Source organism: Hungatella hathewayi WAL-18680 (assembly GCF_000235505.1).
Lineage (GTDB): Bacteria > Bacillota > Clostridia > Lachnospirales > Lachnospiraceae > Hungatella_A > Hungatella_A hathewayi_A.
The window spans coordinates 275585-333255 of the sequence record NZ_JH379028.1 but is presented as its reverse complement, the minus strand read 5'-3'; the positions used below and the strand labels follow the sequence as shown (position 1 = coordinate 333255).

At 49.1% G+C, this 57671-nt stretch carries 50 protein-coding genes and 1 pseudogene (1 of these 51 cut by a window edge); 9 read left to right on the top strand and 42 right to left on the bottom strand.

Going from position 1 to position 57671, the window contains the following annotated elements:
* From lepB to HMPREF9473_RS17290, 20 genes are all read right to left on the bottom strand, one after another.
* On the bottom strand, positions 1 to 171 hold the 5' portion of the coding sequence (lepB, locus tag HMPREF9473_RS17380) for a signal peptidase I (protein WP_006781497.1). The gene continues 567 nt to the left of window position 1, outside the view; 171 of the gene's 738 nt are visible here — the first part of the coding sequence; its start codon is at positions 169 to 171; its stop codon lies beyond the left edge, outside the window.
* A gap of 425 nt (positions 172 to 596) precedes the next feature.
* A complete protein-coding gene (locus tag HMPREF9473_RS17375) occupies positions 597 to 1502 on the bottom strand; it encodes a tyrosine-type recombinase/integrase (RefSeq protein WP_006781496.1) in 906 nt (301 codons plus the stop codon).
* Positions 1503 to 2027: 525 nt separating this feature from the next.
* The gene (locus HMPREF9473_RS17370; RefSeq protein WP_006781495.1) at positions 2028 to 2639 is read right to left on the bottom strand and encodes a carbohydrate-binding family 9-like protein; all 612 of its coding nucleotides are present in this window, start codon (positions 2637 to 2639) and stop codon (positions 2028 to 2030) included.
* Positions 2640 to 2687: 48 nt separating this feature from the next.
* The gene (locus HMPREF9473_RS17365; RefSeq protein ID WP_006781494.1) at positions 2688 to 3875 is read right to left on the bottom strand and encodes an ABC transporter substrate-binding protein; all 1188 of its coding nucleotides are present in this window, start codon (positions 3873 to 3875) and stop codon (positions 2688 to 2690) included.
* Positions 3876 to 3892: 17 nt separating this feature from the next.
* A complete protein-coding gene (locus HMPREF9473_RS17360) occupies positions 3893 to 4744 on the bottom strand; it encodes an ABC transporter ATP-binding protein (RefSeq protein WP_006781493.1) in 852 nt (283 codons plus the stop codon).
* Positions 4745 to 4762: 18 nt separating this feature from the next.
* Positions 4763 to 5143, bottom strand: a complete 381-nt coding sequence (locus HMPREF9473_RS26960; RefSeq protein WP_080568880.1) for an ABC transporter permease — start codon at positions 5141 to 5143, stop codon at positions 4763 to 4765.
* A complete protein-coding gene (locus HMPREF9473_RS26955; RefSeq protein WP_006781491.1) occupies positions 5082 to 5618 on the bottom strand; it encodes an ABC transporter permease in 537 nt (178 codons plus the stop codon). The genes HMPREF9473_RS26960 and HMPREF9473_RS26955 overlap by 62 nt, the downstream gene beginning before the upstream one ends.
* Positions 5619 to 5645: 27 nt before the next feature.
* Positions 5646 to 6380, bottom strand: coding sequence for a sugar isomerase domain-containing protein (locus tag HMPREF9473_RS17350; RefSeq protein WP_006781490.1), 735 nt, complete (start codon positions 6378 to 6380; stop codon positions 5646 to 5648).
* Positions 6377 to 7465, bottom strand: coding sequence for a Gfo/Idh/MocA family protein (locus tag HMPREF9473_RS17345; RefSeq protein WP_050810080.1), 1089 nt, complete (start codon positions 7463 to 7465; stop codon positions 6377 to 6379). Before HMPREF9473_RS17345 ends, HMPREF9473_RS17350 begins: the two co-directional genes overlap by 4 nt.
* 279 nt (positions 7466 to 7744) lie before the next feature.
* Positions 7745 to 8689: a C40 family peptidase gene (locus tag HMPREF9473_RS28240; protein ID WP_006781488.1), complete on the bottom strand. Its 945-nt coding sequence runs from the start codon at positions 8687 to 8689 to the stop codon at positions 7745 to 7747.
* A gap of 45 nt (positions 8690 to 8734) precedes the next feature.
* The gene (locus HMPREF9473_RS17335) at positions 8735 to 9136 is read right to left on the bottom strand and encodes a bactofilin family protein (RefSeq protein WP_006781487.1); all 402 of its coding nucleotides are present in this window, start codon (positions 9134 to 9136) and stop codon (positions 8735 to 8737) included.
* Positions 9137 to 9433: 297 nt separating this feature from the next.
* Positions 9434 to 11530, bottom strand: coding sequence for a DUF2264 domain-containing protein (locus tag HMPREF9473_RS17330; RefSeq protein ID WP_006781486.1), 2097 nt, complete (start codon positions 11528 to 11530; stop codon positions 9434 to 9436).
* Positions 11531 to 11698: 168 nt separating this feature from the next.
* Positions 11699 to 13099, bottom strand: a complete 1401-nt coding sequence (locus HMPREF9473_RS17325; protein WP_006781485.1) for a sulfatase family protein — start codon at positions 13097 to 13099, stop codon at positions 11699 to 11701.
* Positions 13100 to 13139: 40 nt separating this feature from the next.
* The gene (locus HMPREF9473_RS17320; protein ID WP_006781484.1) at positions 13140 to 14108 is read right to left on the bottom strand and encodes a PHP domain-containing protein; all 969 of its coding nucleotides are present in this window, start codon (positions 14106 to 14108) and stop codon (positions 13140 to 13142) included.
* A gap of 33 nt (positions 14109 to 14141) precedes the next feature.
* Positions 14142 to 15464: an MFS transporter gene (locus HMPREF9473_RS17315; protein ID WP_242830857.1), complete on the bottom strand. Its 1323-nt coding sequence runs from the start codon at positions 15462 to 15464 to the stop codon at positions 14142 to 14144.
* A gap of 82 nt (positions 15465 to 15546) precedes the next feature.
* Complete coding sequence (locus HMPREF9473_RS17310) at positions 15547 to 16725, bottom strand: glycoside hydrolase family 88 protein (protein ID WP_006781482.1); 1179 nt, start codon at positions 16723 to 16725, stop codon at positions 15547 to 15549.
* Between the two features lie 14 nt (positions 16726 to 16739).
* Positions 16740 to 17573, bottom strand: coding sequence for a carbohydrate ABC transporter permease (locus HMPREF9473_RS17305; RefSeq protein WP_006781481.1), 834 nt, complete (start codon positions 17571 to 17573; stop codon positions 16740 to 16742).
* Between the two features lie 14 nt (positions 17574 to 17587).
* Entirely contained in the window at positions 17588 to 18511 is a 924-nt protein-coding gene (locus HMPREF9473_RS17300; protein ID WP_006781480.1) for a carbohydrate ABC transporter permease, read from the bottom strand.
* Between the two features lie 36 nt (positions 18512 to 18547).
* Positions 18548 to 19594: a glycoside hydrolase family protein gene (locus HMPREF9473_RS17295; protein ID WP_242830856.1), complete on the bottom strand. Its 1047-nt coding sequence runs from the start codon at positions 19592 to 19594 to the stop codon at positions 18548 to 18550.
* A 150-nt stretch (positions 19595 to 19744) separates the two neighbouring features.
* Positions 19745 to 21100: an ABC transporter substrate-binding protein gene (locus HMPREF9473_RS17290; protein WP_006781478.1), complete on the bottom strand. Its 1356-nt coding sequence runs from the start codon at positions 21098 to 21100 to the stop codon at positions 19745 to 19747.
* Positions 21101 to 21533: 433 nt separating this feature from the next.
* On the opposite strand from HMPREF9473_RS17290, the gene HMPREF9473_RS17285 reads away from it, so the two are divergent.
* From HMPREF9473_RS17285 to HMPREF9473_RS17265, 5 genes are all read left to right on the top strand, one after another.
* Positions 21534 to 23192 (top strand): sensor histidine kinase, encoded by a 1659-nt coding sequence (locus HMPREF9473_RS17285; RefSeq protein ID WP_006781476.1) that lies wholly within the window; start codon positions 21534 to 21536, stop codon positions 23190 to 23192.
* 38 nt (positions 23193 to 23230) lie between these two features.
* Positions 23231 to 24829, top strand: a complete 1599-nt coding sequence (locus tag HMPREF9473_RS17280; protein ID WP_006781475.1) for a response regulator — start codon at positions 23231 to 23233, stop codon at positions 24827 to 24829.
* 99 nt (positions 24830 to 24928) lie between these two features.
* Positions 24929 to 25696: an ABC transporter ATP-binding protein gene (locus HMPREF9473_RS17275; protein ID WP_006781474.1), complete on the top strand. Its 768-nt coding sequence runs from the start codon at positions 24929 to 24931 to the stop codon at positions 25694 to 25696.
* Positions 25689 to 26483, top strand: a complete 795-nt coding sequence (locus HMPREF9473_RS17270; protein WP_006781473.1) for an ABC transporter permease — start codon at positions 25689 to 25691, stop codon at positions 26481 to 26483. Before HMPREF9473_RS17275 ends, HMPREF9473_RS17270 begins: the two co-directional genes overlap by 8 nt.
* A 179-nt stretch (positions 26484 to 26662) precedes the next feature.
* Positions 26663 to 27346 carry a PilZ domain-containing protein gene (locus HMPREF9473_RS17265; protein ID WP_006781472.1) on the top strand — a complete coding sequence of 228 codons (684 nt, stop codon included), beginning with the start codon at positions 26663 to 26665 and terminating at the stop codon, positions 27344 to 27346.
* A gap of 3 nt (positions 27347 to 27349) precedes the next feature.
* Here HMPREF9473_RS17265 and HMPREF9473_RS17260 read toward each other — a convergent pair whose 3' ends face one another.
* The 9 genes from HMPREF9473_RS17260 to HMPREF9473_RS17220 form a co-directional block, all read right to left on the bottom strand.
* Positions 27350 to 28888 (bottom strand): carboxylesterase/lipase family protein, encoded by a 1539-nt coding sequence (locus HMPREF9473_RS17260; RefSeq protein WP_006781471.1) that lies wholly within the window; start codon positions 28886 to 28888, stop codon positions 27350 to 27352.
* Between the two features lie 10 nt (positions 28889 to 28898).
* Positions 28899 to 29537 (bottom strand): YczE/YyaS/YitT family protein, encoded by a 639-nt coding sequence (locus HMPREF9473_RS17255; RefSeq protein WP_138669538.1) that lies wholly within the window; start codon positions 29535 to 29537, stop codon positions 28899 to 28901.
* A gap of 90 nt (positions 29538 to 29627) precedes the next feature.
* Positions 29628 to 30452: an MBL fold metallo-hydrolase gene (locus HMPREF9473_RS17250; RefSeq protein ID WP_006781469.1), complete on the bottom strand. Its 825-nt coding sequence runs from the start codon at positions 30450 to 30452 to the stop codon at positions 29628 to 29630.
* Positions 30453 to 30465: 13 nt separating this feature from the next.
* The gene (locus tag HMPREF9473_RS17245; RefSeq protein WP_006781468.1) at positions 30466 to 31473 is read right to left on the bottom strand and encodes an ABC transporter permease; all 1008 of its coding nucleotides are present in this window, start codon (positions 31471 to 31473) and stop codon (positions 30466 to 30468) included.
* 11 nt (positions 31474 to 31484) lie between these two features.
* The gene (locus tag HMPREF9473_RS17240; protein WP_006781467.1) at positions 31485 to 32963 is read right to left on the bottom strand and encodes a sugar ABC transporter ATP-binding protein; all 1479 of its coding nucleotides are present in this window, start codon (positions 32961 to 32963) and stop codon (positions 31485 to 31487) included.
* 46 nt (positions 32964 to 33009) lie between these two features.
* A complete protein-coding gene (locus HMPREF9473_RS17235; protein WP_006781466.1) occupies positions 33010 to 34098 on the bottom strand; it encodes a sugar ABC transporter substrate-binding protein in 1089 nt (362 codons plus the stop codon).
* Positions 34099 to 34203: 105 nt separating this feature from the next.
* Positions 34204 to 35568: an ATP-binding cassette domain-containing protein gene (locus HMPREF9473_RS17230; RefSeq protein ID WP_080568876.1), complete on the bottom strand. Its 1365-nt coding sequence runs from the start codon at positions 35566 to 35568 to the stop codon at positions 34204 to 34206.
* Positions 35569 to 35571: 3 nt separating this feature from the next.
* Entirely contained in the window at positions 35572 to 36498 is a 927-nt protein-coding gene (locus HMPREF9473_RS17225) for a sensor histidine kinase (protein ID WP_006781464.1), read from the bottom strand.
* Complete coding sequence (locus HMPREF9473_RS17220; RefSeq protein ID WP_006781463.1) at positions 36495 to 38126, bottom strand: response regulator transcription factor; 1632 nt, start codon at positions 38124 to 38126, stop codon at positions 36495 to 36497. Before HMPREF9473_RS17220 ends, HMPREF9473_RS17225 begins: the two co-directional genes overlap by 4 nt.
* 286 nt (positions 38127 to 38412) lie before the next feature.
* Here HMPREF9473_RS17220 and HMPREF9473_RS17215 point away from each other — a divergent pair, with 286 nt between their 5' ends.
* A complete protein-coding gene (locus HMPREF9473_RS17215; RefSeq protein ID WP_006781462.1) occupies positions 38413 to 39129 on the top strand; it encodes a LytR/AlgR family response regulator transcription factor in 717 nt (238 codons plus the stop codon).
* Positions 39126 to 40436 carry an ATP-binding protein gene (locus HMPREF9473_RS17210; protein WP_006781461.1) on the top strand — a complete coding sequence of 437 codons (1311 nt, stop codon included), beginning with the start codon at positions 39126 to 39128 and terminating at the stop codon, positions 40434 to 40436. The genes HMPREF9473_RS17215 and HMPREF9473_RS17210 overlap by 4 nt, the downstream gene beginning before the upstream one ends.
* Here HMPREF9473_RS17210 and HMPREF9473_RS17205 read toward each other — a convergent pair.
* The 6 genes from HMPREF9473_RS17205 to HMPREF9473_RS17180 form a co-directional block, all read right to left on the bottom strand.
* Positions 40405 to 42897: a beta-glucosidase family protein gene (locus tag HMPREF9473_RS17205; protein WP_006781460.1), complete on the bottom strand. Its 2493-nt coding sequence runs from the start codon at positions 42895 to 42897 to the stop codon at positions 40405 to 40407. The genes HMPREF9473_RS17210 and HMPREF9473_RS17205 overlap by 32 nt on opposite strands.
* Positions 42897 to 43499: a hypothetical protein gene (locus HMPREF9473_RS17200; protein WP_006781459.1), complete on the bottom strand. Its 603-nt coding sequence runs from the start codon at positions 43497 to 43499 to the stop codon at positions 42897 to 42899. Before HMPREF9473_RS17200 ends, HMPREF9473_RS17205 begins: the two co-directional genes overlap by 1 nt.
* A 23-nt stretch (positions 43500 to 43522) precedes the next feature.
* A complete protein-coding gene (locus HMPREF9473_RS17195; RefSeq protein WP_006781458.1) occupies positions 43523 to 46420 on the bottom strand; it encodes a glycoside hydrolase family 3 protein in 2898 nt (965 codons plus the stop codon).
* A gap of 147 nt (positions 46421 to 46567) precedes the next feature.
* A complete protein-coding gene (locus HMPREF9473_RS17190; protein WP_006781457.1) occupies positions 46568 to 47461 on the bottom strand; it encodes a hypothetical protein in 894 nt (297 codons plus the stop codon).
* Between the two features lie 154 nt (positions 47462 to 47615).
* A complete protein-coding gene (locus HMPREF9473_RS17185; RefSeq protein WP_006781456.1) occupies positions 47616 to 47903 on the bottom strand; it encodes a helix-turn-helix domain-containing protein in 288 nt (95 codons plus the stop codon).
* Positions 47904 to 48033: 130 nt separating this feature from the next.
* A complete protein-coding gene (locus HMPREF9473_RS17180) occupies positions 48034 to 48300 on the bottom strand; it encodes a helix-turn-helix domain-containing protein (protein ID WP_006781455.1) in 267 nt (88 codons plus the stop codon).
* 139 nt (positions 48301 to 48439) lie between these two features.
* On the opposite strand from HMPREF9473_RS17180, the gene HMPREF9473_RS17175 reads away from it, so the two are divergent.
* Positions 48440 to 49078 (top strand): hypothetical protein, encoded by a 639-nt coding sequence (locus HMPREF9473_RS17175; protein WP_034859585.1) that lies wholly within the window; start codon positions 48440 to 48442, stop codon positions 49076 to 49078.
* Between the two features lie 117 nt (positions 49079 to 49195).
* Here the strand turns inward: HMPREF9473_RS17175 and HMPREF9473_RS17170 are convergent.
* Positions 49196 to 49826: pseudogene (locus HMPREF9473_RS17170) on the bottom strand (CatA-like O-acetyltransferase).
* Positions 49827 to 50007: 181 nt separating this feature from the next.
* Here HMPREF9473_RS17170 and HMPREF9473_RS17165 point away from each other — a divergent pair.
* Positions 50008 to 50604 carry a uracil-DNA glycosylase family protein gene (locus tag HMPREF9473_RS17165; protein WP_006781451.1) on the top strand — a complete coding sequence of 199 codons (597 nt, stop codon included), beginning with the start codon at positions 50008 to 50010 and terminating at the stop codon, positions 50602 to 50604.
* 45 nt (positions 50605 to 50649) lie between these two features.
* Here HMPREF9473_RS17165 and HMPREF9473_RS17160 read toward each other — a convergent pair whose 3' ends face one another.
* The 6 genes from HMPREF9473_RS17160 to HMPREF9473_RS17135 form a co-directional block, all read right to left on the bottom strand.
* Positions 50650 to 51660 carry a LacI family DNA-binding transcriptional regulator gene (locus tag HMPREF9473_RS17160; protein WP_006781450.1) on the bottom strand — a complete coding sequence of 337 codons (1011 nt, stop codon included), beginning with the start codon at positions 51658 to 51660 and terminating at the stop codon, positions 50650 to 50652.
* Positions 51661 to 51743: 83 nt separating this feature from the next.
* A complete protein-coding gene (locus tag HMPREF9473_RS26420; protein ID WP_006781449.1) occupies positions 51744 to 52661 on the bottom strand; it encodes a cupin domain-containing protein in 918 nt (305 codons plus the stop codon).
* Positions 52651 to 53685 carry an ABC transporter permease gene (locus HMPREF9473_RS17150; protein WP_006781448.1) on the bottom strand — a complete coding sequence of 345 codons (1035 nt, stop codon included), beginning with the start codon at positions 53683 to 53685 and terminating at the stop codon, positions 52651 to 52653. Before HMPREF9473_RS17150 ends, HMPREF9473_RS26420 begins: the two co-directional genes overlap by 11 nt.
* Entirely contained in the window at positions 53682 to 54686 is a 1005-nt protein-coding gene (locus HMPREF9473_RS17145; protein WP_006781447.1) for an ABC transporter permease, read from the bottom strand. The genes HMPREF9473_RS17150 and HMPREF9473_RS17145 overlap by 4 nt, the downstream gene beginning before the upstream one ends.
* A gap of 16 nt (positions 54687 to 54702) precedes the next feature.
* A complete protein-coding gene (locus HMPREF9473_RS17140; RefSeq protein ID WP_006781446.1) occupies positions 54703 to 56190 on the bottom strand; it encodes a sugar ABC transporter ATP-binding protein in 1488 nt (495 codons plus the stop codon).
* Positions 56191 to 56298: 108 nt separating this feature from the next.
* Positions 56299 to 57396: an autoinducer 2 ABC transporter substrate-binding protein gene (locus HMPREF9473_RS17135; RefSeq protein ID WP_006781445.1), complete on the bottom strand. Its 1098-nt coding sequence runs from the start codon at positions 57394 to 57396 to the stop codon at positions 56299 to 56301.
* Positions 57397 to 57671 lie beyond the last annotated feature (275 nt).

The window sequence follows — 57671 nt, the reverse complement described above, 5'->3', positions numbered from 1 at the left end:
TGTGAGTTCTTCATTACCCAAATGCTCTCCCGCGTCCATGGCCTTGGCCATGTCCCACAGATAGCAGATAACCTCTGTCTCATCGAATCCCCCGAAACGGGTTACACGGAAATGAGCTGCCCTCCTCCGCTGATGCCTGCGGGATTTTCCTCGTATTGCAGCCGTGTCCACGGATTGACACCTCTCTTTCACTCTCTACTCTGTAATATGAATTATGGAGTATAGGAAAGAAACTGTATCACGGGCTGTCTTGGATTTATTGATACTTTTAGGGGAAATATTTATTTGATTTCTAAGTTTTAGATGATTTGAACTGTTTTTTCTGATTCCCGAAATCCAGCTTCTATAAATTGGGGCACGCCAAATAAGCGATTTTGCTTCTCAAAGCACAATCACCGGATTCCATACCCTTTGTCCCACATTTCTGCGAGCTTTCTATCATCTTTTGCAATTTTTTCCATTTCAAACCTTGCAATTTTTACGAAAGTGGGTATAATAGACTATATTACGAAGGAAATATCCTTCAGAATTGATATTAGATACCGCATAATTCATATTATGGGGTATTTTTTTATTTGCACGCTTTAACGGCACTGTCAGCCTAGTACCATCCGCATCCGCGACATCTGCCGTCTGGGCTGCTCCTCTGTGGTCATCGTGTAGATTCGTGTCGTGTCAATGCTGGAATGTCCCAGCAGATCCATCAGCCGTACCACATCCTTTTCAATACTGTAAAAAATTCTGGCAAACAGATGTCTGAAATTATGAGGAAATACTTTCGCCGTGTCGACTCCGGCTTCTCTTCCCAGCTGTTTCATCTTCTTGCTCACATTGCTCCTGTCTATCGGATTTCCATGCTTTGTGACAAAAATGCTGCCTGATACAATTCCTGCCTTTCGGCAATATTTTCTCAACACCTTCGTCAGTTCCACCGGCAGCAGCACTACCCGGCATTTTCCCTTGTTATAAATCTCGGCCCGCCCATCCCGCAGTGATTCCACTGTGATAAATTTAAGTTCACTAATCCGCACTCCCGTACTGCCAATCGTCTGTATCAGCATACTCATCTTCATATCTCCTTTCTCCCTGGCCGCCAGAATCAACCGCTCATAGTCCTTCTCTGTCATCTCTCTTTCCGGCTTGCTGTACTGGACCCGCTGCATCTTAAACAGCTTCACCTTTAACTCCGCTTTCCCCCAAAAGACCAAAAAGCTATTGAGAGCTGCCAGCATAGAGTTTGCGCTGGTTATCTTATATCTGTTTTTCAGATACTGTTTATATTCACGAATGACCTTCTTATCCAATGTCTCATTACTGCCAGCTATGCACCTGCTGTCAACCTCCTCTTTTCCCCTCCCTCTTTCATTCAGATACTCCATAAACACCTTCACGTCCCGAAGATATTTCTCTACCGTAGCCACACTCCGTTCCTCATCCTGTAGATATTCCCGGTATGTAAGCAGTATCTCCTTTGGAAATTTCACATTTTTGCGTTCTTTCATTTTAAAAAAAATCCTCCTCTGTAAAATTTTATGATACTAATAACAATAAACGCTGCGAAAAAGAATTGCAACCTATTTTACCAAAAAAGAATCTGTTGCTAAAATATTTTTTATAACATATACTATGTCATAAGCAGATAAAAAACCAATAATAGCCTGCGTTATTTCATGTCTCACTGTTGCTCTTCTCAATCAAATATGTTATAATTTAGTTGCCAAAGGGAATAGTCCCTTTCCGATTTTCGGACATCTGCATAAGGAGCGTGCAGCGGTGTTTTCTGGCATCGTCAATAACTTTACACTGTCATCAGTAAATGAAGGAAGCCTGGCTGTCCTAAATGCCGAATGAGTGGAAGGCTCATAATGTTGGTAAAGCAACAGAATAAACCAGAAATGTTGAATATGAAATCTTAAAAGGTATTTCTCAACAATATGAAACACTTTTTCGATAGTAACATGCAAAAAACAGCCGGAAGTCCCAAAAAACTTCCGGCTGTTTCTCTACACATAACCAACATCTCCCCGTCACTCCACCAATCTCAGTTCCCCAAAAAACTCCGACCGGTGAAAGTCTGGAGCCGGGCTGTCTATTTTGCTCCACATGCCGTAATGTGGGAACTCCGTCATTTCGCCGCACTTATAGAAATTGGCGTAGAACTTACGGAACCGTGCTTCCTCCGGCGGGCCTCCAAACACCTCGCCCAAGAGCTTGAAGGAAATGAGATATCGGGCCAGCCACAGGCCCTCCGCTTCCCGAATCTCGGTGGAAAGTCCCAGATACGGCTTATACTTCTCCTCCAGCCTGACACGGCCCACCTTGCTGCTGCCAAAGCCCATAACTATGGTTCCCTTCGGATTCACCTCCAGATTGATGTACCGGCGCTCCGGCTCGGCCGGCCCAAAGAAGAACTCCATGCAGCTGTCATGCCACACATCCCGGCCGTCCGTGTCCGCCTCCATCCTCAGACGGGTTTCGTGGGACACCGCCTCCACGGCCAGCCCGCTGTGATTCCAGCACAGGCGAAATACCGTCTCAGGCATGTAATCATTCTTCCGCCAGCCAAATTCCTCAATCCTTGCCTCGGCGCACACCCCGAAATCCAGGTTCTCGCAGTAAGGCACAACCAATTGTTTCATAAACACCATCCTTCTCTATCCCAATCCCATGTTTCCGGCGTTGCGTCGTCAGTCCGCCGTCGCATTCCGTATAAAGTCTTTGTAGAACACCTCATCAACCTTCAGGGCCGTGGCGTCATCCAGTCCATTGTTTCCCATGTGGGAGGCACGGATTTGCTGGAGGTAGGTAAACCCTTGTCCGTTATCATCACTAAAGTATTCCTTTAAGTCCGCCTTGCTCAGCCAATATGCCGCCTCCGGGTCATAGTCCTCCGGGGACAGCTGGTCAAACGGCACTGCCAGCTTAATGCATTCATCCCAGTTGTCTTTGTTGGAACGGTAATCCATCGCTTCCACCAATGCGTTGACAAAAGCCTGCACAAGCTCCGGATTCTTCTCACAAAATTCCTTGTTTACCGCCCAGGTACTGGGGGTAACCGTATCCGACAGATGGGTAAAGGTGGTGGCCGCAATCACATAGTTGTCCGTATCCCGCTGAATCGCCATCTTGGTATTACCGTAAGTGATACAGCAGTCAATGCTTTTATCCTGCATCACCGCCGTAATATTGGCGTTGGTCGTATTGAGAATCGGAATCTCCTTGTCCGCCGCGCCTTTTAACGGGTAGGCGCCCTCGATGTCCTCATACCAGACTTTATCCCCGTCCGCCTTATCCTTGTTGATTGCATTGACAAGACTCTTTAAAAATGTTCCCGGCGTCGTAGTCAAATCGCAGGCCAGCGTCATTCCCGGCAGCTTCTCCCCCAGAGTCTCTAACGGCTCATACTCCTCTATGCCAAGCCCTTTCCTCACAATCAGCCTGTCATCATTGGTCAGGTTGTCGATGGTGAGAATTGCAATTTTGGGGTCCTTCTCAAAATAATGCCACGCCATCCCATTTCCCAGAAAGCCAATATCCATCTCCCCCGCGGACAGAGCGGAAAAGACGTTGGGCCCTGTGGTGACCGTCATTTTAATATCAAAATTGTACTTTTCATTCAGTTTCAGCTCGCTGAGCAGAAATCCGGCGGAAAATGCGGAGCCGCCCTGATGTATCCCATAGTGTACGGTTCCCAGAGACTGGGCAGGCGCGGCAGTATCTGTGCCGGAATCCACAGAAGTAGAACCCGCTTCGGCAGCCACGGTACCGGTTTCCGGTGAAGCGGCGCCAGACTCCGGAGCTTTTTTTGCACAGCCGGATATGATAAATGGAATCGAAATCAGTGATGCCAGAATAACCATTTGTGTTTTCTTCATCTTGTATCTCTCCTTCTCTATTTTTTAACTTCCAGATACTCCCTGTACACCTGTTCCCAGACCTTATTCTTATAGCGGATAAACTCATCCTCCATTTTGGTGGCCTGGGTCCGCGGATATGGCAGATCGATATCGATAACCGTTTTGATCCGGCCGGGCCGGGCACTCATAATCACCACCTTGGTCGCCAGCAAAACTGCCTCCTCCACATCGTGGGTGATAAACAGACAGGTCTTCCGCTCCTGCGCCCAGGTGCGCAGCAAATCCTCCTGAAGCTGGGCCCTGGTCTGGGCATCCAGCGCGCCAAAGGGCTCATCCATCAACAGCACGTCCGCATTGGTCACATAGCTGCGTGCAAGCGCCACACGCTGTTTCATGCCTCCGGAAAGTCTTGAGGGAAATGCGTCCTCAAATCCCTCCAAATCCACCATCTTGATATAGTGCTCCACGAGTTTTTGCTTTTCCTCGCGGGTATATTTAACCGATTTTGTCACCTTTTTCACGGCGCCTGTCTGAGCGTCCTTCTTCTCCACTTCCACATCATGCACCAGAAATTTCATCGCAAATTCAATGTTTTTCCTCACTGTCATCCATGGAAACAGCGCATACTGCTGGAAGACAACCGCCCGGTCCGGCCCTGGCCCGATCACCGGCTGCCCGTGAATGGTCACACTGCCGGAATCATAAAACTCCAGCCCAGCCACAATATTCAGCAGCGTGGTTTTTCCACATCCGGAAGGCCCCACCACGCACACGAATTCATTTTCGTAAACGGTCAGGTTCACATCGTTTAACGCATGGACGTCATTTCCCTTTTCCACCTTGTAGATTTTCTGGAGATTCTTTACTTCAAATACCGGTTTTGCCATCTTATCCTCCCTTCCGGCCTATTTCCACTTTGTGAGCTGCTTTTCCACAAACAACAGCAGCTGGTCGAAAATGAAGCCCAGAATTCCAATCGTAATAATCCCCATCATGACAATATCAATCCTGGCCGCCCCGCTGGCTATCTGAATCCTGGCGCCTAAGCCTATGGTTGCCCCCGTCATCTCCGCGGCAATCAATGTGGTGAAGGAACCAGCCAGCGCCGCTCTCGCCGCCACAAGGATATAGGGAAATGCCGCCGGCAGCGTTACATACAAAAACAGTTCTCCGTCGTTGGCTCCAAAAGTATAGGCCGCCTTGATCAAGGTCCTGTCAATCTCCTTAATGCCCTGGTAAATCGTAATCGAGCTGGAGAGGAAGGTGGCGAATAAAAATAATGGCAATTTTGGAGTTTTCCCCGACGCCGAAGGCCACTACCATGATTGGTATGGTGGCAATGGGCGGTATGGTCCGGAAAAATTGAAGCCAGGGTTCCGTCACGCTCCGAAATCCCCGATACCAGCCCATCAAAAATCCCATCGGAATCGCACACGCCATGCCAAGCGCGTACCCAATCAAAACCCTCTTTAGGGACGCCCAGATATCTGCAAAGAAATAGCCATCACGAATACGCTGTAATGTCACTGCCCATACTGCGTGCGGCGTAGAAAGGAACAGCGAAGGTTTATCAAACAACGTTATGACATACCAGATGACCGGTCCCAGAATAATCCCCACCCAGAGGAGAACACGGTACTTCTGTGCCTTGGAATCACTGAAATCCTTCAGTTTGCGCATCTTAATCTTCGGTCGATTTTCCTCTATGCCAGGAACCTCTTTTTCTATGTCAGGAACCGTATCGTGATTGTTTTTTTCCATAGAATAACACCTTTCCCGCGTGTTCTTTTATGCGAACGGCACGATTTTTCTGTATTTTTCAATGATGGGGCGGTTATGCTCATCGCCGCCCGGCACGTTGGCGCTAATCAATACCTCCGGCTTTTCCCCGTCCGCCAGCATCAGCTCCACGGCACGGCACTGTACCGCCTGCACGATAGCGGCGCCAATCACGGTGGAAATCGGTCCAAATGTGAAATCGCCAAAGTCAATGGCCGCGTCCCCCACAGCCCCATGGGTATCCAGCGAGATATCGCAGGCTTCATGTACCAGCAGTCCTGACGGATGGCTGCTTCCCACCATCACCGCCTGGTCCACGCAGGATATGCCCATGGAGGTAACCCCCAGTTCCTTGCAGAGCAGACAGGCATCAATGGAAGTGGCATTTTTGCCGCCATAACAGAAGATAAACATGGAGTCTCCCTTTTTCAGCGGATACTTCTTGAAAATCTCTGCCGTCACGCCCACTTCCCGCTCCAGAAAACGGTCCTCCGGTTTCTTCACGGTGTGGCACATCAGACGCTCATCCAGAATCGGGTAGCAGGCCCCAAAGCCTCCCGCTCTCATAAACGGCTCCATACACAGCATGGTGGAGTGACCGGTGCCATACGTATAGAGCATTCCCCCGCTGCTCATGGTATTCTTCACAGCCACCGCTGCCTTCTCAATATTCTCCGCCTCCTCGCTCATAACCTTCTGAAGCAGTGTACTCGCATAGTTCATATATTCTTCCGCTTTATTCATCTGAAATCCTCCTTCTCAATCCGGTTCACAGTTCCATTTTCTGCCGAGCATCTCGCCGCTTCCAGCACGCGTTCCACATAACAGCCATCCTGAAAACTGGCTCCCCTTGCCGGCTTTCCCTCTATTCCGTCCAGGAAATCACTGGTTTCCCAACGGAACCAGTCTTCAAACGGCGTTTCCTGCGCCAGCGGGATATTCTGCCAGCCCCCGCCGTACGGTCCGCCGCTCTGCTTTTCCCAGAAACAGAGAGTCGTTTCCTCCCCAAAGGTTACTCTCGCCATCCCTCCTTCTCCCGCCACGTGCATCCGCAGCGCATCCAGTCCCACGCGGCTGACAAAAAAGCTGCCAAGCCCGCCTCCACCACGGCAGGTGAGCGCCGCGCTGTCATCCGTCTCCACCGGCTCCGGGCCATTCTCACCTTCACGGTTTTTAATAAAAATGTCGCTCTGGCAAAACACCGTGGAATAAGTCCCGCCTGTCACAAAGTGCGCAAGGTCGATTAAATGACTGCCAAAATCCTCCAGCGCCCCGGCGCCGGACAATGCCTGGTACATCCGCCAGTCCATGCCAATCCCCGCATCCGCCAGTCTCGTGCCTCCCAGACTGGCCTGTACGGTATAGACATTTCCAATGTGGTTCCGAACAAGACTGCGAAGCTGATCAGCCGCCTGGGTAAAACGGTAGGTGTATCCCACACAGCAGTGTACGCCCATCTGCCCTGCCACGGCTTCCAGCTGCTCCGCCTGTTCCAGGCTAAGCGTCATAGGCTTCTCCAGAAGTACGTGTTTCCCCGCCGCCAGCGCCGCCATGGCATACTGATAATGGGTGCTGTTCGGCGTGCATATCACCACCGCGTCACAGGCCTCCAACAGCATCTCCGGCGTGGTGCATGATACCGCATCCAGAGAAAACCTGTCTTTCCATCTCTGAGTGGTGCTCTCCCTCCGGTTGTACACCGCGCTGATGCGCGCCCTTCTGTCATGGATGATCCCCCTGGTGTGCCAGTCCGCTACGGAAACGTTGGCTCCCGTGCCGATAATACCGATGCGAATCCTTCCGTCATCCTGTAATTTAATGTATCTCACCCTCCTTTCTCTTTGGGTATCCTTTTTCACGTTCCAAACCTGCATCCAATGCATGAGACCATTATTTTTTGTTGAAAATGACTATTTTTTAACTGTTAATCCTCTTGCATCTGTGCTATATCACCATTATATAGTCCAAATTCGGGCAATGCAAGTTTAATCTACCCAATCGTTTGCGTAAGACGGCCGGATGGCCAGACCAATATTTTGAAACAACAAAAAATCCCCATACAAGACATGTTTCTTTCTGTCCTGTATGGGGATGACTTATTCGATTCTCTAATCACCAAGCACATTCACAATCTTCACCGGCGTGCGGTATTTCCAGCCGGATACTTTGATGCCGGTGCGCTCGTTGGAGGCGTGCACGACTTTTCCGTTGCCTATGTAGATGGCCACGTGGTTGACATAGCTTCCACTGCCGTAGAATACCAAATCACCGGGCTTTACGTCGCTCTCCGAGATTCCGGGGCCGGTCTTGGACTGCTGGGCCGCGGTGCGGCTTAAGGAAACGCCGGCGGCGTGGCTCATGACATAGCGGGTGAACCCGGAACAGTCAGCGCCAGTGTTGGGATTGGTGCCGCCGTATACGTAGGGATTGCCCACAAACTGGAGGGCGTAGTCCACCACGTCCTGGCGGAACTGCTCTTTCTGGTAGTCTGCAATTCTTCCTGTCAACGCGTCATAGTTCTGATACTGCTCCGACATGCCGGCGCGCAGCATGTCCAGATTCTTCTGTACAATGTTGACGTCACCGTCATTCGAGGCTACCTGAAGGGAGGCATCCTCCTCCAGGCCGTCAAGATCATCCAAATCCACGGTGTCCAGACCAATTTGACTGCGGATTTCGTTCTCTCTGCTGGTAAGTTTTTTCAGTTCTGTTATGGTATCAACGGTTTTCTGCTCCAGCTGTTCCAGTTCCTGCTCCTGCTGCTCTCTGGCCAGCTTCAAATCCTCGTTCTCATCTTCAATCTGCTGTTTCTGCTCGGATATCTTCTGCCATTCCAGCTCAATCTGCTGTTTCTCGAACTCTACCTGGCGAAGCTGATGTGTGGAACCTGCAAAGAACAGAACTCCGCCCACCAGGGTCATAATCATCAGGAAGAACATCCCAAATACCCAAACCGGAATCTTGAAGTGAATCGGCTTCTTCTGGGAATGAGGAAGCAGCATCACCGTATAATTCATCAATACATTCTTTTCTTTAAATTTTTTCCATCTCATCGCTTAAAGACTCTCCATCAAACAATGCTCTCAACGGTTACGTTATTAACTGGCCTTCTTGTCCTCTTTGGCTGCGTCGGACTCTTTCTTCTCCTCCACGGCCGGAACCTCCGGATTCTCAATCACCACTTCCGACACCTGCATGTAGCAGCTGCCCTTGAACGCGGCGCCCTCGTCAATCACCAGGGTCTTGGTGGTAATGTCGCCTTCCACACTGCCGTCTGCCGTAATCTCCGTTTTCTCTCTTACGTAAATGTTCCCTTTTACCCTGCCAGCAACCAGGATGGACTCTGCTGTGACGTCCCCCTCAATCACACCGTCAGCGCCTACAATCACGGCTCCCTTGGAAATGGCCTCGCCCTGTACGGCTCCGTCAATTCTCAGTGTCTCCTCCGCAATAATAGCCCCACGGATCACGGTGTTGGCTCCTATCATCGTATCTATCATATGTTTCCCTGCTTTATCCTTTTTTTTCCCTAACATCTCACATAACCCCCGACTTTTTTCGTTTGTAAATGCGTTTTCCATGCATTACATATAGTACCATTTATTTACAATTTTTTCAATAATTTATTACGAAATATTTACAGATTGTGCATTTTATACATATAATCGTAAAATTTAGCGTGTTTTATGACCTTTCAGGTCTATATCTCGCCCTTCTGTAGCTCTAAAATGTTACAAATGTCAATAAAAATAACAGGGCGCCTGCATCGCTGCCTGCGCCCCGGAAATACATAGCCATTATATGGACAATCTGCCTTCCATTCCCTCGAAATCCACGGTGACACACCGGCCGTCCTTCATCTGGAGAACTACCGGGCCGAAGCCGCCGCATCCGGTTTCATCCGTGTAGCGGATTTCCTCGATGGGGAACAGTTCCTCCTCGCTCCAGTCTGACTGGTCCTTTTTCGTCAGGACGGCGCTGACCATGATGTATGGGAGATACTCATAATATTTCTTCCGGCGGCTGATGCCGTAGACGAGACGGCTCTCCTCCGCTACCGGGCTGACGCCCTTTCGTTTGCAGACGTCGATTTCATCCCAGCCGTCATAGGAAACGAAGGCCACCTGCCCCTCCCCTGATTTCAGGATAACCGCGCTGCCAAACGTGTTCTGGCCATTGCGGATTTCCACTTTTATGTCGCCGCGGTCCGCCATGCCGTAGGCCCCCAGTGTCAGGGTGTAGGGTTTATCCGGAATCCGGACCTTGTCCACCCGGATAAGACCGTTGGATACCGGGAAATCAGCCAGGTCGATGGAGCATTTGTCCTGGAAGGTGAAATCAAAGTCGAAATATTCCTTCCGGTAGAGCACTCCGTCCCGGACACCGCCGTACATAAGGATGTTAGGAATCCAGGTCTTGGATGGACTCTGCGGCAGGATGCCTTTCTGTGTCTTACAACTGGCTCCGGCTGACGGCCGGTTCTTCCCGCCGGGAATACACTCTTCCACCGTCAGACTGTACTGCATGGCCTCCACGCCCTTCCAATCAAAGTCCTCCCACGGGAACTGGCTGTTGAAAGACAAGCGGGAATAAGCGTTTAAGGAGGGATTGTCCTTCTTCATCAACACCTTGGCGGTGCGGAATTCCGTGATACCTGTATTCTTGTGGTTGTCCATGATGATGGCCGGGCCGTCCAGCACCTCGGTGTGGGTCTCCCCGGCGGACATGGTTTCCCACACGCCGTTATGCTCCTTTGCCGTCCAGAACGGATGGTCCTTGGGCAGCATCAGACATACCCAGGCGTTGGCCAGCCAGAAGGGGCTGGCGGCACAGCTGTATGTCTGCACAAAGGGCTGGAATGGTCCGTAAAAGCCGAGGCAGGGAATGCCCTCGTAGAAGCACTCCGGCCTGGTGGCAAACTGGAGCACCGCACCGGAGGTGATTCTTCTGGCCCATCCCGGGTCCACTTTGGAATCATGAAGCAGCAGATTGGCGGCCAGCGGAGCCGACGCCGCGCTGCGGTAGGTTCCGCTGCGGCCCCACATGGTGACATGGCCGTCGCCGTCAAACATGTGAGGGTAGGTCTCCACCAGCTCGTGGGAGTACTGCTCAATTTTGGTGGCCAGATAGGGCTCCTTCTCATATCCGTACCACTGGTTCCACAGCGGCCCGTAGACATGGAAAGCCCATGGACAGTAGTAGTCAAACAGGTGGCCGTCGCGGTACCAGCCATTTCCCGCATAGTAGGAAACGATAACCTGGGCGTGGTCCCGCATCATGCCCTGGTCGACCGGATACCCCTCCCGGTCCAAAAATGCCAGAATCAGCATGTTGAACAGACGCCAGTTGTGATGCCCCGTGTAGGAGTGGCCGAAATTGGACAGATAATCCGCAATTCTCGCCTTCTCCTCCGCCGTATAGCTGTCCCAGATGACTTCCTTGCACATGGTCAGGCCGATGACCAGGGACGCGCACTCGCAGGTGTGCTGGAATGCCTTCACTCCCGGCTCCGCCTCCGGAAATATCTCCTCCACCCGGAGCAGGTAGTTCGGCGTGCCCGGTGTGATGGACAGCAGAATCTGCTGTTTATAGTACTCCTTCATGGAATATCCGCACACCACGGCATCCGGCTCGTTGTGAAGCAGGGGGGCCGCGATGAGAAAACTTCTGGCCAGCCCCTCAAACCGCTCCGCCGCCAGACGCCATTTTGGTCCCCCCGGCTGGGGATAGCTGACGTCAAATTCGTGGCGCGGCACCAGGATTGGGTCCTCCATGTGTTTTACATGCTGGAAAATGCCTTCCAGAAAGAAATGGCTCAGCTCCAGCCAGTGCTCCCTGTTCATGCCGGTGTATGGACTTAACTCATAGTCCGGATTATTTACTGTAAATTTCATCGGGATGTTTCCTCCTATTATTAGAACATGGTCTGCTGTCTTGTGGTACAAAATTTTCCACGTGCCTACATGTCTGCCCAACATTGATACCCAGCAGTTTTGCAATTTGACTTTTCCGGTTCTTGTTATCAGATACTTATTGTCGGGCACTTGGCCTTTAACACTGTTTTATTTTCTCTCCTCATCCCGGACATCCCACAGAAACGGGTCACCGGTCATGTCCAGATATTCACACAGCCTCCGGCGGAGTCCCAGTATCTCCGGCTCCGTGCAGTCCTTTGAAATCTGGCGCGGATGCATCTGGTATCTGTCGTTCTCATCGTCGTAGAGGTATTCCGTCCGCTCCTCCCCTGGCGTGTATCCGTTGGACACCACGTAGGTATATCCATCCCCCTTGATGCCGCGCCAGCCGTAGGCTTTGTGGGTCAGACCCTGGCGGCTGAAGGTGGATACCAGCTCGGCGCTTCCCGGATAGGAGCACAGAAACATGTCCTGTGGCGCTTTGTCATCCTGTCCAAACATGCCCTTCGAGTGGTCGTACCCCTGGCAGGTCTCCGGCACTGGGATGTCCAACAGGCCCAGCAGCGTGGGCATGTGGTCCGGGCTTGCAAATATCACCGAATTTTCTCCGGCCTCAATCCTGCCCTTCTGGCGCATAAACAGCGGGATATGGATGGATTCCTCATACCACACGTTCTTGCTCATCAGATGGTGGGAGCCCAGCATTTCCCCGTGGTCGGCGGACAGCACCACCAGGGTGTTCTCCTCCAGACCGTTTTCTTTCAGATAATCGTAAATTCTTCCGAACTGCTCGTCAATCCCATGGACCGCGGCAAAATACTGCCGGGACTGGGTCTTTAAGATGCCTTCCTTCATGTCATCCGGCACATTTTGGCGGTAGTCGATGTCCAAATCACGGAATTTGTCGTAATATTTATCCGGCACCAGCTCGTAGGGGAGATGGGGCGGATTGTAGGACAGGAACAGGGCGAAGGGCGCTTCGTCGTCCTTCCGGCTCTCCATGTACTCGATGGCCTTGTCGGTCTCGTACTCCGCCGACCATTTCCCCGGCTTGATCTGTTTGGCGCTGTCCATCCAGTAGTGGGGGTCCAGGTGCTCGTCGCAGGCGCCGTAGGACAGCCAGTAGTCAAAGCCCTGTCTCCGCTCTCCCGGCGGCGTGTAAGCGTCCCACTCCATGGCCCCGGACTCGGGATGGGGGGTGAAATTCAACTCCGACGCGTCCAGATGCCATTTCCCGATATAGCCGGTCTGGTAGCCATTGTCCTTCAGCACGTTGCCGATGCAGGTCTCCTGGGGCTTTAGCATAATCTTCTCTTCCAGCCCAATCTTGCAGTTGGTCCACATTCCCACGTTGAAGGGGTATTTCCCGGTCATCAGGGACGCCCGGTGGGGGGAGCACAGCGGAAAGGTGCTGTATGCGTGGGTAAAATCCATGCTCTCCGCCGCGAACCGGTCCATATTGGGCGTCACCACCTGGTCCCCGTGGTGGCAGCCAATGGCCTGATAGCGCCACTGGTCCGCAAATATGTATAGTAAATTCTGTTTCATAGATTGTTCTCCTTTTATGATTGCGTTTCGTCCGGCGGCATTACCTGTCTAAAAACCAGGCGTTGGAGTTGGCGTGGCGGCCGTGGCTGTCACGGCAGTCGACGCGGATATAGCCCTCCGTCCCGCCGAGCCGGAACCGGGCTTCCCGGATGGTTTCACCGGCGGGAGCCAGTTTTTTGTGGCAGCCGCGGCCCTCCGTCTTCACATAGATTTTCTCCACCGGACTGCATTTCACCACCAGTTCTCCGTCCTCGATATACAGTTCTTCTATCTCCGGGCCCATGGAGCAGTAGAAATGGCCGTTTTTCAGCGAATCTATGATATGCTCATAGGTCAGACTCTCCGCCTTAATGCAGGTAAATCCTCCGAAGGAGTCACACAGAGGGTCGTCAAATGAAGCCAGATTGTGGTTGTCATCCCCGGCCACACAGTACAGATGATTTCCCAGCCGCAGCAGTTCATCGTAAGACTGGGGATGGTACCCGTACAGGCCGTCGTGCTCACAGCCGTAGTTGAAGATTTCCATACCCCAGAGTCCCTTTAAGTCCTTGTAGTCGTCGTAAGTCTGCAGGGACCAGTAGGGGTGATTGTAGCAGGCCAGAAAGCCAAGCTCCCTCATCTCCTCCAGATACCGGTTGATTCCGTCCATATCCCCATACTCACACTCCGGCATGATGGATTTCAGCTTCCGCTCCACCTCATAATCCGGTCTGGTGTCATACAGGTTGATGTGGTAGGTCTGCACCCTGGAGTAGTCTCCCGGCGTTTTGTAAGGACCGTCGATATCCACCTCGCAGGATGCCAGGGCGATAAAGCTGTCATCATTTAACTCTGCATGATTCCTGTAAACCCGGTGGTCCGTATAAGCGATCACGGAGTATCCCCGCTTCTGGTATTCCCGCTTCATCTCCTCCGGCGTCAGCTTCCCGTCCGACACCACCGTGTGGGCGTGGAGATTCGCCTTATAAAATGTTCCCTGCTCAGGGAGCAGCCAGATTCGTTTTCCCATATGTTTGTCCTCCCAATATTATATCATGTACTGCTACATCAATTTCGCTTTCCGAAACTTCACCCAGACGCGGCTTACCAGGAAGCAGATAATGCCTGCCGCCACCGCGCAGAGAAGCCAAAGGAAGATGGTCCTGTTCCAGCCCACCAGGCCGGACAGCAGGCCGATGCCGTAGGTGGATACCGCCCCTCCGATGTAGACGGAGGAGTTCAGGATTCCCGACATGGATGACGCCTTCCCCATCACTCCGAAATAGGATGGCAGAACGGCTATCAACATGGTGTTCACCGCCATCATGGCTGTGGTGGATACCGCCAGCATCAGGAATGACAGCACCATACTCCTCCCGGAGCCAAGCCACAGTACCAGCAGTGACACCGCGCAGACGCCAAAGAAGGCAGACGCCGTCCGCACTTCCTCACGGAACCATCTCTGGTTCACCACAGAGGCCAGGCAGACGCCAAGCAGGTTGAACACCGGGATAATCATGGTGCCCATGATGGACAAAATTCCGCTGAGTCCGTATGTCTCACTGATATACGTGGGAATCCAGGTGGTAACCCCGTCCTTCAGGGCGCCCTGGACCACCAGCGCGAACATCAGGAACAGAAAGCCGGATTGGCACAGCAGCCCCAGCCAGCCGGTTCCGCCGGCCTCCCGGCGACCGATTCCAGGAATGGGTACTTCCCCGCCAGCCATTTCATCGTCCCCATGCGTCTTCGCCGTCCCCCGGTTCTCCACCTCCGCCTGCCGCTCCACTCTCCCCATGGCAATCAGCCACAGAAACGCCAGCGCCAGCAGCACCACAAACGGCATCACAAACATGGTTCTCCAGTTCCCCGTTATCTTTAAAAACAGGGCGCTCAGCCCGTAAGCCGCCATGGTTCCAAGGGGCACCGTGCTGTTGAGCCACAGGCAGGATTTCATCCGCCGTTCCGTCGTCAGATAATCGTAGAGCAGCCGGATCATAGGCGACCACACCAGCGCCTGGAACAGACCGTTTACGCACCAGCAGGCCATCATGGCCTCCGGACTGCGAAACACCGCCATCCCCAGGTTTGCCAGCGCCGACACCGCCATCCCGGTAAACACCAGCTTCTTCGGCGGCAGCCGGTCTCCCAGAAATCCGCTGAGCAGCTGTCCCACGCCGTAAGCCAGGAAAAAACAGGTTCCAATCAGACCTCCCTGGCTTTTGTCAAATCCCTCCGACAAGATAATCTCATTCAAGCAGGCCGAGTAATTCAGCCTCCCCAGATAGGTAGAAAAATACACGCACCAGCAAGCCCCAAACAACAGCCTTATGGTACTCTCTTCTTTTATTTTATAACATTTTTGCCCACTTGTCTTCCCCATCATTCCGCCTCGGTTTCTTCCGTCATTGTTCCCCTAAAAAAGGAAGGCTGAAACAAAAATCGTCTCAGCCTTCTTTTGATTTCGCTTACCAGTACAGCTCCCAGTCCTTGTACCGTCTTGTCAAGGCTTCCATATAGAAGTAATCACCCCAGGTGTTGCACTCGTCCACACCTCTGTTGGTGCAGGTATTTTCTTTTGAATCACGGGCATAGGTCCCGTGCAGCAATAAACCATTTGATACTTTTATGTCCCTATTGGCACATTTCTCAATCAATGCGCACAGCATCTTATCCGCTGCCTCCAGGTACTTCTCCGCCGTCTCCCCGTCCAGATATTTCGCCATCTCCAGAATTCCGCAGATTGCGATGGCCGACGCGGAGGAATCCCTCGGCTCCTCACTTCCCGTATCGAAGTCAAAATCCCAATACGGAACCAAATCATCCGGCAGATGCTCCACAAAATAGTCGGTCACCCGGCGAAACAACTCCAGATACTCCGGATTTTTCAGATACCGGTAGCTGAGCGCGATTCCGTACACGCCCCACGCCTGGCCTCTGGCCCAGGCGGAGCCATTCCGGTTCCCCTGATGGGTCACTCCATAAGTCGGCTCCCCGGTCTCCACGTCAAAGAAGTGGGTGTGATAGGTGGAATGATCCGGCCGCAGGATGCATTTCATAGCTGTCCGAATATGGTTTTCCGCCTTCTCGGCATAAGACTTCTCCCCCGTCACCTCGGTGGCCCAATAAAGAATGGGCAGGTTCAGCAGGCAGTCGATAATCAGCCGGTACTCCTTCGGCTCCCCGGGATTGCCCCAGGCCTGAAGGAACTGTCCCTTCTCCCGGTAACGCTCCGCCAGGTGGTCCGCAGCCAGAAGCGCAGCCTCCTTCGCGTGCTCATTGCCGGTCAGCTTGTAAGCCGCCACACAGGACAGACTGTACAAGAATCCCATGTCGTGATGATTCACGTCAATTTTTTCCCGGATTCGTTTCAGGAAGCTCTCCACCTGAATGTCCCCGGCCTCCTGAAACACGGCCTCCCCGGTATACTCATAAGCCAGCCAGATAACGCCGGTCCAGAACCCGGTGGTCCACTCCACATTTTCCGTTGGCTCATAGAAGCCGCCAAAGGAATTGGAGGACTGGAATTTGTCGGTGAACGTCGCCAAGTTGGCCCGGACGATCTTCACCGCCTGCTCCATGGCCTCCTGCCTCTGCTCCTTTGTGGTTCCCGGATATCTGCTGATTGACTCAAATGTCTGTGCCATAACCTGTCTCCTCCTTATCCCTTAATACCGCTTGCCGCAACGCCTTCCACGAAGAACTTCTGGCAGCTCAAGAATACAATGACAACCGGTACCAGCGAGCACACGGATGCCGCCATAATCCACGCGTAGTCCGCTCCATACTGGGAGATAAACATACGGATACCTAACTGGATGGTCTTTAACTCTTTTGTCTTTAAGTAAATGAGTGGTCCCATAAAGTCATTCCACACATTGGTGAATGTGAAGATGGTCAGCGTCGCCATCGCCGGCTTGCCCAACGGGAATACAATCTTGGCAAAAATGCCGTACTCATTCAATCCGTCGATTCTGGCCGCCTCGCACAGCTCATCCGGAATACTGATATAGAACTGCCGGATCAGGAACACGCCAAAGGCCGAGAACGCCTGCATCAGGATCAGTCCCAGATGGGTATCGTTGAGTCCCATCTTGGAAATGAGGATAAACTGCGGTACCATATATACCTGCCACGGAATGGCAATGGTCGTTACATACATCAGGAAAATCAAATCCCTGCCTGCAAATTTGGTCTTGGTAAAGCCGTAAGCCGCAAAACAGCTGGTGCATAACTGAATGATGGTTGTGATAATCGTCAGCTTTGCCGTATTCTTAAAGAAAACCAAAAGCGGAATCTTCTTCCAGATAATGTTGTAGTTCTTCCACTGAATATTGTTCATATCCGGAAGCCATTTCATCGGAACCGAGAACACGTCCTTGTTCATCTTCAGGGACGAAATCACCATCCAGTAAAATGGAACCAGCATAAAGAGGGACAATGCAATCAGCAGGATAATCAATAGCACTTTTATTGTTTTCTGTTTATTTTTCATCGTTCTCCCCCTCCCTACATCATGTCTTTCGACCATTTTTTCTCACCCTGGAACTGAATCAGAGTGATTACCAGCACAACTGCAAACAGAACGATTGCACCAGCGCTTGCCGGGCCGAACTGCCAGTTGACGAAGGCTTTGTCGTAAATATAGTTCACCAGTGTCTGTGTCGCGTTGCCAGGACCTCCGCCTGTCATAACATATACCATATCGAATACCTTGAAGCACTGAATAGTCAGCATAATCAATACGAAGAAGGTCGTCGGAGTCAGCATGGGAATGGTGATGTAGCGCAGCTTCTGCCAGCCGTTTGCTCCGTCGATGCTGGCCGCCTCATAGAGGGAACTGGAGATTCCCTGGAGCGCCGCCAGATATACAATCATGTAATAACCCATATATTTCCAGATGGTAACAATCGCAACCGCCACCATCGCCCAGTCCGTGGACACCACCCAGCGGGGCGGATTGCTGATGCCGATTAATTTTAAGAACTCATTGATCGGTCCAAAATCCGGCTGGAACAACATGTTCCACACAGCGCCCACCGCCACAATCGATGCGATATAAGGGAAGAAGAACGCCGTTCTGTAAAATGCAATTCCCTTGATTTTGGAATTCAAAAGTACGGCCAGAAGCATGGCCAGCACCAGGGTCGGCAGCACCGTCATTAACGCGTAAACCACGGTATGCCACAGCGCCCCGCGGAAGAACCTGTCACCGAATATCTGTGCAAAGTTCTGCAGTCCCACAAATTCCATAGGAATCTGGGAACCGTCCCATTTCATGACGCTCAATACGAAGGAAAAACAGACCGGAATAAACACAAAGATGGAATATCCAATCAGGTTTGGAAGAATAAATGAATATCCGATGACATTGCTTCTTATCCTTCTGTTTTTCTTGCCTTTGGCTACTGCTTGATTTTCATTACTGCTCATCATTACCTCCATTCCGCCGCCCAAAGCGGCATAATCCTAAACATTTCCCAGCGGAATCACCATATTCCAGGTTCTTGACGCATCCATAAATCCATCCGTCCCGTCGGATGTGGCAAAGAATAGATGGGTGGGCCTTCCATCCTCAAACAGGATAAACGGCCTGTCTAAATTCCCCATCTCCACCTCCACGCCGTCATCCCACAGCACCTTTCTGGAATATGCCAGCTCTCCCCGGTTGATCTCCCAGTGGATGCCGTCTGCTGAAACCGCGTGCATGCCGCCAAACCGCTCCCCGCACAGACTGCCGGACATGTCTTTTGCTATCATCTGGTACATTTCCCCGTCATGCCAGATGAAGGGGTCCTCCACCACGCAGCCCTCCGGGAATAACGGCTCGTCAGTCACCGCGCGGTACTCTCCAAAAACCGAATCCGCCACCGCCGCTCCCAGGGCCATATCCCCGTACATCTGCCCCACGTAAGGCGGCCTGCGATAGGGTCTTGACTTGTAGACCAGCAGGACAGAACCGTCCCGGTTGATACACGGAGCCGGATTGGATACAAACATGTTGTCAAAATACTCCGGCCTGGGGCGAAGTATCGGCTCCTCCCGCCGTGTCCACGGTCCGTAAATGCTGTCGGCCACCGCCACTCCGATACGCTTTCTGCTTCTGGCAGCAATCGTATGGTAATCCTCATGTGTCAGCGGATAATCCGGCGTGATATCCGCAAAGGGATGGGTCAGACCGATGTAGTACAGCACATACTTCCCATTCTGCTTCACAATCCGCGGATTATGCGTCATCCTGCCGTCCCAGTATTCCGGGCCCCTGGCAGGAAGGACGACCTCCTCAAACACATAAGGACCACAGGGAGTGTCGGCCGCCGCCCGGACAATCTCCGACTGTAACAGCCAGCCGGGATGCATGGGCTGGCTCTTCGGCCATCTGGATGCAAACATATGGTAACGCCCGTCCTCCCCCTTGATGACGGAGCCGCACCATACCCAGTAATCTTCCATGGAAAAGCCGCCATTTCTCGGCGCCGGCAGCATCCGTTCTCTGAAGCCCAATTCTCTAATCACGTTTCATTTCTCCCCAAAAAATCCCCGTTTTTGTAACGAAAATACATATTTTTTTCCATAAAAAGAGCGCATTCCAAAAACTTCATTTTAGAAGCGCTCTTTTTGTGTCTTATATCATGTCAGAGTTGATATAACAAAAGTGGTTTCCAATTACCAGCCTTTGATCTCGGCAACACGTTTGTTCAGTTCCTCGATACCTTCATCGATGGTGTACTCACCAATCATAATCATCTCGTGAACCTGGTCAAGAGGTTTCCGGATTTCCTCGATGTTCGGGTCGAGCGGTCTGTCAAATACATAGTGTGTATACTTCAGTGCTTCCACATTGGACTCGCCCTCTGGGAAGTTCGGTACGGAAGTGATGGTCTTTAAGGACTCCTCTGTCTGGATACCGGTAAACTGACCTACACCTGCCAGAATCTCAGATGCTTCTTTGGAAGATGCAAATTTCACGAAATCCCAGGATGCGTCTGGCTCGTCGGTGTATGCGCTCACTGCGATTGGTGTGATAGCGCCAACGGTGTAGCCTGCGCCTGTGTCAGCCGGATGAGGAATTGCCGCTACGCCCCAGTTGAAGTCGGTCTCGCCGCTCTCCTGAGCTGCAATCATGGTTGCGATGAACCAGGTTCCCATCGGAAGCATTGCACACTGCTGATTCTTGAATACGGATGAGTAGTGGATGTTTGCGGTCTTTAAGGTTGCAAAATCCTGCATATATCCGTTGTCCTGTAATGCCAGTGTCTGCTCATACCATGGTTTTAAGAAGCTGTAATCTTTCTCCACTACGGTGTGCTTGCCATCCTGAACGGCCCAGTTGGTAACCAGAGCCTGCCATGTATGGTCATGTGTTCCGTATACCTTGGAGCTTCCCTCGCCGCTTGTCATCTTGGCAGCCAGCTCGTAGTACTCTTCCCATGTCATGTCGTTGCTTGGGTATTCCACGCCTGCCGCGTCAAACAGATCTTTGTTGTAGTATAATACATACCAGTCAGAACGGTATGGAAGACCATATGTAACGCCGTTGTACTGTAACTGCTCTGCCGCGCCGCTGTATACGGAGGTGTCAAAGCTGTCAGCCTTCATAAAATCATCCAGGGCAAGAAGCTGTTTCTTGTCTGCCATCTGAAGCATGGAGCCCATATCCTTTACGAAGATTACGTCCGGGTCAGGCTGTGCTGCGGATAAGCTGATTCCCAGAGAGTTGTTGTACTCGTCTGCGGAAGTATCGATAACCTTAATCTCAATGTTTGGATTCTTCTCCATGTAAGCGTCGATAACGGCCTGGAATGTCGGTGATGTATCGTTGTCCCAGGTGGTTACGGAGATGGTTTTCTTCTCTCCCTCAGCTGCCTTGGTCTCCTCTTTCTTCGCCTCGGTTGTCTCGGTCTTGCCATCTGCTGCCGGTGCCGCTGTTGTCGGATCTGCCGCTTTGCTTCCACATGCTGCCAGACTTGTTACGGTCATGCCTGCTGCCAGTGTCAAAGCCATCACTTTTTTCAATTTCATGATTCTTTCCCTCCCATTTTTTCTCGGGTCCACGTTGCCGTGTTCCCTGTTGGTAGATATAGAATATCAAAATTTATCCAAAAATGACATCCAAAATAGCCAGAATTCTATTACTTTTTTTGTGTCATTTTTCAGGAGGCCCTCAAAAAAGATATAATATTTTTAGATTTTTATATTATTTTCATGTTTCAACGACTTTGTAATTGTTTTTTTACCTGTTTTTCGATATGATGGAGTCATGGAGATATCAAACTTGCCTTTCTTAATATATAATGTCATCCGTATCATCTGCAAATTTGACAGGAGGTTCCCATGAAATCCACACCGAAGACCTTTCAACGAAAACTGATTCTGTACAATCTGCTGATTGTCATCTGCATTGCCAGCGCCGTCAGCTTTTTTTAACTACAATTCCTACCGGAAGGATGTCATTGTGGCGGAAACCAAGAGCAGCCAGAACCGCATCAACGGACTGTCGGCCCGCATGGGCGTGGCCTACGACGAGATGGTCAATATCCTTCTCAACTGCTCCGAGCGGAAATCTCTGTTTCTCACCACCACCTTTCCCGAATACCGGGAGGGGTACAGCAATCCCCAGGCGGCTGTCTATGCGGCTGACGTGCTGAGGGATTTATGCGCCATCTCCGGATATACCGACGCCATTTATAAGATTACCTTATATAATAACGGCTTCGTTCTTCAGGCCGGCAATGCTCCCGGCGCCACGGACGATCCGGAGCGCATCATGGCTACCCCCTGGTTTCAGAAAAACCTGGAAAAAACGCCGTCCCAGTACGCCTTAGAGCTGGTTGACAATCCATTTTCCGTGGGGACCACCTATGTGCCGAAGATTCTGCCGCTGCTGCGCCCCCTGCAGAATGTTCTGGGCAAGCCGGAGGACTGCTGGGTCTTTCTTGGCATCTCACCGGTTTTGTTCCAGCGGACACTGGAGACTCTGCCTAAGGAGTCCATCCTCTATGTGATCACCTCCGACGGAGATTTGATTGCCTCCCAGAACGGTGACATCTACGATGACAGCGTCTTTCGAGACCGGCTGCTGGAGGCTGAGGACGGGCCGGGCAATTTCCAGATTACCCTGAATCATGAAAAATGTGTTGTCACCTATGAAAAGAAGCCGCTCAGCGGTCTCATTTTCTACGAGATTGTCCCGCTGTCCTCCATGAATCTGGACCATGCCGTGGTTTACAATACTGTTTTCCTGGTGTTTTTGTTCTGTATTATCATCGGCCTGACCTTATCCTTCGTCATCTCCAGACAGCTGGGAGCGCCGATTAACCGGCTGACCAAACGGCTCCGTCTGGTTGCCGAGGGGAATTTCGAGCCGGACCCCTCCATCGAGACCGACGACGAGATCGGTATCATAGGCACACAGATCAACCAGATGTCCAGCCAGATATCCAACCTTTTGGATTCCAGGGTCCAGGATGAGAAGGAGAAGAAGGACATGGAGATTAAAATGCTTCAGGCGCAGATTAATCCTCATTTCCTCTACAACACCCTGGACTCCATCAAATGGATTGCCACCATGCAGAAGAACACCGGCATTGTCCAGGTGGTGACGGCCCTCTCCTCCCTCCTCAAAAACATGGCGAAGGGATTTAACGAGAAGGTAACTTTCCGTCAGGAGCTTGAATTTCTGCAAAATTATGTTACCATAGAAAAGATTCGCTACATTGAATTGTTTGACGTGGAGATTCAGGTGGATGAGGAAAGTCTCTACGACGCGCGGATTGTGAAGCTGACCCTTCAGCCCATTGTGGAAAATGCCATCTTCTCCGGCATTGAGCCCAGCGGGCGGTTTGGGCTGATTCAGATACATGCCTTCGCGAAGGACGGCGTCTTTTATGTCACGGTCCGCGACAATGGCGTAGGCATTTCACCGGAGAACATACAGAAATTACTGACAGACACCTCCCGGATTACGAAGAGCAACATGAGCGGCATCGGCCTTCCCAACGTGGACAGGCGGTTGAAGCTGGTGTACGGGGAGGACTATGGCATCACCATAGAGAGTGAAATGGATAACTATACGATGATAACCATCTCGCTGCCGCTGGAATATGAATCCTGACCGGCGGCCGGGATGTGTGGAGATGGAGTGGAATATTTATGTACCGAGTGATATTAGTTGACGATGAACCTTTGATTCTGGCTGGGATTGCCTCTCTGATTGTGTGGGAGGATTATGACTGCACCATTGTGGGGAAGGCCACCAACGGGCCCTCCGCCTACGATATGATACTGGAGCTGCAGCCGGACATTGTCATCACGGACATCCGCATGCCGGTGTTAAACGGGCTGGAGCTGATTGAGAAATGCAAGGCGGCGGGCTGTACCTTCGCCTTTCTGATGCTGACCAATTTGGAGGAGTTCGATCTGGCCAGACGGGCGCTGGCGCTGGGGGCCACGGACTATCTGGTGAAGCTGAACTTAAGTCCGGAGGAGCTTGTGCAGGCGCTTAAGCGGGCCAAGGAAAAATGTGATCTGATGGTGAGCCACCATGAGCACCAGCTATACAACAACCTGGTCCAGTATACGCCCCAGGATATGATACGGGCGTATTTTGGCAAGACGCTGATTGCCCACGACGAGTCGGCCACCCTTCCGGAGGAGCTGGCCCGGACCTATGAGCACTCCTTTGTCACCCTCATTTCCCTGCGGCAGGTCAATATCAGCTTTCTTCCCGGGGAAGAGGTCATGGATTTGAAGCAGATCAACAGCCAGATTGGCGATATTATCCGGGGTATCTGCGGTAGATTTTTTAAGACCTTCACGCTGCTGACGGATACGCCCAATGTCTTTCTTCTGGTGGCGGTGCTCCATGACGGGCAGGATTTAGAGACAACCATGAACCAGTTTGGCGGGAAGGTGAACTCGGCGCTGAAGACATACTTTGAGCTGACGGCTGTTTTGGGAATTAGTGATACGGGGGGGGGTATTTTGGAACTGCCTTCGGCAGTGGAGCAGGCCAGAACGGCACTGGAATACTACTACTATGATTCGGCCACTCCGGTTGTGTTCTATCAGGGGCAGCATTACCACAAGAGCAATGCGAAGACGTTCAATATCAACTTTTTGAAGAAGGATTTGTCCTCCGCCATTTCGCAGAATGACAGTGAGAAGCTGGCGGAGATTTTCGGGCAGATTATTGATTTGTTTACGGAATGCAAGCCGGGGAAGGAGCATGCGGCCAGCGCGTGCATCAACATTTACACCTACCTGTACTCCTTTTTTGACAATGATGGGAGCAGCTACCAGGATATTTTCCCGTACACGATTAATATTGCGGAGTATCTGAATCATTTTACCAGTCTGGCGGATATTCTGGAGTGGCTGGGGAGTTTCCGGGACAAGTTGTGCAAACTGCTGGAGGATCGGAAGGAGAACCGCTCCGACAAGCTGGTGGAGCAGGCAAAGCGGTATATCGCCGAGCATTACACGGAGAAGCTGACGCTGACGGAGATTGCGGATGTGCTGAATATCAGCGCGGGACATCTGAGCATCACGTTTAAGAAGTTTACGGGGACGACGCTGTCGGATTATATCGCGGATGTGAAGATTGAGCACGCCAAGGCGCTGATTGATACCCACCAGTATCTGATGTATGAGATATCGGATATGCTGGGGTTTGACAATCCCTATTATTTCAGCAAGGTATTTAAGAAGGTGACGGGAATGTCGCCGAGAGAACATGAGAAGCGGATGTGACAAGACATCCGCTTTTTTTATCCGCTTTTTTGTCCTTTTTTCATCTCACCCTTCTTTTTCCTCCACATATTATAGATTATAGTTATAGGAGGTATCTATATGAAATCAAAACTGGAAGTAAAAAACCTCAGCTATTCTTATCACTCACTTGAAGGCGAAACACTGGCCCTTTCCAATATATCTTTTGATGTAAATAACGGTGAATTTTTGGCGATTGTGGGGCCGTCCGGCTGTGGAAAATCCACGCTGCTCTCTCTGCTGGCCGGCCTTTTGGAGCCGGAGGAAGGCAGCATTCTCATCGACGGCATTCCCAGGGAGGACAGTGATGTGCAGATTGGTTACATGCTTCAGAAGGACCATCTGTTTGACTGGCGGAACATTTTATCCAATGTGTCCCTGGGGCTGGAGGTTCAGCACCGTCTGGGAGAGGCGGAGAAAGAACAGTTACTGGAGATGCTTGACACCTACGGGCTGGCGGATTTTAAAAACTCCCGGCCATCGGAGCTGTCCGGCGGCATGAGGCAGAGGGCGGCCCTGATTCGCACCCTGGCGTTGAAACCGGATATTTTGCTGCTTGACGAGCCATTTTCCGCGCTGGACTATCAGACCAGGCTGGAGGTCTGCGACGATATCAGCTCCATCATCAAGAAAAGCGGCAAGACCGCCATTCTGATTACCCACGATTTGTCGGAGGCCATCTCCGTGGCGGACCGCATTGTGATCCTGACCAGCCGGCCCGGGAAAATCAAGGGTATCATGGATGTTTCGTTCGGGGAGGAATACGCCCGTCCCTTAGAGAGGAGAAATGCTCCTGAATTCTCCTCCTATTTTAATCAGTTATGGAAGGAGCTGCAAAATTATGATTGAGACTCATCCAACTCTGGCGCAGCAGGAGTTTATCGCGAAAGAAAAACGGCACAAAAAGCAGGTTACCACCTACCGGGTAATGCTTTTGGTGCTTCTTCTGGCCCTGTGGGAGCTGTGCGCAAGGCTGGGCATCATTGACGACTTTATCTTCAGTTCTCCCTCCCGCATGGTCCGGTGCTTTGCCGGTATGGTGGCGGACGGGAGTATCTTTATGCACACGGGAATCACCATCCTGGAAACTTTAGTCAGCTTCGGGCTGGTGGTGGTGGTTGGGATTCTCTTCGCCGTGCTTTTGTGGGCCAGCCGGAGTATCTCCGAGGTGCTGGAACCCTACCTAGTCATGCTCAACAGCCTGCCCAAATCCGCCCTGGCGCCAATTCTCATTGTGTGGCTGGGGAACAATGTAAAGACAATTATCGTGGCCGCCATCTCGGTGGCTGTATTTGGTTCCATCTTAACCCTCCACACCGGTTTCAAACAGATGGACCCGGATAAAATTAAACTGATTTACGCCCTGGGAGGCGGAAAAAAGGATGTGCTGCTAAAGGTCCTGATTCCCGGCTCGGTGCCGCTGATTATCAGCAATATGAAGGTCAATATCGGGCTCTGCTTAGTTGGTGTCATCATAGGTGAGTTCCTGGCAGCCAACAAGGGGCTGGGATACCTGATTATCTACGGCAGCCAGGTGTTTAAGATGGATATGGTGGTAATGTCCATTGTGATTCTCTGTATTGTGTCGGCGATCTTGTATCAGGGGATTGCGGTGTTGGAGAAGAAGATAAAATAAAAGCTTTAAGCGCCATGACGTTGTTTTAATCATGGCGCTTATCATTTATAAACGAATGCAATCATGATTTTTTGTTTTAATTTCCTGCATAATAATATTGACTGAATTAGCAATGAGCCTTATACTTTCTATATGAATTCCCCAAAATCCAGCGATAACATATTCGGGAGGTGTTTCATATGATAAGAGACTGTCAAAAAGTACGAATAGAAACTTTGAATGGAAATGAGATCTGCGAGGCATCTGTAGAGGATATAGGCCAGGATTATATCCTTCTGACTATACCAGAGCAATCCTTCCCCTTCATGCCTTCCCAGGTAAATATTATATTATACGACAATATAGAGGGCTTAGTAACGTATCCCGGTATCTTGATCCCCCCCGGTTCTGGAATAATTGGCACACAAAAACAGATCTCTTTAAATGACAGATTGCCTAATACTCTATTGTATCAATTAAAGGAAAAGACTGCCGTGATCCAGAGACGAGCCGATATAAAAATCAAACGTGAGTTTCCTGCAAACTTGCGTCTTTTATCAGGCCATATCGTAAATAATGGAGAAAACCGTATTGTTTCTGGTAAAACGATCCCTATTTTAATTTGTGATATCAGCGCAGGCGGAATCGGCTTTACCTGCTCCAGAGAATTCCAGGTAAGTCAGTATTTCTCCTTTATATTTGACCAGGGACGCAAACCGGTAGAGACGGAGGGAAAAATCGTCTGGTCCCGGCCAGTTTCTTCCAATAACGGAACGGTTAACCGTTGGCGCTACGGCGCACAATTCTTATATTTGTCCGCTACAGCCGAAGCTGTGTTGCGAAGCTATGTCTTTAGCGAGCAGATAAAGGAGCTCTCTAATTGATACTCACAAAGCCGTAGGATCAAACGACGGTAAATTCTGCTCTGCGAAATCTATCAGCTTATCATCATAATTCACACCGACTCGGCAGTTGCGGTCAAATATCATGGTCGGCTCCTCCGTCGTTGTAACTGGCGGCCAAAAAGGCAGCAGATCATGATTGGGATCACCGCTTCTAGCAAAAGCAACTGCTGCACCTGCTACTTGCGCCTGTAATTTTTCGCTCACATCAGAGATTCCACAATTTTCCACTAACTCAGTATTATAAAAAAAGAAAGGGATATCGGAGCAATGCCATGCCGGCTTCCCCTGCCAGAGCGGAAAATTCAGAGTGAAATGATACAAATAAACCGGCGCTTTGCCTTCTTTCGCATGAAGTCTGGCAAGCGCTTTGGTTGGGTGGCGGAGATGATAATCCATTGACTGCAGATCCATTATTTTTTTCTCCGGATATGTCTCTTTAAACAGTTTAATCAGCTCCTGTGTATGCTCCCCATACTGTTTTTCCAATATTTCTGATGCATTCTGTTCAGAAATCCCCAAAATATTTGCCTGTGGCGGTGCAAGTGCAAATTCACCAAAGACCGTTCCTATCATCAACGGAATTCTTTTTGCATGCTCGCTAAAGCCATGCAGCAGCGGTTCACCCAGATAAAAATCATTTTTCAGTGGCCCGCAGCCAACATAGGCTCCATCCTGCGTCACTTTCATGAGCACTTTATTGTAGGCGCCCGCCAGCGTTGTGTATGGTATGCCCGCCAGCTTTTCTGCTTCCGACCGTTTCAGCCCCAGTTCCTTAAGTATTGCACCTACAATCGCCTTTCCATCGCCTTTTTGTTCCGGTATCACCCGTCCGTCTGTAACTCCACTCATTACAATGGCATGATGGAACAGCCCGTCCGCGGCAGGTGTATTCATCAGGCCTGTTATCTTAAGTCCCCCACCGGATTGTCCAAATAAAGTCACATTGTCAGGATCTCCGCCAAAGGCAGCAATATTATCATGAATCCAAGTTAACGCTGCTACCAGATCTGCATGTCCTGCATTAGCAGAATTTTTATATTGTTCACCAAAAGGTGACATATCCAGATAACCAAGAATATTTAACCTGTGATTGACTGAGACTACTACAACCTCTCCCCGGCGGCATAAATGAAATCCGTCATAAGCCACCTGCTCAATAGCCGAACCAGCCGTAAAGCCGCCACCATGCAGCCACACCATTACCGGTCTTTTAGCTTTTTCGTCCAGACTATCTGTCCAAATATTCAGATTCTGGCAATTTTCACTGACCGGCCAGTAGCGGTGTGGTACCATCAACTCGTCGTCAGGCGTATCCTGGGAAAGCAGTGGACACACAAATCCATACGATGTGGCCTCTTTCACACCTTCCCATGGATCAACCGGCAGCGGCATCTGAAACCGCTCTGCTTTTGCGTAAGCTATATTTTTGAAAATATATATTCCATCATACTGGTAACCATGCAGCAATCCGGCTTTTGTCCGAACCGGCGGTACACTATCATAAGCAAATACTTTTTCCATTTAAAATCCCTCATTTTCCTATTAACTTTTTATTTGCAGGATACAGAAATCGCTCATACATTTTAATGATCCTTCCAAGAAACAATGCAGACAATATTGTTCCAATTCCGATCCCATAAAATTCTGTATGATTGACAAAGCAAAGAAGCACACTGACCAAAACCAATGAGATATCAAATGCATTTTTCACTGTTGAAAAGGCTGCTGCGAAAACTTCTGATATCGTCTTAACAATGCCATCTGTTGGTGTCAGGACAAGATCTGTTTTTACACATAAGCAAACCCCCATTGCCGTAACAAACATCGTTGCAATAAACAGTGCCATACGCAAAAAGATATGACATTCGATATCCATGATAAACATGTCATAAAGATCAGTTAAAAAACCAAACGCAAAAGATAGCGGCACTTCCAAAAGATATGTCAGTGTAACTTTTTTTGATAGAATACACTGCAACAGCACAAATAGTAAGTAGCAAATAATCGATGCTGTTCCCAAACTAATACGGTAAATTTCCGAAATAGCATACATGACCGAGCTAAAAGCAGCCACCCCAAGATCATACCGGATATTCAAAACGACTGCTGCTGCGATCATATTTAAGCCTATAAAATATAAAAATAGACGTTTCAATTTATTTTCTCCCATTTCCAGCCATCTAAAAAGCTGCCTGAACACGCAGGCAGCTTTTATCCGTCCAAAGCGTTACCAGTTTGCAGCGGCTGTCATCCTTTTCCTTTATATAGACTCTTTGTTGTAAACAATATTACCGCGCCTGCCGTCAATACGTTTCATCGTCTCAAGGTTCACTGCCTTGGCAATGACACCGGGAAGTCCCATAAAATCGAAAGGAATATCATCCGTGCTGCCTTGCTTGATGTCTTCGCATACATGGATGACTTCATCGATGGTTTCAACGGCCCCGTTGCCGTCACCGTGAGAGATGTAGACGGTATCGAACATTCCGTCAACCTGGGATTTAAGTGCCTTAAGGTTTTTTTCGTACTCGGTGACAGAGGTACAGTGATCCGCAAACAAAAAGGTAAAATCATTGCAGGCATCACCAAGCACCAGCACCCGTTCCTGAACCAGGAGCATGACCACAGAACCTTTGGTATGGCCGGGACAATCATATATTCGGATCTGTTCACCACCAAGGTCAAAGATATCTCCACCCTTAAGGTCTTTGAATGCTGTAACAGGTGCGGCCGGTATCCAGACAGACTGTGATAGCTGGTCAATTCCTTCTGGTCTGTGGGCCGGGCCGGTTTTTCGGAATGCCTCCGAACCATGTTCCCCATAAACAGAAGCATCGTTCAGGTTCATATAGACGTCTGCGAATTCAGCTGCCCCCATCGCATGATCAACGTGACCATGGGTAATTAATACTGTCAACGGTTTATCTGTTAATGAGCGGACACAGTCCTTAAGGGATCCGATACCGCTGCCGGTGTCTATCAGAACCGCTTTCCGATCCCCCTCCACAAGATACATCAACTCACCAGCCGGGGCAAAGATTCGAGTGATACGTTTCGTTAACTTTTCTGTCTTAAATTGCAGCATTATCAAACTCCTTTCAGGCTTTTACAGCAATTTTCTCTGTCTCTTTCTTGGTCTCTTTCCGGGCATTGAGAAACGCAGCGCGGCGCTTTACCTGATAAGTATCAAAGCCAATGGTCGCCAGCATAATAATGCCTTTGGCGACATACTGCCAATAAACATTCATTCCTGCCAGCTGCATACCATTACCCAGCAGACCAATCAACAGGATACCTGCGATACAGCCGTTTATTTTACCTTCCCCGCCTCGGATTGATACACCTCCCAGCAGCAAACCGGTGATAACGGTAAATTCGGTGCCGGTTGCGGTTGTGGCTGCTGCCGAACCGACACGGGCTGTTAATACAAGTGATGCAATGCCCATAAATGCGCCTGCTATGGCAGCAATATAAAGTTCTATTTTGCGGACATTAATACCTGCAAGGCGTGCGGCATCAGGGTTCCCGCCTAAAGCAAAGACATAACGGACGAAGTAGGTCTTATTCAGGATAAAGCTGACGATAATGCCCAAAATTATTGTTAGTACCAAAGCAAAAGTGAGGTTTGTTCCAAATAAGGTTCCCTGTCCGATAAATTTATAAGAATCTGAAAGCCCACTGATTGTTTTGGAATCGGAAATGATATAGGACAGACCTTGATAAATTGTCATTGTTCCAAAGCTGACAAACATCCTGTCGATTCCCAGCAAATGGCTTATCACCGTTGTAAACGTGCTCATCAACGTGACAATCGCAATCGTTAAAATAACTACCAATGGTACCCCTAAACCCAAACGAGTCAGCATCAATGCGGAGAGAATCCCGCCTACACTCATCATATAACCGACTGATAAATCCATCCCGCCAGACATCATGATAAAACTGATGCCAAATGCAGCAATTATGATATATGCATTTTGATTCAGGATATTCAAAATATTTCGAACAGTCAAGAAATTTGGTGAAATTATTGTAAAAATGATGCAACAGACCATTAACAGTACCCACGCCAGATTTCTCTGGCAAAAATCCACGACTTTTTTCATTGTTCATTCTCCTATAATCCGGAGGCAAGTTCCAATACCCGCTCCTGGCTAAACTCTGCCTTTTGCAATTCTCCACTGATTTTACCCTCGTACAAAACAACAATACGATCGCTCATTCCCAATAGTTCTTCCATATCAGAGGAAATCATAATAATCGATATTCCCTGTGTAATCAGCTCATTCATCAACTGATAGATTTCCTGCTTGGCACCAACGTCAATACCTCGTGTCGGTTCATCAAATATAATAACATCTGTTTGGGCTGCCAGTACCTTTGCAACTACCACCTTTTGTTGGTTTCCGCCACTTAAGTTTCGAACCAGCTGCTTTAGGGATGGGGTCTTAATCCGCAGACGAGCCGAATACTCTTCTGCCAGGCGCTGGGCTTCTTTATAATCTATCACCGTCGCCTTACTAATCCGTTTTAGACTCATGGACGGGATATTCCATTCGATGGAATAATTCAGGAAGGCTCCTTCCTTCTTCCGGTCCTCCGGCACCAATCCAATCCCAGCCTCAATCGCCATTGACGTATCTTTGAATTTGACCGGCTTTCCATGGACAATGATTTCACCCGACTGTGCCCGGACATCGCCAAACAGCATTTTTGCTAATTCTGTCCGACCGGCACCGACTAACCCTCCAAGACCTAATATCTCACCCTTATGAAGCTCCAGATTAATATGAAAATCACCATTTCCGGTCAAATCCCTGACTTCCAAAACCTTATCTCCAATCGGGGTACTCCGGGATGGATAAGATTCCGTCAGTTCACGCCCAACCATCATACAGATTAAGTCTTTGCGCGAAACGTCAGCGATTTTCCTCGTACCAATGTAATTGCCATCTCTTATCACCGAAACACAGTCCGAGATGTCAAAAACCTCATCCATCCGGTGACTGATATAGATAATCGTTACACCCTTCGCTTTCAGCCGCCTTATGATCCGAAACATATTTTCTACTTCAGCCATCGCTATGGATGCGGACGGTTCATCCATAATCAGTACCTTACAGTTTTTACAAATTGCTTTCGCTATTTCAACCAGCTGCTGTTGTGCTGTCGTCAACTCCCCTACCATCCGATCCGGGCTGATATCCACACCAAATTCATCCATTATTTCTTTTGCACGTTTACGCATATAACTAAAGTCCGGCATCAAAGCATTACCCGTTTTATCACCGAGAAACATATTCTCTGCCACACTTAATGAGGAAATCAGATTAAATTCCTGATAAATAACCCCAATCCCATGCTCTTTTGATAATAATGGTGTCAACTTTTCAAATGTCTGTCCCCCGATTATCACCCGGCCCTCTTCAGCCGAAATCGCCCCGGTGATAACCTTAATCATGGTACTCTTACCAGCTCCATTTTCACCCATAATCGCATGAATTTCACCTTCCGAAAAACTGATAGACATATTATTTAATGCGACCACACCGGGATAACGTTTTGTTATATTTTGCAGTTCTAGAATTGTTCCCATATCTACCTCTCATATAAAAGTGATCCTCCGCGGAATTCACAAATCATTAGTTCAAATATTGGTCAACATTATCAGCGGTAATAATCGTTATCGGTTTATAAATACAGCGGTTCTCGTCCATATATTCCAGATCCGCATCTACGAGACAATCATAGATATCAATCGAAAGGTCATCACCAGTGCTGACAGTACCACGATACAAACTGTCATTGGTTTTTGATTTGTTAATCTCCTCGTAAATGACGGTTGTGGCATCAACACTAAAAATTGCAAATTCATCACGATTTAGGCTGGCATCTCTCATATAGACTTCATTGCTCCCCAAAGCAGAGTCTCCTCCAAAAGCAATAATGCATTTCAGATTTGGATGCTCACTTTGCATCATCTCTGCATACTCCTGCGCTTTGACATTCTGATCGGACGCCCCAGCCAAATCGTATACGCCAACAACATTTGCTTTTGAGTTGAGTTCAGAAATCTTTAATTCTGCCTCTGAACGCCGGTCGCTGTCAACCGTTCCGGTATATACCAACACTGCAACTTCAATCGACTGATCCTCTGCATCCGGATATTTTTCATCAATCCAATCCGATGCCATCTGAGCAGCACCAAGTCCCTGGGCAGCTTGATCGGAGTTAACTATCTTGTCATAAGCGTCTTTATCCTCAAAGGTACAGCCCAGTCCGTACATCTTAATCCCCGCTTCACGTCCTCTTTTGCAAACATCAGCAATGGCACTTGGATCCCATGCAAAAAAGAAAATTGCTTCGCAATCCATTGCAATCAAATTCTCAATATCTGATACCTGCTTTGCCGCACTTCCCTCGCAGGAAATCGTTGTAACCTTATAACCGGCGGCTTCCAAACGCTGATGTACTGCTGTATCCAGATTAGCAAAGAACTCGTCACCCAAAGTATGTACAGAAAAGCCAATTTTGCCATTCCCCTGGGTCGGACGCTCACCAGATACCGCTTTCTCCATGTCATCTGCCTGTGCTTCGGCAGATGATATCTGGTTCTTATCCTCCATCTGCGTCTCATTCTTTGTCTCATTGCTGCCGGAAGTCGTGCTGCCACAGGCAGCCAGGTTAAGCAGCATCGCACCAATCAGAAACATTGCTAATACTTTCTTCATGTATATATCCTCCTTTAATCTAATGTAATCAAATTTTAGCACATGGATACACATCACAGTGGTGGACAATTTTGTGAAAACGGTGTATTTTTTCATCCCTGGCTTTTAGCGCGCCCGCCGCGCATCCTTACCGTTATGAGCAGTAATAAGTATTGCTTCATCAGGAACATCTTCTGCCGAACGTGAAATGATCATTAAGCGGATACCTTTATTTTTTAAAGTCAATAAATATTGCCAAAGTTCCCGAATTCCTGCCATATCCATCCCCCAGAATGGATTTTCGAGGACAATATATTCCGGATATGCCAGTGCCCAGCGATAGATGGACAAAATCTTCTTCTGCACATCACTAAGTTCATCAATCCGATTGATTCCTTCCCTGATTTGCAGGCTTTGGCAAAAATCCTGAACCAGGAGTGAACGTATTCCCCCATGAATGATACCTAATCTTGTTCGACCAACACGATCGGGAATACACATAATCAAATTATCGCCAATTGTCATTTTGGGCATCAATAGTTCCGCACTGTCATGGGGAATTACAACTGTTTTACCATTTGCAGCTTCTCCCTGTGGCGGTAATGATAAATGAATCAGTTCCTGCCAGATTTCAGGGTTATTAGCCTGAAATACTTTAAAGTATTCCTGAATCGTTAACAACGAACTCCAACCATAATCCTGCAAAAAAACAATCCTGCTTCCCTTTCCCGATTCCTGCCTGGTGCTTCGCTTTTCGGCCGGCTCCCCGTTCTCCATTTCCAGCAAATTATAAGTCTCCTGACGGGTACAATCCTTATTGTACCACTGCCGGATATCGATTCCATGATGAATGATCTGTATCTTATCAACAATATCGACAAACGGATTTGGACGCTCACTGATAATCAAAAAAGCAATTCCCTGAGCTGCCAGGCATTTGATATATTTCCCCATGGTAACCGCATCTTGAGCACTGAATACATTTTGTATACAGTTAACAATAACCAATCTTGCATCACTGCGCACCGCCTTGGCCACACTTAAAAGCTGTTCTTCCAAAAAAGAGAGCTGTCCAACCGCCGTTCCCGGATCCTCGTCAATCCCAAGTTCTCTTAATATATCCACGGTACTCTGCCACACCCGCTTTTGCTGATAAGGGCGTAACACCGGACGAACATATTTAATTGCTTCAAGGTTATCAATGATTGATAACTTCTCTGCCATTGGCTTCATAATGCCAATTGTGTAAATGCCCAATGAACAGGCCTGCCTGGAATTTTTAATTCGACATGCCTGTTCATTCAGATATAACGTTCCGCCGGTCAACTGAGTCTGTCCGGTCAGAAGTTTTTCAATCGCACTCTTCCCACTGCCTGAAATTCCCTGAACATACGTAATTTCACCGGCAAATAAGCTCAAATTATACCCCTGCAGCTGGTGTCTCTCACCACAATAGCATGCAGCATTTTGCAATCGTACAATCTCCTTCATAGACTACATCGTTCCCTTTAATCGATTTTCAAAGTTTGCCCTGGCAAAATCATCAACCAATGGCAAGACAATCTCTACATCTGTGCCCTCACCTTTCATTGAACGGTAGTTCAAGCCATACTCACTGCCGAAACAGACTTGAATCCGGGCATTCACATTCTGAATGGCAATCCCTGAATGACGCCGTCCCTGGTTACTCGGCACTTCGATCTGCCCCTGTTCCAACCGTCTCCGCAGCTTTAAAAGAGCGTCCATCTCCATTCCACCTCCATCATCAATGACATGTAGATAGATTTTGTGATCGGTTTTCACCAGCCGGATCCACACATGCCCCCGACCGGTATATTCTTCAATACCGTGGGCAATCGCATTTTCAACAATTGGCTGCAGCGTCAGCTTAGGAATATAGTAGTCCAAGACCTCTTCATCCTCGATATCAATTGACATTTGAATTCGGTCCCCAAACCGATATCTCTGAATGCAGAAATAATCCTGAACATTACGAATCTCTTCTGAAATTTTCACAATATTTCCTTTACTACTGATACAATAGCGAAAGAACTGCGATAGTTTCTCCGTCATGCTGGCTATCTCCTCCTGATGATTGACCAGCGCCTGACCACGGATACTATCTAACGTATTATAAAGAAAATGCGGATTGATCTGGCTTTCAAAAAGCATCAGCGTCAGCTTTTGCTGTAATAACTGCTGCTCCACAGAAGCTGTTTCCGGCTTTTGGGGTCTTGTCTGGACAACCAAAAAATCCATAAGCTTTTTAGATTTCATGCTTAAAAACAGACTAATTCCCAGCATTAAAAGCATCGCAAGTAGAGATATCCCCGTCATCAACGTATTTTTTAAATACCATGCTGCTATTCCTGCAATCCCGAATACCATTTCTAGTAACTGTAATAGAATCACTTTATTCATAATGCGCCACCACCGGTATAAACCTTGCGGAAATCGCTCGGCTTTATGCCTACCTGTTTTTTAAATATCCGGGCAAAATATTTGTCATCCGGATAGCCGACCATCCTGGAAATTGTTTTAATCGATTCATTTGTTCGCAACAGTAAATCCTTGGCCTTCTCTATTCTTATATGAATGACATACTCAGAAAATCCGATGCCGACTTCCGCCTTAAACAGCTTACTGAAATAGGTAGACGTCAATTGAAATTTATCAGCAAACGTATCCAAGCTCAGACTTTCGGCATAATGTTCCTGGATATATTTTTTCGTTTCATCCACCGGTTTCCCCTGATTTACCTGCATTTCCTTAAGCTTCTCCCGCAGCCATTTCTCAAGATAAAGATACTGGATCTTTAATAATTCAAAAAAACTACGAGCTTTTTTATAAGCGACTGCCAGTTCATAGCAAGTCCGTTCCCATTCCTCATGGCTTTCCTGCTTAATGTGAATTGGCAGAATCTGGTTTTCCAGATACATCATTAGATCATACATATCACCGGGATAAAAGTTGCTATAATGCTGGGCAGCTTTGTATAATTGGGCAAATAAAGCCCCCATTTCTTCGAATTGAAAATACCTGATACAATTCTTTAAATCCTCTTCCATCTGTGTGTTGACCAGATCTCTGACTTCAAATCGCGGCAATGCCTTTACCTGATCATACTCTAACACCCGGTCACTAAAGAATATCAAACGCCCCCACTCTGCAACGATGGCTTCTTTAAGAGCCTGACTCAGCAGGCTGACCGTCTCCTTTTCCAAGCTGACCCCCAGATTCAAAATAAAGTTCCCATAGATTTCGGTCAAGTTCTTGATACTATAATAAAGTGCAGATATTGCCTGCTTAATATCATCCCTTTTAGTCCCTGCATAATTTAACAGAATGATTGTGCCTCTCTTCTCCGATACTGACACATACCTGCAGCGGCCTTTAAAAATTGCAGCCATGCTGTCCATTAGCTTCTCACTAAAAAGTGACTCCACACCGCCCAGCAGACTGTCCAGATCAATCGTAATATAGACACAGCGGAAACAACCATCTTCAAAATCCGTATGATAAGCCTGATTTAAAGCCTGAACATCAGGAAAATCTTTCAGGCACATTCCATCCATATCCATCAAATAATGAACCAGTTTTTCATTCATCCGCTCCTGTTCCTGCCTCTTATAGTTTGCAAGCTGCTGGTTCTCTATATTTATTTGCTGCTTTTCTTCAATCATCAGGCACGTTTTTTTTAACGTTTTATTCAACTGTGCCTCATCCAGCGGCTTCAATAAATAGTCGACAACACCTAGCTGAATAGCGGAACGGGCATAATCAAAATATTTGTAACCGCTGAGAACAATAAAATGGCTGTCAATCCCGGCTTCCCTGGTTTTCTCGATCAACTGAATACCATCATAGTTCGGCATCTTAATATCTGTCAGTACGATATCTGGCTTTAATGCCCTGATCTGCGTGATTGCTTCGGCGCCATCATTGCACACAGCGACAATCTCAATCCCCAGTTCCTCCCAATGACCTAATTGCTCAATTAATTGAATAATCTTAGTTTCATCATCCGCAATCAAAATTCTGTATCTCATAACTCTCCTCCTGTTTATTGCTGCATCTATTTGCCAAATAGTACGAACCTTTCCCTTATTACCATCAAATTAATAGTAATGCACAAAAACATTCTTGTCAAAGTACAAATTCATTATCCAATTATAAATAAGTAAATTGATTTCCATTCTTTAACCTCAAGCTAATTCTGTATATTCTATATGGTGGGGATATCCGAACCAAACATCCCTGCCTCTTAAGACTTGTTCTTTTTTTGCCAATCCATTATAATGAATTATCAGAGTTTTTTCAGGGGGTGCAAAAGATATGATTCGGATTGCAGTTGTCGAAGATGACAGAAATGACATGCAGATTCTGCGCGGCTATTTGAGCCGCTATGAACAGGAGAATTCCGCCCATTTTCAGGTTTCCACTTTTTCTGACGGTCTGGATATCGTCTCCGATTATAAGGCGGAGTATGACGTGATTCTCTTGGACATCCAGATGAAGCATCTGGACGGCATGAGCACTGCTGAAAAAATAAGGGCCCTGGATGAGGACGTGATATTTATCTTCATCACCTCCACGGTCCAGTTTGCAGTGCAGGGCTACACGGTGGATGCCCTGGGCTATGTGTTAAAACCGGTGCCCTACCTGGCCTTCTCACAGATTCTTGGGAAAGCGGTGCGGCAGGTCCAGAAAAAGCAGAGCAAATGCTATCTCACGCTGGACGTGGATGGCTGTCAGATGAAGCTGGACATGTCCCAGATTTTTTATGTGGAAAGCCAGAAGCACAACATTCTGGTCCATACGGAGAAGGGCAGCTACCGCACTGCCGGTCCCCTAAAGCGCATGGAGGAACTGCTGCTTCCCCAGGGCTTTGCCAAATGCCACAACGCCTATCTGGTGAACCTGCTTCACGTCACCGCCCTGATGCCAAACGTGGTACGTCTCTCAGACGGGACGGAGCTTTCCGTCAGCCGGGCACGCAAAAAGAGTTTTCTTGATTCCTTTACGGATTATGTGGGAGGGATACAGCGGTGAATATAACGAATTTGATTGACACCCCCAGGATATGCACGGCGTTGGCCGAATGGGCGGCATGTGTGACTTATATCATGATTCTTCGCAGAAAATGGTCCGGGTGGAAGCTGTATGGCGTTCTGGGAGGCATGCTGGCCTGGTTTCTGCTTTATCAGCATTTAGCGGGAATGGCGCCGCTGTTTCTGTGGATTCCCGGAATGCTGGGCGCTATTTTCTGTATGTATCTGTCCATTTACTTCACTTGTGACGTGTCACGGCAGGATGCGGGCTTTTGTTGCGTCCGGGCCTTCGTGCTGGCAGAGCTGGCCGCCTCCCTCCAATGGCAGCTCAATGTCTGGATGGTGATTCATTTCCAGCTTCAAAGCCTGATTCTGGCCGCGGTCATTATGCTGTTAGTCTACCTGCTCCTCTTCGCCGGCTACTGGTTTTTGGAACGGGAACACATTCCGAGGGATGAAAATTTAAACATAACCAACAAAGAGCTGTCCGGCGCCATCATCATCGCGCTGACGGCATTTATCATCAGTAACCTGAGTTTTGTGATGCCGGATACCCCGTTTTCCAGCGCAACCAGCTCCATCCTCTACGTCCGCACCCTGGTGGATTTCGGAGGACTTGTCATGCTGGTCACTCAGCTGGAGAAGCGGGAGGAACTGCGGATGCGGGGCGAAAACCAGCTGATGAACGTCATGCTGCAGCGCCAGTACGACCAGTACCGCATGTCCATCGACAATATCGAGCTGCTCCGCAGGGAATTTCATGACTTAAAGCACTACATGATTGCCATCCGCGCCGAGGAGGACCCCAAGAAGCGGGACCAGTATTTGGAGGAAATGGAGCAGGCCATCACGGCCCAGGAGGCCCTGACCAACACCGGCAACCGGGTGCTGGACGTGGTGTTGACCACCAAGAGCACCTACTGCTCCCAAAAGCAGATTACTTTCACCTGCATGGCGGACGGAAGCCTGATCTCCTTTATGCACGTAAAGGACATCTGCTCCATTTTCGGAAATGCTTTGGACAATGCCATCGAGTGCGTCTCCCAGTTTGACGACCCGGAGAAGCGCTTAGTCACCATGTCCATGTTCCGAAAGAACCAGTTTTTGATGATTCAATTTGAAAATTATACGGACACGACGCTGAAGCTTGGCTCCAACCATCTTCCACGCACCACCAAGGACAATACCCAGTATCACGGATACGGCTTAAAAAGCATTCAAGCCGCCGCACAAAAGTACGGCGGCTCTATGACCCTCCAGTCCAAAGACAACTGGTTTACTTTGTCGGTTCTGATACCGGTGGAGTAGCGAGCAGTTTCTTCTCGTATTCCTTGTTGTATTTTCTGTTGCGGAAGAAACCGCCGATGACGCGTCCCATTCCTCTGAAGAAATGTCCGTTCACCGCATCCGTCATGCCGTATGCCATCTCCATGCTGACCATGCCTCCGGTCATCTTGGCGATGGCCCGGAACGGGATGTTGTACTGGAACAGCAGATTTAAATCCGGCGTTCCCTTGGCTTCATTTTTTTCTACCCGGTTAGTCAGTACCCGGTATATAAATCTGGCAAGACCGCTCTTGGCATAATACATCTGGCAGACCGCGTCGTTGATTCCCAGCTCCCCGGACCATTTTCCGGACGTCACCGGATGTCCCAGCAGCGTCTCAAATTCCTCGGTCTCCACACTCTGAACCAGGCCGGTGCGGTAGGACGGAAGTTTTTCCATGTCGTAGGGCAATGGAGCGCCTGTCCCTGCCAGCGTGATGCTGCTGCTGAGCCGGATGTCCAGGACGCAGGAACCCACGAATATCCCATAGGTCCCGGCCTCTGTCTCCCACCGGTTCGTCTTTACATTCCAGTACCGGAATGTCTTATCATCAAAGGGAATGCTCACCCGCTGTTTCTCCCCTGCTTTTAAATAAACTTTCCGGAAGCCTTTCAGCTCCTTCTCCGGCCGGAACACTTTGCCATCCCAGCAGCCCACATACATCTGTGCCACCTCGGCGCCATCCCTCTTTCCGGTATTTTCCAAATCGAAGCTTGCGCCTTCTTCCGTCACCTCCAGATTGCTGTAAGCGAAGGAGGTGTAGGACAGACCATAGCCGAAGGGGTACTGCACCCGCACTCTGCTGGTGTCATAATACCGGTAACCCACATAGATGCCCTCGCGGTACTCCGAATTTCTCTCCACGCTGGGGAAGCAGCGCAGAGCCGGGGTATCCTCGTAGCGGATGGGATAGGTTTCGCTCAGTCTTCCTGAGGGGTTGACCTTCCCGGTCAGGACATCCAGGATGGCCCCGGCTCCCGCCTGGCCGCCTAAGTACCCGTGAAGGATAGCCTTGCAGCAGTAATGCCACGGCATCTCCACCGGGGAACCGGCGCTGATGACGCCCACGATATTGGGGTTCACCTTCACAAGCGATTCCAATAGTTCAATCTGATTTTGGGAAATCCGCATATGTTTGCGGTCCATTCCCTCCACTTCGCTGATTTCATCCAGGCCAAAGCAGTATACGACCACCTCTGCCTCCCGCGCTAAATCGAGGGCCGCTTTTACAAGGGCCTCATCCACTTTCCCGCCGCGCTGGTAGCCTGGAACGCAGCCGACCAGCTGGAACGGATAATCACCGGCCATCTGCTGGACGGTCTCCACCCGGATCGCGTTGACCATGGAAGAACCCGCTCCCTGGTATCTGGGGGTGATAGCAAAGTCACCGATGAACGCCACCTTGCAGTTCTCCTTGATTGGGAGTATCGGGTCCTGGTCCGGCAAATTTTTAAGGAGTATCATGCTCTCCGCCGCCGCTCTTCTCGCCAGGGCATGATGCGCGGCCTTGTCAAATTCGCCCGGAGTTTCCACCGTTTTCCCTTTTCCGCCTGCCGCGGCCCGTTCTTCGCGGTTGGCCGTCAAGGTAAGAACGGCGTCCAGCAAATCGTCCACACAGATATCCAGCTCCTCCATGGTCAGTTTTCCGTCTTCCAGGGCCGCAAGAATCTGTCTGGCGGAATCAAATCCCGGCGTGGGCATCTCCAGATTGGAGCGGTTTGCCACTCCACGCACGTGGTCGTTGGAGCCGCCCCAGTCCGTAATGACGATTCCCTCGTAGTTCCACTCATCCCGGAGTATCTCCTTTAAGAGATGCTCATTCTCGTTGGCATAGGTCCCGTTGACCTGGTTGTAGCTGGTCATCAGCGCCTTTGCCCCGCCTTCCTTCACGGCAATCTCAAACCCAGTCAGGTAGATTTCCCGCAGCGTCCGCTCATCCACCACGGAATCCATGGCCATCCTCCGCAGCTCCTGGCTGTTCACCGCGAAATGCTTTGGACAGGCGTAGACTCCCTGGCTCTGAATGCCTTTCACATAGGCCGCCGCCATTTTTCCGGAGAGATAGGGGTCCTCCGAAAAATATTCAAAATTTCGTCCACAGAGAGGGCTCCGCTTGATGTTCAGGCCGGGGCCAAGAAGCACGTCAACGCCCAGCGCCGCCGCTTCCTCCCCCAAAGCCTGCCCCACCTCTCTGGCCAGCTCCTCATCCCAGCTTCCGGCAACCGTGGCCGCCGTGGGAAAACAGGTTGCCGGCAGAGACGGATTCAACCCCAGGTGGTCGCCGGCGCCCGCCTGCTTGCGGACGCCGTGAGGGCCATCGGAACACAGGATGGAGGAAATTCCAAGGCGGGGGAAATCCCTGGTCTGCCACTCATTTTTCCCACTGAGGAAGGCCGCCTTCTCCTCCACAGTCATGTTCTTGATGATAGTTCCATGCTTCATTATGCCGTCTGCCCTTCCTTTTCTTTAAAGATGACTTTCAATATCGGATAAAATACCCAGAAAGAAATCACACAGTTAATCAGCATCGTGATAATATCGGCCACGGTCGTCCCCGCTCCGCTGCCCAGGCTGTTCATAAAGAACGTGTAAATCGGCGTCTTGTAAAGCCCCTGCAGCGCCGCGGCGCCCACGGAAATGATGACCCAGGCGATAAAGTACCATACCGCCGCCCTGACAACACTGGTGTTGGACTTGAATGTCACATTCCGCTGGAGGAAGAAGTTGATTACCTGGGCAATCAAAAGGGTAATCTCCACCGCCAGGAAGTAGGCAAGTCCGCCGCCTCCACCGGAGGCGATGTTCCCCGCCGCATAATCAAACACGTAGTAGATTCCACCGTCCAGGTTGTGCCCCACCGGGAGCACCTGAAAACTGGTGCTCACAAGGGGGGTGAATCCAAATAAGTATTTAATCAGCGGCATCAGAACCATCTGTAACACGGTCACGCCGTTACTGATTATAAAAAACACGATAAACTGAGCGATCTCCGGGTGTTTTGACTTAAACGTTCCCCAAAAACCCATATTTTTTGTCTTTTCCACTGCGCTGCTCCTCACATCCTAGATTACTGGTCCATGTCCTCTTTGTCAACCTGCGCGCCGGCTTCCACTCTTCTCTTTTTGAAGCGTTTCACCGCAACTGCTTCCAGCGCCAAAAGTCCGGCTGCCAAAACCACGTCTATCACAATGGCCATCACCTGCCATGCCATAAGTCCGGTCTGTAAATTCTCCGGCGCATAAGCCCGGCTGTTGACTACCGTGTACATCACATTCTTACATGCCTGGCGCATTGCCTGAACACCGGTTGCGCTCTTGGTGTCCTTCACATGGTTTGTCTCCGTGTCATAGGCCACCAGCATAGCGTCCGTACCGTTTCGGATAGCCTGGTCGGAACTCATATAGCCGTAAACGCCAAAGTAATCTGTCAGCACAAATCCCTTGAAGCCCCACTCATCCCGGAGCACCGTGTTGCACAGCTCGGAGGAGCCGCCTGCCCATCTGGTTCCGATGTAGTTGAAGGAGGACATGATGGCTTTTGCTTTGCCTTCTTTTACGGCAATCTCAAATGGCTTTAAATAAATCTCGCGGATTGCCTGCTCATTGGTCCATGTACACAGCATACTGCAGCGGTTCGTCTCCTGGTCGTTCAGCGCAAAATGCTTGAGGTAGGCGTACACACCATACTGCTCCGCTCCGATCACCGCTTTTGCCGCAATTTTGCCGGACAGCACGCCGTCCTCAGAATAATACTCAAAGTTTCTTCCTGCAAATGCCGAGCGGTGGATATTCATAGCCGGTGCATACCAGCCGGATACTCCCATCTCGTCCGCCATTTTACCAATGCTTGCGCCAAATGCCTCTGCGATATCCTCATTCCAGGTGCAGGCAATCATAACAGCCGACGGGAATCCGATAGAGCCGGTTCCGGTAAAGTTGTTGTTGATGGAGGCCGGGCCGTCGCAGTCGATGGTCTGAACCTTCCCTACGCTTCCTGCCGCAGCGGTCTGATAGCCGCCTAAGGCAATCACGGTGTCCATATCACTGATGGTCATATTATCAAGCAGGTTCTCCCACTGCGGGTCATCGTATCCGGCCCCACGCAGGTCGGCCAGTTTCACCGAATTCTTTGCGCCAGTCTTCGGCATCTCATCTTCCGCCCGGTTGTAATCGTCCGGATGGTAGTTGCTGTTATTGATAAATGTGGCTTTCACATCTTCTTTCATGGTCAGGCTGGCTGGAGCCGTGGTTGCCTCCTGATAATTGGCAAATCCGTCCGCACGGGAGAGATAAGTCACCTCGCCTGCCGCATAGTCAAATACGTTGCTCACGGTCATCGCATCACTGGAACGTCCTTGTTCTCCGGTATAGCTTACTGTGGAGTCTACGGTATAAGTCCGCTCCGCCAGCACGTTGTGGGAATCACGGTTGATGCTGATGTGATAATCGCCTGCCTCCAAAACATAGCCTTTTGCGTCTTTGTAATCATAGGAAGCCATATCCTCAGCTGCAAAGGAGATGGTGAGAACCTGGGATTCGCCCGGATTCAGGATATCGGTCTTGTCAAAGGCTATGAGATTTGCCGAAGCCTTCTCAATTCCACCGTCTGTGTAAGGCGGGTTATAGTAGACCTGCACCACATCTTTTCCAGCGATATCACCGGTGTTGGTCACCGTGACGTCAAAGGTAATCTGGCCATTGTTCTCAGCGATGTCACCCATTTCCTGGCTGAAGGAAGTGTAGGACAGACCGTGTCCAAACGGGTAAAGCACGGTTTCATCATAATTAATCAGTCCCTCTGCCGCTGCTGTCTCGTAGAAGCGGTATCCTACATAGATGCCCTCCACGTAGTTGACGAAGGACGGCCATGTGATCTCCTCCTTGCCGGTAAATCCGGTCTGGCTGACCTTGAACTCTTCCATATTGTCATAAATGAAACTGCCAAAGTTATTGGCGGTCGGTGTGGCGGTTAAGTCCATCACGAAAGTGTCGCTGGTCTTGCCGGATGGATTGACCTGTCCACTGAGAATCTCACCCAGTCCTTCAAAGCCGGACTGACCGGTTCCCGGACACCATACCACACTCTTAATCTGCTCGTAATCATTTACAAAACCAAGTTCCATGGCATTGGCGCCGTTGTATACCACGACAACCTTGTCAAAGTTTTCACATACCAGGTCTAACATGTCTCTCTCGGTTCTGTTAAGCTGGAGAAAATGCTCTCCCGGCTCAAAATCCTGATAGTCCGCGGAGTTGTTCTGGTATGTCACCTGGCTCACATCCGTGGGTAAATCCGCGCCTTCCCCGCCAACTCTGGTAATCACCACCATAGCCGTGTCGGAAAATGCTTTCGCATTGTTGATTAAATCCGCGCTGTAGGAAGCCGCTGTCGGCTCCGGCAGGGTCCAGTCCTGCTCCCACATGCCCACGACCGGACGGTCTGCGCGATATGTAGTATAGAAATCGGAAAGCTCTTTGTTGAGCGTAAAGCCGGCGTGCTCCAGACCCTGAAGCAGACTCACCGTCTCATAGGCATCAGATAAGGAGCCGGAACCGGTCCCGCCGTAGCAGGGGTTGGTGGATGCCCAGCCAAACACGTTTAAGTTTCCACCCGCGATAGGAAGCGTATTTCCCTCATTCTTTAAAAGCACGATGCCTTCCTCGGCTATCTCCGTACACAGAGCCGTCGCCTCATCGGATGTCTCCTCCGTGATGGTTCCGTTGCCGGTTGCCAGTGAAATCAAGCTGGACATAGGTCCCCAGCAAATCATATTCACTACCACAACCAGTGCCAGCAGGATAGCGATTCCCGCCTGCGCCCGTATCAGTTTCCTTTTTGCGCTCTCCATCTTTCTCACTGCGATGATTGCGATGATTGCAAGCACCAGTACGACGGCAAAGCCGATGAGATATGGTTTGCATGTGTTGAGTACATTTACCACATCTGCCATGTTAATTGCTAACATAGTATTACCCTCCCTTGTATGATTTAAGTGAGCTAACCTTATCATAATTCCATGGAAAATGGTGGATTCTTGCACAACATGCACAGATGGACGCACAATTGGCAGGTCTATATACGTGTGAAATTTGTATATAAACCTGCCATTGTTTTACTCTGTCTGCATCACCTTTACCGATAATGTCATTTTATAATTCTTTCCTTTTTTGTTCTCCAATCGCAGTTCATTGGTTCCCTTTGGCAGTTTTACTTCCTGCTCGAAGCTGTCCTTCCACCGAAAACTGCCCATGGCGAAACTGTCTCCCTCATAGTCTATGACGTCTACGGTCTGTCCATCCGCGGTTCGATAGTACAGATGAAAGCCGTGGAATGTCATACTGCTCTCCTCATTCTGGTTGGTGACATCGATGATCAGTTTCACGGTTACGTTTGAGTCCTCAGCCATCTCGGTGCTCAATACGGTGTATTCGTCCTCCTCGCTGGTGTAGGTGGCTAATGTGTCATTTAACAGGTCTCCGCTGTCCCCGGTATCGCTGGCGCTGCCGCTCTCCGGCGCCTGGACGTCTCCCGTTTTCGCCTCGGTCCAGCTTGTCACATTGAGATGATCGAATTTATTCCATTCTATATTACTTGCTGCGAGTTTCATTTTAAATGCCAGGGACTCCCCACGGAATTCCAGATGGCCTTTTCCCTCATCAATCCGAAGGCTTGTGTCAACGGTCAGCTTTCTCTTCCCGGACACATCCTCATCCAATACCACAGTCTCCACGTCATCGGAATTGACATACACCAGCTGTAAATTATCCGAACCGGAAATGTCTTTCAATTCTCCGTACAGGTGAAAACTGGTCTTTTCCAATGCCGTGAAATACAGAACCATAATCGAATCCTCCACGTGCACGCTGCCGGATATCTTATAGTCGCCGTCCATCTGGCCCGCTTCATAGTTGTTATAATAACTGCCCGCCATAAACTCGGAGCTGCTGCATCCGGTCATACAGAGGCACAGCAGCAGACTGCTCACAAAAATGATTGCTCTTTTCATAGTGAATCTCCTCTCCACCCTAGGGAATTCTTCCCTCTCTATACTTTAACGAGATTCACCGGAATTTTTCTTCAAGTTCCCACAATTTCCCTTCCAGTCGAATATCCGGCTTAAGAATTCAGAAGAACGTTACAAATTAAGCCAAAATACAACGTCATTTCGTTACATGGGATGGATTCGCGTAATTCTCAAATTCATCATAAAACTTTTGCAGCATTTCCTTTACGTCCGCTCCCAGCACATAACAAAAACAGACCAGCTCGTAATCGGTCACAATGCGCTCATTGTTTTCGATTTTACTAATCATTTGCTGGTCCATATTAACATCAAGGGTCTGCATCCTTGCCGCCAGTTCGCTCTGCGACAAATGTTTTTCTTTCCGCAAATCCCGCAGACGCTCACCAATTATATTTTTCTTATTTCCAAAAATTATTTTTCTCATATTTTTTCCACGCTAAAGAGACGTATTTTCTTGACTTTAACATGAAATAAGGATTATAATACGTTACATAAACGTAAAGCAGATGATATTCCAACAAAGAAAAAGTACATGAAATGATTTGTCGTTGCTATCAATGTTTCATTTTCAAATTATCATAAAAATCTTTCAGCATTTCATTTACGTCTACATCCAGCACACGACAAAAACAAGCTAACTCATAATCTGTCACAATACGAGCATTATTTTCTATTTTACTAATCATTTGCTGGTCTATGTTAATATCAAGCGTTTGCATTTTAGCCGCCAGTTCATATTGCGTTAAATTTCTTTTTATTCTTATGGATTTTAACTTTTTATTGATTATATTTTTATCATTGCCAAAGGTTATTTTTTTCATACTCTATCCTTAAGTTTATGTAGTGTACCTTGACCCTATCATAAATAATGCGGCATTTTACGTTACATTAACGTACCATGTGGTTAGACTAATAAAAAATTTAAGAGCTTTGATGATTGGTTCTGAAGAGAAAGGAAATATGATGACATATACTGAATTTATAAAAAATCACAAAACGCATTATGAAATTGTGAAATTAAAACAACAAGGGAAAACTTATAAGGAAATAGCATACGACACAAATCTCAGTGCCGGTCGAGTTATACAAAAATATTATCAATTTTTATATAAATTGAATAAATGCTACTGCTGCTATCTTAATAGCATTAAAATTGAAATAAACTTATATGATATCATGAATTTCTATGAAAATCCGGCTCTTTCCGCCGCTTATTTAGAAGAAAACTATCAAGCGTATTTAAACACATTCAGAGTTGGTGAACCGGTTATGTTTGGATATTACAAAGATTTTCCTGATTACAGGAAATTATCAGATGCTCAAATTTTAACTCTTGAAAAACAAATCTTGGAAGCAAAAGAATGTCAAAATAAAACCTTTACAGTTATTGGAAAAGAATTAGATTTATCAAAAGAAAAAGCGAAATGCATATATGACCACTATTATCGAAAAAAAGTTTTGTCAGCAATTGATAGGATACAACCGATGGTCAATTTTTCTTACTCAGGATATGTGTTCCATTACTCTCATACAGAGCGCAAAAGATGGCAGCTTATCCTTAGTGAGTATGCTGAATTACTACAAGACTTAATGGATTAAAAGAAAATATTTAATTGAGAATATCTCGGCAGAAACAAAATATTCCTTCCGAGAAAACCTTAGCACTACAATCCCGTCGACCAACCGGGCAGCAACAATGGTTGGCAGCAGTGAACTCTAATACTCATCCAAATAAGTCTGTAACCCCTCCGCAAACTTTCCAACATGAATTCCGTCGACGAAGGAATGGTGGGCCTGGACGGAGATTGGCATGAGTATTCTTCCGTCTTTTTCATAATATTTCCCCCAGTCAAACAGAGGCGTCGCGTTATCCTTTTTGCCTGAATTGGTGTGGGAAATGTGGGTATAGGTTATCCATGGCATGGGGGAACATTGGAAGACATCGTTTCCCAGGGGGCCTGTAAAATACTCCTTTTGCTCTTCTGCTGTTTTGGATGCCGTTTCTACATATTCCTGAATGCTGTCCATCATAGGAACATTTACCACTTTGAACAATTCCGTATCCCGATTGAGGTAGGTAAATGCGGTATCAATCCTGTCAAACACCACAATCTTCCCGTCCAGAAAACGGTACCGGAAAGTCTCAATTTCATTGGCACATCTGCATACGGCATACACCATGGCAAGCGTGAAGGAAAATTTCTGTTCCCTCGTTTTTTTGCAGAAAATTTGTGACATCAACTTCAAACGTGACACAGAACGCCGGTTCCACACTGTTTCTAAACACCATACAGTGCATGGCCCTCTCCCAGTTTTTTTCGTCTACGATCCGATACGGATTTGCCATAAGAAAACCTCCTCCATTTTCCACTATTTTGATAAGTATATCATCGAATCATTCCAAAAGCCAGAGCCGTTAAATGCTTAATACTTCCACATTTACAGATAAATTTCTTCAAACCCGACACCCAGTTGTCATGATTCCTATGATATAATATGAAAAAACTATCACAGAGGAGTGCAGCCATATGAATATCAAACAAACGCTGGAAAATGCCGTCGGTACCTCGGAGGATATCCGCCTCAATGACATCGATATCGACCCATCCACCATAAAAGCCATTCTGATCAATGAAGTCGTCCCCTCCGATGCCAGCCAGGATTTCTACGGCGTCCCCGGCGCCAATTACCTAAAGACAACTATCCCTCTGATGCAGGGGGCCGGGGCCCAGGTTACTTCGATTCAGGACATCCTGCAGCTGGGAATCTATATCACAAATGCGGTAAAAACTCCCAAAACCGACTATGCCATTGATAAAAGCAGCATCGAAAAAAGTCTCCCCTACCTGGAACAGGAACTTGCTCTCTTTCCAAATGTAAAGGTCATCATGCTCATGGGCGATGTCGCCAAAAAAGCCTTCAACATGATTACCAAAAAAACGGCAAAGAAAAATGTCGTCCCCGCCATCTCCACCTACAAACTGCGAAACAGCCAGCTCTACTACGGCGATATTCGTATCATGCCATCCTACATCATGACCGGTGGCAATATCCTGATTGAAAAGTCAAAAGTAACCATGGCCACCGAGGATATCGCGGGTATGCTGGAGATCATTAAATCATAACAAAACCACCTCGAAGCACCCACTGCTTCGAGGCGGTTTTCATTTTCAGATATCCGTCAAATCACGTACACTCTTCCGCTCCACCAGGTTCACTCCAATCTGGTTATGAACGGAGTAATCATTTTCATCCTCCTCAATCTTCTCCACCAGCCGTCTCACCGCAATCTGGCCGATTTTTTCATTTTGGATATTGATGGAGGTCAGCGGCGGCTCTAGATACTGGTCAATGGGCATATTATCAAAGCCGATGATGGAAATGTCTTTGCCCACCTGATACCCTGACTGCTTAAAGGCATTCATGATGCCAATCGCCATCACATCATTGGACACAATCAGAATGGACGGCCAGTCCTTCTCCTCCTTCAAAAGCTCCAGCATATCCTGGCAGACCCCCTCGGTGGAACACCTGGTCTCGTAGACATATTTGGACTGGTAAGGCAGGCCCGCCCGGCGCAGCCCCTGTTTGTAGCCCTCGTATCGCTCCTGGAAGTTGTGAAGTTTTGTCCTGCTGCCCACAAACCCAATCTTCCGGTGTCCCTTGCGGCAGGCGTAGGCAACCGCCTGGATGATCCCGTCCACATTGTCCATCAGGACGCAGTCTAAATTGCGGCCCGCAAACCAGTTGTCCAGAATGACAAGCGGTTTCTCCCATTTCTGGTAATAGGCTAAATCCGCCCCGTTCATCTCCGTAGCCAGCAGCAGGATGCCCTTAATTTCCTCCATGTTCACATTTCCCATAAACTCCTCGATGGGCAGGCTCGGCTCATAGTGGACAATATTCACGTAATATCCCAGCGCGTCCGCCTGCTTCTGGATGGCATCCATCACAGTCACGAAGAAATGAGTCTCCGCAATCACATTTCCGTGCTTTTTGTGGATGGAGAACAGCAGACTGCCCTTTTTATGCTCCGCTTCCTCCTCTTTTTTTGGGGCCGCGTACTTCAGCTCCAGGATTTTCTTTTTGGTGGACTCACTCACACCGCCCTTGTTGTTCAGCGCCATGGAAACGGCGGCTGGAGATATGTTCAGAATCTGCGCAATCTCTTTATTTCTCATAAATTTCCCTCTACCGGCCCCATCTCCGTCAGCCCTCACCGCCTCCGGAATATGGAAATATTTTCCATTTCATCATACACAACTTAAAGATTTTTTGCAATGGCAAATATTGCTCTGGCACCCACCGTACCGTAGTTGATCAGTTGATACTTCATGCCTGCCGGAATATACAATCCCTCATAATGTTTCAAAATGTAGGTCTCCCTGGTGTCCGTCAAATAAACCGTCATAGGGCCTTCCATTCCAAGCAGAAACGCCTCACTGCCGTGGCACAGTATCTCCGAATGTCTGGCCACCACGCCGCCTGCCGGGACAATATACTCTCCCATGTGAAGAAAATCGTTGCTCACCGCAAACTTCATCAGCACCGGTCTTGTATCCCCCGCAATCACCTTCAGCTTCTTCTGCTCCGTAATGTGATAAATCAGCTGTTTTTCCCGCAAAACCTCTCCCGGCGCCGGCCATACTCCCAGATGGTCCACCGTCCCGTAAACCTGGGGCTCGTCCCAGTCCCCAATCCGTTCCGGCACCTCGTCCCTGTTATAATGGAAAATCCGCTTCGCCCCATTGACATCCGTGGGAAATTCCTGGGACTCCACAATTTTCGGCGCGATAACCGCCAAAACCTTCACTGCCTTTTCACCGAAGTTATAAGCCGAATGCAGCGTCCCCTTCGGAATCAGCAGCGCCTCCCCCTCTTTCACTTCAATGCACTGGCCCGTAGCCGGATTGAACTGGGTAATTACCCCCTCCAGCACAAAATACGCCTCATCCCCCGGATGATAATCCGGCGGGTTGAAAAATCCCCCCGGCCCAATCTCCATACTGCACACCGTCAGGGAATCCGTGCTCAAATACATGTAATTCAAATCGCTGTAATCCAGCCCAAAATCGGGATAAATAAACTGCCCGATATTGCTGGCATCCATATAGATAGGAGTATCCTTCTCCTCCTCCGTAAACGGATGGTTTCCAAAAACCGCTTTTGCCTTATGATTCATGTCCTATACCCTTTCTGCAAACTCTTGCCGTTAATTTTTTCACATATTCCCTGATTGGAAATGTATTGGTGATGATCATGGACAGCAGCAGCGCTCCGTAAATCAACTGTTTGAAATAGCTGCTCACATTCATCATATTCAGCCCGCTGGAGAGCAGCTGGAGCGTGAACACCGCCATCACAATCCCCGTCACCTTCCCTTTTCCGCCTTTGGGGTCCACACCGCCCATGATAGCCACCAGCATACTCTGGATAATGTAGTTGCTCCCGTAATCCGCATTGGCCGAGTTGGTCCTTGCCAGAATGATAAATCCTGCCGTCGCCGCCAGAATTCCGCTCAACATATACGAGAGAATAACCATCTTCCGATTGTCCGCCCCGGAAAATTCCGCCGCCTTGGCATTAGTCCCTATCATATACAGCTTGATGCCGAAGGAACATTTCTGGATTAGAAATATAAGCAGAAGCACCACCAGAAGAAACAACACCGCCGGTATGGGCAGAAAACCAAACAGATAACCGTTGCCCAGCTGATTGAGCTGCTCCGGGAAGGAATACAGGGACGTCCCCCTGGTGACCACAATCCCGATACCGGCAAACAGCTGCATGGTCCCAAGAGTGGTCAGAATCGGTGGAATCCCAATCCCGGCAATGCAGAGTCCATTAAACAGCCCTGCCGCCATCCCTGTCACCAGCGCGATTAAAAATGCTGCCAGAATCACCAGCCATAGCTTAAAACCATCCGCATTTCCCGCCATTTTCAAAATAAATGTTCCGGATAAAATGGCTGCCAGATTCCCCACGCTGACGATAGACAAGTCACAGCCTCCCGTCATCATGGCCAGCGCCATGGCGATGGCGAAAATACCAAACTCAGGGAATTGAAACGCCATGGATTTAAAATTCTTCACCGTAAAAAATACTCCCGGCATCAGAAAACTCATCACAACCAGCACAGCCGCGATAATGATAAACAGCTTCGCCACCGTCGCATCCCCAGTCCTTTTTAACTTCCACTGCTTCATGCGGCCACGCCTCCTTCCACCCGGTGTTTTCCGTTCTGCACCTTCCGTCTGTTTTGTATCGTGGTCAGCGCGATGCTGACAATAATGAGAATCCCCAGCACTGCCCTCTGCCAGTAGGTGGAAATCCCAATTAAAATCAGAGAGTTACTGATAATGGTGATGGTAAACACCCCCATCAGCGTCCCCCTGATTGTCCCTCTTCCTCCGGTAATGCTGGTTCCTCCCAGCACCACCGCCGCAATCACAGACAACTCCGTGCCAAGCACGTCAAAAGGGTTAGAGGTTCTCATCAGGCAGGTATGGATCAGCCCGCCGGCTCCCGCCACAGCTCCCACAAAGCTATACAAAAAATACTGAATCAACGCCACGGAAAATCCAATCCGTCTCGCTGACACCATACTGCCGCCCACCGCGTAGATTCCCCGGCCCAGCACGGTGTACTGCATGATGAAATATACCAGCGCCGCCAGCCCGGCCAAAAACAGCAGACTGACCGGCAGGGAAGAATTTCCCACCTGCCCCTGCACGGTAATGAGGTTTGTTTTTGCAAACCTGGTAAAACATTTCGGCAGGTTCATAATGGCGTTGGAACCGATAAATGTCAGCAGAATACCGCTAAACAGGTTCTGGGTCCCAATCGTCGCGATAAATGTGGGGATTCTCATATGGTGGACCAAAAACGCATTGAACGTCCCAAGCACGGCCCCAATCCCCATGGATACCAGAAACGGCCAGACGATACCGCCCTCATAACCGATTCCATTGAATATCCTTGTGGTAGAATACATGGCAAATGCCGCTATCGCCGGAAAGGACACATCAATCCCCCCGGATATCATCACCATCATAGCTCCCACCGCAAAAATGCCTGTCACAATGCTGCTCCGTATCATATCAATAAAATTGCCAACCGTCAGGAAATTGGGATTGATGACACTGATGATGGCAATGACCAGCACCATAACGATGCAAAGCACCCCTTCATTGTTGATTTTCTTCATGTTTCCCTCCCCTTCGTCAGCAAATCAGCTCCGTGTAAAGTGATTCCTCCGTAAAGTCCTCGCTCTGATACTCCCCCTGTATCCGCCCATTTTTTATCATGAGGAAACGCCGGCAGTTCACCAGAATTTCGTTGGAATCATCAGAGATTAAAATGACGCCGATCCCCTGTGCCGCCACCTGCTGCATCAGCCGGCTGATATCCATCTTGGAACCGATGTCGACGCCCACGGTGGGACAGTTGAGAATCATGATGGCCGGCTCCGTGGCCAGCCCCTTTGCCAGCACCACCTTCTGTTGATTACCGCCGGAGAGTGTATCCACCGGATTCTCAGGGTTGTCAGTCTTTACCTTCAGTCTCTCCACCCACTCCTTCACACTGTTCTCCACCAGCTTCCAGTTCATCACGCCGCCCCGGCTGCTTACCTTCCACAGGGAGCTGATCATCATGTTTCTGGAAATGGACTGGGGCAGAAACAGTCCTTCTGTCAGCCGGTCCTCAGGTATGTAGGCAATCTTATGGCGCAGGCCGTCCTGCACATTTTTGATTCGAACGGTCTTTCCCTTGATTTGAATCTCGCCACGTTCCGCCGGTGTTATCCCGTAGATGGCCTGAGCCAGTTCCGTTCTTCCGGAGCCCAAAAGTCCTGTGATTCCAAGAACCTCGCCGGGATACAGTTCAAAATTGATATCCTCAAAACAATTTTTTAACCCCAGTCCATGCACCGTCATGATGGGTTCCGTCCCTGTCATACCGGAGGCCAGGGATTTATCGTTGTACTCTTTTCCGGTCATGTAGTAGACCAGTTTTTTCTTGTCAAACTTCCCGATGTCATCCTCAATCACGCTCTTTCCGTTGCTTAAGACCGAGACGCGGTCGCAGATTCGAAAGATCTCATCCAGCTTGTGGCTGACGAAAACGATAGCGATCCCTTTTTCCTTCAGGCTCTCAATCACCTTGAAGAGTTCCTTCACCTCCCGGTTGGTCAACGCCGATGTCGGCTCATCCAGAATCAAAATTCTGGCATCGTTGACGATGGCTCTGGCGATGGCTACCAACTGTTTATCCGCCACGGAAAGCTCCTCCACCTTGGCAGTCAGCGGGATGTCGGCTCCTATCTGGTTTAGCGCAGACTCCGCTGTCTCCTTCATAATGCCGCGGCTCACCAGCTTTCTGCGGTTGACTAATAGCTTGTTCAACCCGATATTTTCATAGACGGTGAGATTGGGGAAAATGGAGAAATCCTGGTATACCACCTGGATGCCGGCTTTGATCGCTTCCCGCAGGTCCATTTTCTCATATTCTCTGCCGTCCATGATGATGGTGCCGCCATCCGGAGTATAAAAGCCAGATATGATTTTAATCAGGGTGGATTTCCCACAGCCGTTCTCTCCTGCCAGGCAGAGTACCTGTCCCGGATATATTTTCATATTGATATTTGTTAATGCATTCACTCCGCCGAAAGATTTGTTGATTCCTCTCAGCTCCAATAAACATTCGGACATCCTATCCTCTTCTTCCTGTTATCCTGTTTTTAATGCGTCCGGTTACCGGGCGGCCACTGGTTAACTGCCTGGGCCGCCGGATTCCGGAATTAATCTGATGATTCGATCTTAGAATGGATAATCGGCCATATTTTCCTTCGTTGCGGACAGCGTATCACTGCCGTAAACCACATTACCGTTCAGGGTTATGGACTCATATCCGGTATAGCCTAAATCGGTTCCCGTCTTGATTTCCTCTCCCCTTAAAGCCATGAGGGCAACTTTGTTCAGCGCGTAGCCGGCTCCTGCCGGGTCCCAGAAGGTGGTAGTGGTCAGGGCGCCGCTCTCCAGATATGGCCCGGAGACGGAAACGATGCAGGTTCCCACCGCATTTACTTTTCCAGCCAGTCCCATTTCCTCGATGGCAAGTCCTACGCCCTGGGTGCCGGACATGGAGGATACCAGGATACCGCTTAAGTCCGGGTAGGTCTTGACAAGCTCCTGGAACTTGTCGTAGCCGGTCTGGGAGTTATCATTTTCTTCGATTTTATCGGCAACAAGTGTCATATCGGGGTAGGCTTCCTTCTGTCTGGCTACGGCCGCGTCCATCCACTCGTTGTGTGATTTGGAGGTCAGGAAACCGACCGTGGTAGCGTACTCCCCTTTCTTGCCCATGGACTCCGCAAGCAGGTCCATCATGTAGGTGCCGTAGGCGGCATTGTCAAATGCTTCCACATCGTAATCCACATTTTCCATGCCGGCGGCCTCATGGGATATGACTATAATGCCGGCTTCCCTCGCCTTTTTGCACACGGGTTCCAGAGCTTCCACGGACACTGGCACCACAGTGATGGCATCCACGCCCTGGGCTATTAAGTCCTCCATGATTTTGACTTGAAGTGCGGCATCCGCCGTCTCCGGACCTACCATAAAGCAGTCCACACCGCCTTCCTTGTTCATGACATCCAGTCCGAGCTGCTGTCTCTGATACCAGGCGGTGCCCAGCTGTTTTACAAGATTGGCTACCCGGTAGGTCTTCTCCCCCTGGGCCGCGGCTTCCGATGTCTCCGCCGTGGAAGCATCTCCACTCTTCTCCCCTGTGGCAGCCGGAGCAGCCGTTGTCTCCTTTGGCGCCTCCGTGGCCGCTTCTTTCGCCGTACTGCCGCACCCGGCGAGCATCATACCGGCCATCGTCCCCACCAACAGTAACGAAATAACTTTTTTCATATTGCCTCTCCTTTCGACTTCTGCCCCTTAATTTGATTTTTAATTCCTTTGCAGTGTTGTCTGTAATTAACTAAATTTCAGATTAGTTAATATTTCAGTTTTTCAAATTAAGTTATTGTTTGTTGTTTGTCATCTAAAGAGTAACACATATGTGCAATAAGTTCAATATTCTTTTGTTTTTATTATTTATCTTTGTCATTGTTACACATTTTTAGTTAACTATTTTTGAACTTATCGCCCAAAATAAGTTAACTTTTTGATTAATTAATTAACTT

What these genes read in the sequence shown, in the direction of transcription:
- HMPREF9473_RS17375 (WP_006781496.1), bottom strand. Translation starts at nt 1,502, where the DNA reads ATGAAAGAACGCAAAAATGTGAAATTTCCAAAGGAGATACTGCTTACA.
- HMPREF9473_RS17370 (WP_006781495.1), bottom strand. Translation starts at nt 2,639, where the DNA reads ATGAAACAATTGGTTGTGCCTTACTGCGAGAACCTGGATTTCGGGGTG.
- HMPREF9473_RS17365 (WP_006781494.1), bottom strand. Translation starts at nt 3,875, where the DNA reads ATGAAGAAAACACAAATGGTTATTCTGGCATCACTGATTTCGATTCCA.
- HMPREF9473_RS17360 (WP_006781493.1), bottom strand. Translation starts at nt 4,744, where the DNA reads ATGGCAAAACCGGTATTTGAAGTAAAGAATCTCCAGAAAATCTACAAG.
- HMPREF9473_RS26955 (WP_006781491.1), bottom strand. Translation starts at nt 5,618, where the DNA reads ATGGAAAAAAACAATCACGATACGGTTCCTGACATAGAAAAAGAGGTT.
- HMPREF9473_RS17350 (WP_006781490.1), bottom strand. Translation starts at nt 6,380, where the DNA reads ATGAATAAAGCGGAAGAATATATGAACTATGCGAGTACACTGCTTCAG.
- HMPREF9473_RS28240 (WP_006781488.1), bottom strand. Translation starts at nt 8,689, where the DNA reads ATGAGATGGAAAAAATTTAAAGAAAAGAATGTATTGATGAATTATACG.
- HMPREF9473_RS17335 (WP_006781487.1), bottom strand. Translation starts at nt 9,136, where the DNA reads ATGATAGATACGATGATAGGAGCCAACACCGTGATCCGTGGGGCTATT.
- HMPREF9473_RS17330 (WP_006781486.1), bottom strand. Translation starts at nt 11,530, where the DNA reads ATGAAATTTACAGTAAATAATCCGGACTATGAGTTAAGTCCATACACC.
- HMPREF9473_RS17325 (WP_006781485.1), bottom strand. Translation starts at nt 13,099, where the DNA reads ATGAAACAGAATTTACTATACATATTTGCGGACCAGTGGCGCTATCAG.
- HMPREF9473_RS17320 (WP_006781484.1), bottom strand. Translation starts at nt 14,108, where the DNA reads ATGGGAAAACGAATCTGGCTGCTCCCTGAGCAGGGAACATTTTATAAG.
- HMPREF9473_RS17315 (WP_242830857.1), bottom strand. Translation starts at nt 15,464, where the DNA reads ATGATGGGGAAGACAAGTGGGCAAAAATGTTATAAAATAAAAGAAGAG.
- HMPREF9473_RS17310 (WP_006781482.1), bottom strand. Translation starts at nt 16,725, where the DNA reads ATGGCACAGACATTTGAGTCAATCAGCAGATATCCGGGAACCACAAAG.
- HMPREF9473_RS17305 (WP_006781481.1), bottom strand. Translation starts at nt 17,573, where the DNA reads ATGAAAAATAAACAGAAAACAATAAAAGTGCTATTGATTATCCTGCTG.
- HMPREF9473_RS17300 (WP_006781480.1), bottom strand. Translation starts at nt 18,511, where the DNA reads ATGAGCAGTAATGAAAATCAAGCAGTAGCCAAAGGCAAGAAAAACAGA.
- HMPREF9473_RS17290 (WP_006781478.1), bottom strand. Translation starts at nt 21,100, where the DNA reads ATGAAATTGAAAAAAGTGATGGCTTTGACACTGGCAGCAGGCATGACC.
- HMPREF9473_RS17280 (WP_006781475.1), top strand. Translation starts at nt 23,231, where the DNA reads ATGTACCGAGTGATATTAGTTGACGATGAACCTTTGATTCTGGCTGGG.
- HMPREF9473_RS17275 (WP_006781474.1), top strand. Translation starts at nt 24,929, where the DNA reads ATGAAATCAAAACTGGAAGTAAAAAACCTCAGCTATTCTTATCACTCA.
- HMPREF9473_RS17270 (WP_006781473.1), top strand. Translation starts at nt 25,689, where the DNA reads ATGATTGAGACTCATCCAACTCTGGCGCAGCAGGAGTTTATCGCGAAA.
- HMPREF9473_RS17265 (WP_006781472.1), top strand. Translation starts at nt 26,663, where the DNA reads ATGATAAGAGACTGTCAAAAAGTACGAATAGAAACTTTGAATGGAAAT.
- HMPREF9473_RS17260 (WP_006781471.1), bottom strand. Translation starts at nt 28,888, where the DNA reads ATGGAAAAAGTATTTGCTTATGATAGTGTACCGCCGGTTCGGACAAAA.
- HMPREF9473_RS17255 (WP_138669538.1), bottom strand. Translation starts at nt 29,537, where the DNA reads ATGGGAGAAAATAAATTGAAACGTCTATTTTTATATTTTATAGGCTTA.
- HMPREF9473_RS17250 (WP_006781469.1), bottom strand. Translation starts at nt 30,452, where the DNA reads ATGCTGCAATTTAAGACAGAAAAGTTAACGAAACGTATCACTCGAATC.
- HMPREF9473_RS17245 (WP_006781468.1), bottom strand. Translation starts at nt 31,473, where the DNA reads ATGAAAAAAGTCGTGGATTTTTGCCAGAGAAATCTGGCGTGGGTACTG.
- HMPREF9473_RS17240 (WP_006781467.1), bottom strand. Translation starts at nt 32,963, where the DNA reads ATGGGAACAATTCTAGAACTGCAAAATATAACAAAACGTTATCCCGGT.
- HMPREF9473_RS17235 (WP_006781466.1), bottom strand. Translation starts at nt 34,098, where the DNA reads ATGAAGAAAGTATTAGCAATGTTTCTGATTGGTGCGATGCTGCTTAAC.
- HMPREF9473_RS17230 (WP_080568876.1), bottom strand. Translation starts at nt 35,568, where the DNA reads ATGAAGGAGATTGTACGATTGCAAAATGCTGCATGCTATTGTGGTGAG.
- HMPREF9473_RS17225 (WP_006781464.1), bottom strand. Translation starts at nt 36,498, where the DNA reads ATGAATAAAGTGATTCTATTACAGTTACTAGAAATGGTATTCGGGATT.
- HMPREF9473_RS17220 (WP_006781463.1), bottom strand. Translation starts at nt 38,126, where the DNA reads ATGAGATACAGAATTTTGATTGCGGATGATGAAACTAAGATTATTCAA.
- HMPREF9473_RS17215 (WP_006781462.1), top strand. Translation starts at nt 38,413, where the DNA reads ATGATTCGGATTGCAGTTGTCGAAGATGACAGAAATGACATGCAGATT.
- HMPREF9473_RS17205 (WP_006781460.1), bottom strand. Translation starts at nt 42,897, where the DNA reads ATGAAGCATGGAACTATCATCAAGAACATGACTGTGGAGGAGAAGGCG.
- HMPREF9473_RS17195 (WP_006781458.1), bottom strand. Translation starts at nt 46,420, where the DNA reads ATGTTAGCAATTAACATGGCAGATGTGGTAAATGTACTCAACACATGC.
- HMPREF9473_RS17190 (WP_006781457.1), bottom strand. Translation starts at nt 47,461, where the DNA reads ATGAAAAGAGCAATCATTTTTGTGAGCAGTCTGCTGCTGTGCCTCTGT.
- HMPREF9473_RS17185 (WP_006781456.1), bottom strand. Translation starts at nt 47,903, where the DNA reads ATGAGAAAAATAATTTTTGGAAATAAGAAAAATATAATTGGTGAGCGT.
- HMPREF9473_RS17180 (WP_006781455.1), bottom strand. Translation starts at nt 48,300, where the DNA reads ATGAAAAAAATAACCTTTGGCAATGATAAAAATATAATCAATAAAAAG.
- HMPREF9473_RS17175 (WP_034859585.1), top strand. Translation starts at nt 48,440, where the DNA reads ATGATGACATATACTGAATTTATAAAAAATCACAAAACGCATTATGAA.
- HMPREF9473_RS17165 (WP_006781451.1), top strand. Translation starts at nt 50,008, where the DNA reads ATGAATATCAAACAAACGCTGGAAAATGCCGTCGGTACCTCGGAGGAT.
- HMPREF9473_RS17160 (WP_006781450.1), bottom strand. Translation starts at nt 51,660, where the DNA reads ATGAGAAATAAAGAGATTGCGCAGATTCTGAACATATCTCCAGCCGCC.
- HMPREF9473_RS26420 (WP_006781449.1), bottom strand. Translation starts at nt 52,661, where the DNA reads ATGAATCATAAGGCAAAAGCGGTTTTTGGAAACCATCCGTTTACGGAG.
- HMPREF9473_RS17150 (WP_006781448.1), bottom strand. Translation starts at nt 53,685, where the DNA reads ATGAAGCAGTGGAAGTTAAAAAGGACTGGGGATGCGACGGTGGCGAAG.
- HMPREF9473_RS17145 (WP_006781447.1), bottom strand. Translation starts at nt 54,686, where the DNA reads ATGAAGAAAATCAACAATGAAGGGGTGCTTTGCATCGTTATGGTGCTG.
- HMPREF9473_RS17140 (WP_006781446.1), bottom strand. Translation starts at nt 56,190, where the DNA reads ATGTCCGAATGTTTATTGGAGCTGAGAGGAATCAACAAATCTTTCGGC.
- HMPREF9473_RS17135 (WP_006781445.1), bottom strand. Translation starts at nt 57,396, where the DNA reads ATGAAAAAAGTTATTTCGTTACTGTTGGTGGGGACGATGGCCGGTATG.